Source organism: Thauera terpenica 58Eu (assembly GCF_000443165.1).
GTDB lineage: Bacteria > Pseudomonadota > Gammaproteobacteria > Burkholderiales > Rhodocyclaceae > Thauera > Thauera terpenica.
Map to the genome: position 1 here is coordinate 171,560 of NZ_ATJV01000059.1, position 50,201 is coordinate 221,760.

Sequence of the window (50,201 nt, forward strand, 5' to 3'; positions counted from 1 at the left end):
AATGGAGCGGGCCACTTTCACGCCGCCGCCCTTACCGCGGCCGCCGGCGTGAATCTGGGCCTTCACCACCCACACCTTGCCGCCAAGCTCTTCCGCTGCCTTGACCGCCTCATCAACGGAGAAGCAGGGAATACCGCGCGGTGTGACGACGCCGTACTTCCTCAGTAGTTCTTTTGCCTGATACTCATGAATCTTCATGGTTGCCCTTCGATCGAAGTCACGACGGCATGCCCGTCGCAAACAGGTTGATGGCATGCTTCGGGGCGTGCAGCCCCACGACAGGCGTCGTCTCCCTCGACCGCCACCCACCGCACCTGACCAGCGACGCTGGTCTGACTTTACGGCATGCACGCTGAAGTACGTGGTTACCGTAAGACCCCATAATTATAACCAGTTTTGCGCAGTGCACCGTACCTGCATCCCGCGCGCTTCAGCCCAGCCCGTCCACCTTGCGATACCACTTGGGGTAGTAGCGGCGCACCGCCTCCGCCGAGCTTTCGAGGGCATGACAACGATCGAGCTGAAAAGGCTTCTCGCGGGTGTCCTCATTGTCCCGACGCAATGAGGCCACGGTCTGGATGGCCGCCGTGGGAAGCGAGGCAAGCAACTCGGTCAGGTGTGTACATCCGCGTACATCAGCGAACATCTCCCCGACCGTACGCCGGAAGCCACGTACCAGATTGAGCCCGACCAGACGCGCATAGGCTGGGCCAATGGTGTCGCAATACCCGGGATAAGGCACGCCATCCGAGCACGCGAAAGCCTCAGTGATATTGAAGTCCCCATCGAAGGCGAGCCTGATGCGCATCAGGTGTACAGGGACGCCGGCGGGACGCAACCCGGACGCAATGGGATAGTCGATATCCTTGACGTCGGTCAGCGAGGCGTCGATCTCGTAGCGACCATCTTCGCGCAGGAAACCCTCAAGCTCGATGCGTCTGCCATGCAGGCGCCGGCGGGGCAAGGCAGGTTCTGGTAACGGCATCGTCTTTTGGCGTACGCAGGCGTATGGGGAAGCAGATCTTAACCGATCCTGATTGTGGCGGACATGGATGTCGCCGCACATCACAGCGCTCAGCTTCACACTTCGCGCCACTCACCCCGGCGGAGTGCTCAATACATCACGACAGCATGAAATCACCTCGCGGATGCTGTTACAGTCGCTGGAACCGTGCCAGAGAGTCTGTTAAAAGTGCTCCTTTCGACGAACCCACCGCCGGACGCGCGGAGAATGAGAAAAACTCGGATCCCCTTTGCAGCGGCGCTGGCTTTGGCTGCCCTCTCCGTCCCCTCTCCCGCGAGTGCCAACACACTCGGAGAGGTGCTGTCCGTGTCGGCGCTCGGCGCCCCCTTCCGTGCCGAAATCCGTTTGCTCGGGGACAGCAGCACAGCCTCGGCCGACTGTCTCCGCCTGGGCGCTGCCGGAGAACGCAGGGACGGTCCGCCCTGGCTGACGCAGGCCAGCGTGCGCGTGACGGACAAGCCATCGCCTCGCCTCATCGTCAGCGGCGCACAGGCTGTGCACGAGCCCACGCTGAAGCTCGCGATCGAAGACCTCTGCGCGAATCGACTGCGGCGCGAATACACCCTGCTGTTGTCTCATCCTGAAGCAGGCCTCGCTGCCCTGGCCTCTGCCCAGGACAATCAGCATCAAGGCCTGAGTGCACTCGAGGACGCCCCCGACAAGCGCCCCGCGTCGAAGTCAGACCGTTTGACTGCGGCCGATGATGGCGCCGCGAAAGCAGTCGCAGCGACCGCGGCAGGCAGCAGCACGACAGCAGATGCGGCCAGCTTGCGTAGACTCACGGTGGCGATCGATCGCAGCATCGCCGCGGAGATGGAGTTATTGGCACGAATCCGGGATCTTGAGGAAGCCCGCGTCCGTGTCGAGGCTCGCATCCAGGCGCTCGGCTCAGTGCTGGAAGCCGCTGCATCCAGCACGAACGACTCCGTCGTGCCGCCACCAGACGCTGCGTCGAGCACCCGCCCGCCTGCGCAGACCGGCACTACGCCCACTGCCACGGCCGATATCGACACCGACTCCGATACGACCGACTCCCATACGAATACCGAGTTCAACGATCGCTACCTGCTCATCGGCCTTGTCCTGGGCGTGCTGCTGCTGGCGCTCATGCTGCGCCGCCGCACGAAACAGAGCCCCTCTCCACGCTCAACCCGAGCGCCGGCGCCGACGACCCTGCACGCCCCTGCTGCTGCCAACAGCACCCCAGAGATTTCCAGCAAGGACAAGCTGAGCCAGCCTGCCGCGACGAGCCCCGCGGTGGTCGAGGGCACGGTGGACTGGAGTCTTCCCGACGTCCCGGCGAGCACACCAAAAGCCGATTACGGCTCCCCTGTCGAGCAGGCCGAGGAACATCAGTCTGCGGTCGAACTCGCAGACATCATGATGAGCTTCGGCCGACTGCATGGGGCCGCAGACACGCTTGCCGAATTCATCCAGAGCAATCCCAAACAGGCGGTGACGCCCTGGCTGAAGCTGCTTGAGGTCTATCGCGCTGCAGGACTGCGCGCGGAATTCGATGCCATGGCAAAGGAGTTCAACAAGACCTTCAACGTCATCACCGTCACTTGGGACAACTACGACGACCTGCGCATGAATGCAGTGTCGGTGGAGCACATGCCGCACATCATCGCGTATATCGAGCAGAACTGGCGCACGCGCGAATGCCAGGTCTATCTGCAGCGCCTGCTGCGTGATAATCGCGCTGGCACACGCATGGGCTTTCCCTTCAGCGTCATTGACGACATCCTGATGTTGTCTGCCGTACTGGAAGAAGAACTCGGCCCGGCCCTGCCGCCAGCGGGCACCGCCCGTGCCCGCACTGAATGACGACAGGCCTCAGACCGGATTGGGCAGATCGACGAAATCCGCTTTGAGGCCAAACTCGGTCTCGAGATAGGCGGCAATCGCGAGCGCGCCGTAGCGCTCGGTGGCGTGATGGCCAGCAGCGATATAGGGGATGCCGGTTTCGCGCGCAAGGTGCACCGTCGGCTCGGAAATCTCCCCCGACACGAACACGTCCGCCCCCGTGGCAATGGCCTGCTCGAAGTAAGCCTGCGCACCGCCGGTGCACCACGCGACCCGACGCACGACGCGCGCGCCATCGCCCACCAGCAAGGGCTCACGCCCCAGCCTCGCCGCCAGCGAGCGGGCGATCTGCGCCGCTGTCCCGTGCGCCTGTGCGGGGCGACCGAACCAGCCCAGCTCCTGCTCCGCGAACCGTCCTTCGGCGCACCAGCCCATCAGCTTGCCAAGCTGGGCGTTGTTGCCATGGTGCGCATGTGCGTCCAGCGGCAGGTGGTAGGCAAGCAGGCTGATGTCATTGGCCAGCAGGCTCTTCAGGCGCTGGCGGCGAATGCCATTGATGCGGCCATCCTCACCTTTCCAGAAGTATCCGTGATGAACGAACACGGCGTCATAGCCACCGCATACCGCCAGGTCGAGCAGCGCCTGGCTGGCCGTCACCCCGCATAGAACCCGTACGACTTCGGGCCGACCTTCCACTTGCAAACCGTTTGGGCAATAATCCTTGAAGCGCGAAGCCTCGAGCATTGCGTCCAGATGCGCGACAAGCTCGACAAGTTGCATGCGACCTCCCTTCCAGTCCCGGTCCGGCCGGCGACGCTGTTCACCAGGCTCAACCGCCTTTCGAGTCCACCATTATGCGCCGTCTGTGGCTCATCTTTGCCCAGGCTGTGACGATCAGCCTCGCTGCGCTGTTCGTGCTCAGCACCCTCAAGCCGGGTTGGCTGCGCGAATCTGCGCCCGCAGCCGTCGTGGCAATACTCGAAGCGCCGGCCGGCAATGGCAGCCCCGCGCCGGCGGCCGGCTCCTACTCGGCGGCTGCGCAGCGCTCCATGCCCGCGGTCGTTCATATCTTCACCAGCATGACCGGCGCCAGCCCGAATCATCCCCTGCAAGATGATCCGGTGTTTCGTCATTTCTTTGGAGAACGTCCTGACAACGGAGGCAGTCAGCGCCAGGCCGGGCTGGGCTCCGGGGTCATCGTCAGCCCGGATGGATACGTCGTCACCAACAACCATGTAATCGAGATCGCCGACCAGATCGAGATCGCGCTCAATGACGGGCGCAAACTCAGCGCGCACATGATAGGGCGCGATCCGGAAACGGATCTGGCCGTACTCAAGATCGACACCGACGCACAACTACCGGTGATCACCCTCGCCGGTGGCGACGCCCTGACCGTGGGTGACGTGGTGCTGGCGATAGGCAACCCTTTCGGGGTCGGGCAGACGGTGACCATGGGCATTGTATCGGCGCTCGGGCGCAGCCAGCTGGGCATCAACACATTCGAGAATTACATCCAGACCGACGCCGCAATCAACCCGGGGAACTCCGGCGGCGCGCTGGTGGACAGCGCGGGGACCCTGGTGGGCATCAACACCGCGATCTATTCGCGCTCAGGCGGCTCACTGGGCATCGGCTTCGCAATCCCGGTGTCGATCGTGCGCAATGTGCTCGAGCAGATCGTGAGCACCGGCGAGGTCACGCGCGGCTGGGTGGGCGTGGAAATCCAGGACATCACGCCGGAACTGGCGCAGTCCTTCGGCCTGCGCGACACCCGCGGCGCCTTGATTGCAGGCGTGCTGCGCGCGAGCCCTGCCGAGCGCGCAGGCATCCTGCCGGGAGACGTGCTGATCGCGGTGAAGGGTGAGCCTGTACGCGACCCGCGCGCGATGCTCGACATGGTCGCGGCCCTGCCACCTGGGCACAAGGCGGAGTTTCGCGTTGTACGCGGCGAGTCCGAGCTCGACTTGAATGTCGAGGTCGGACGCCGCCCGACTCCGGCCGCCAAGCGTTGAACCTGCCCTCGTCTGGCGCTCGTTGCTCCAGCGCGCAAGTCCTGAATGCTCAGCGCTTGTCGCCGCCTTCGCCGGCTTCGATGCGGTCAAGCTCGCTGTCCATGTCCTCGATCGAAGGTGCCGCATAGGCGGGCTCTGCCGCGCTCGGCGCGGTCTTCGTCATCCAGTTGGCAAGGACGATGCCGAGCTCGTACAGCAGGCACATGGGCACCGCCAGCATCAGCTGGGAGATGACGTCAGGCGGCGTCACGATCGCGGCAATGACAAAGGCGCCAACGATCACGTAGGGGCGCGCGGCGCGCAGCTTCGCCACGTCGACGATGCCCGCCTTGGTGAGCAGGATCACGGCCACCGGGACTTCGAAAGTGATGCCGAACGCGAGGAACATCGACATTACAAAGGACAGGTATTGCTCGATGTCTGGCGCGGGGGTGATGCTCTTCGGGGCGAATTCGGCAATGAACTTGAACACCATGCCGAACACGAAGAAATAGCAGAACGCCATGCCGATCATGAACAGCAGGGAACTGCCCGCGACCAAGGGCAGGGCGAGGCGCTTCTCGTGAGAGTAGAGCCCGGGTGCGATGAAGGCCCACACCTGGTAGAGCACCCAGGGCAAGGACAGCACGAAGGCGACCATCATGGTCACCTTGACCGGTACGAAGAAGGGCGTCACCACGCCGGTGGCAATCATCTGCGTGCCGGCCGGCAAGGTGTCCATCATCGGCTTGGCAAGGATGTCGTAAATATCGCCTGCCCACGGCATCAGGCAGACGAAAACAACCACCACCACGAGCAGCGCACGAATCAGACGGTCGCGCAGTTCGATGAGGTGGGAGATGAAGGTTTCCTGTTGAGTGCTCATGTTGCGCTCTTGTCGGCCACGTCGACGGCGCCGGGGAGCTGACGGCTGACGGCATCAAGCCCGGGTTTGACTTCGACTGCGGCAGCCTGCTCGGGAAGGGCTGAGCTCACCGCCGACCGAGCGAGAAGCTGCGAGGCTGGGACCGCGCTCACAGCCGGGGTGGGGGCCGGGGTGGGCGCTGCAGCATCGGGCGCAGCCACATCGGACGTAGTGGTGTCAGGGAGGGCAGAGCGCACTTCGTCCGCTGTGCGGTGCATCTCGCTCTCGAGGTTGGCCGCGTTCGACCGTACCGCGCTCTCGAGCTCCTGCGCCTGCTGCTTGACCTGCTGCTGCAGCGCCTTCAGCTCCTCGAGTTGCATCTCACGCTGAATGTCGGATTTCACATCCGACACATAACGCTGGACCCGCCCAAGCAGAAGACCCGCCGTGCGCGCGACCTTGGGCAAGCGCTCAGGGCCGACCACCACGAGCATCACCACACCAATCAAGATGAGTTCAGAAAAACCGAAGTCGAACATGTTTCGCCGCTAGATATGCCCGCACGCCATGCCCGCACGCTGCGAGCGTGCAGCATGAAAACGAAAGGGCGCTCCTTTCAGGGCGCCCCCTCTCCATCAAGAGGCAAGCTTCAGGAAACCGTCTTGTCGACTTTTTCCCGTGCCTCGCCGTCAATTGTCTGCCTGCCGGAGATCGTCTGCTGCGAAGCGTCAACAGAAGCGTCGCCCTCCTTCATGCCATCCTTGAAACCCTTCACTGCGCCACCCAGGTCCGAGCCCATGTTGCGCAGCTTCTTCGTGCCGAACACCAACAGGACAATGACCAGCACGATGAGCCAGTGCCAGATGCTGAATGAACCCATACCGCTCTCCTTAATGCTTCAACATGGGCGGCAGGGGATGCGGGCCGCCCACAACGTGAAGGTGCAGATGATACACCTCCTGCAAACCGACTCTTCCGGTGTTCACGATGGTGCGAAAACCGTCCGTACACCCTTGTTCGCGGGCGATGCGGGCCGCCGTCACCATCAGACGCCCCATCGCTGCCTCATGTTCCGCAGTCAGCTGTGCCATCGAGTCCACGTGCACCTTGGGAACGATCAGCACATGAACCGGTGCAACAGGGTTGATGTCATGAAAAGCGAAGACGTGCTCGTCTTCAAAGACCTTCTTCGACGGGATCTCGCCGCGAACGATACGACAGAAGATGCACTCGCTCATTGCGCCCCCTCAAGCCGTACGCGACTTTTTCTCGTCGATGCCCGAGACACCTTCGCGCCGACGAAACTCCGCCAGCACGTCTTCAACCGACAAGCCATGATGTGCGACCAGAATCAGCGAATGAAACCACAGATCGGTCACTTCCCGGACAATCTGCAAACGGTCATTGTCCTTCGACGCCATGATGGTTTCAGCCGCCTCCTCGGCAACTTTCTTGCAGATGGCGTCAGTACCCTTCGCATACAGACTGGAAACATAGGAAGAATCAGGGTCAGCCTGCTTGCGCGCGACCAGGGTATCGGACACGCGGCGCAACACTTCGATATCGATCACTTGTAGATCTCCTGCGGGTCTTTCAAAACGGGTTCGACGGCCTCCCAGCGGCCATCGGCGAAATACCTCTGGAAGAAGCAGCTGTGACGGCCAGTGTGGCAGGCGATGCCGCCCACCTGCTCGATCTTCAACAGCACCACGTCGTTGTCGCAGTCGATGCGCAGCTCAAGCACCTTCTGTACATGGCCGGACTCCTCGCCCTTGTGCCACAGCTTGCGCCGCGAACGTGACCAGTACACCGCTTCACCTGTCTCGGCCGTGCGCTGCAGGGCCTCACGATTCATCCACGCAAACATCAACACGTCACCAGTGCACGCTTCCTGCGCAATCACCGGCACCAGACCGTGCTCATCCCACTTGATCTCATTGAGCCAGTTCACACTCGCACTCACAGCCTCACCTCGATCCCACGTGCCCGCATCAACTCCTTGGCCTCGCGCACCGTATGCTGACCGAAATGGAAGATGCTCGCCGCCAGCACCGCATCGGCACGCCCCTCGGAGACGCCCTCGACGAGATGCTCCAGGCTCCCCACGCCACCACTGGCGATCACCGGGATACGCACCGCGTCCGACACCGCACGCGTGAGCGCCAGATCGAAACCACTTTTTGTTCCGTCCCTGTCCATGCTCGTGAGCAGGATCTCACCCGCTCCCAGCGCTTCGACCTTGATTGCCCACTCAATGGCGTCCAGTCCGGTGTTCTTGCGCCCGCCGTGGGTAAAGACTTCCCACTTCCCCGCGCCGGTCTGCTTCGCATCGATGGCCACCACAACGCACTGGTTACCGACCTTGCTCGAGACATCGTGCACCAGCTGTGGGTTGTTCACCGCTGCGGTATTCATGCTCACCTTGTCCGCGCCGGCGTTGAGCAGCCGACGCACGTCATCGACCACGCGCACGCCGCCGCCGACGGTGAGCGGGATGAACACCTGCTCGGCAACCTGCTCGACAATGTGCAGGATGATGTCGCGATCATCGGAGCTCGCCGTGATATCGAGAAAGGTAAGCTCGTCCGCGCCCTGTTCATCGTAGAGGCGGGCGATCGCGACCGGGTCACCCGCATCGCGCAGGTCAACGAAATTGACGCCCTTGACCACGCGCCCAGCGCTTACGTCCAGACAGGGAATGATGCGTTTGGCGAGCATCAGCGGGGTCCGGTAGAGAAGGTCATGCGGAGCGCTCCCCGAGCTCGTCCGCGCGCTTCTGCGCGGCGGCAAAGTCGAGCGTACCCTCGTAGATGGCGCGCCCGGTGATCGCCCCCATGATGCCTTCGTCCTCGACTGCGCACAGCGCGTCAATGTCGCGCAGGTCGGTGATGCCACCGCTGGCAATCACCGGGATGCGCAGCGCGCGCGCGAGGCGAACGGTGGCTTCGATGTTGACCCCCGACAGCATGCCGTCGCGGCCGATGTCGGTATAAATGACTGATTCGACGCCGTAATCCTCGAACTTCTTCGCCAGGTCGACAACATCATGGCCGGTGAGCTTGGACCAGCCGTCCACCGCCACCTTGCCATCCTTCGCGTCCAGACCGACGATGATGTGCCCGGGAAAGGCACTGCAGGCATCGTGCAGAAAGCCCGGATTCTTCACCGCCGCCGTGCCGATGATGACGAAACTGATGCCGTTGTCGAGGTACTTTTCGATGGTATCCAGGTCGCGGATTCCGCCTCCCAGTTGCACCGGAACATCGTCGCCGACTTCGTCGGTAATGGCGCGTATGGCAGCACCGTTCTTGGGCTTGCCCGCAAAGGCACCGTTGAGATCCACCAGGTGGAGGCGGCGGGCGCCGGCGTCGAGCCAGTGCCGTGCCATGGCACCGGGGTCTTCGGAAAACACCGTGGCGTCGTCCATTTCGCCTTGCTTCAGGCGAACACAGTGACCGTCCTTGAGGTCGATTGCAGGAATGAGCAGCATACCGGGATCTGAAATGGAGTGAGTCTGGAGGATGGGACCGGCGCTCAGGGCTGCCAGCGGATGAAGTTCGCCAGCAACCGAAGACCGGCTGCTGCGCTCTTTTCAGGGTGAAACTGGACTGCGAAGATGTTAGCCCGCGCTACCGCGCTGGTAAAGCGCACACCGTAATCGGTCTTGGCTGCACTCAAGCTGTCGTCGGCCGGCGCAACGAAGTAACTATGCACGAAGTAGAAGCGCTCGCCATCGGCGATGCCGTCCCACAGCGGGTGCGCTCCACCTTGCCAGACTTCATTCCAGCCCATGTGCGGCACCTTGAGATGACTGCCGTCAGCGGCGCGCATCTGCGCATCGGGAAAGCGCAGCACCTCACCTGCAAGGATGGCGAGGCAGGACACATCGCCTTCTGCGCTATGCTCGAACAGCATTTGCTGACCGATGCAGATCCCCAGGAAAGGCTTGCTCGCCGCCGCATCCAGCACCGCAGGACGCAGACCACGGGCGTCGAGCTCACGCATGCAATCGGGCATCGCGCCCTGGCCCGGAAAAACCACGCGCTCGGCCGCGGCAACACGCGCCGGATCCGAGGTAATGAAAACTTCGTGACCGGGCGCCACATGCTCGATCGCCTTCGCGACCGAGCGCAGGTTGCCCATGCCGTAATCGATGATGGCCACAGTGGTCATCGGCTTGACTCGCTCTTGAACATGACGGCGCCTGCTTCACACCGCAAAGCGCACTCGCTCAGAGTGCACCCTTGGTGGAAGGGATCGTGCCGGCAGCACGCTCATCAGGCTCGGCCGCCATGCGCACGGCACGGGCAAAGGCCTTGAACACGGACTCACACTGGTGATGGGCATTCTCGCCGCGCAGGTTGTCGATATGCACGGTGACACCGGCATGATTGACGAAGCCCTGGAAGAACTCACGCGCGAGGTCGACATCGAAATTGCCGATGCGCGCGCGGGTGTAATCGACGAAGTAGTGCAGACCCGGACGGCCGGAGAAGTCCACCACCACACGGGTCAGCGCTTCATCGAGCGGGACGTAGGCGTGACCGTAACGTCGCAGCCCCTTCTTGTCGCCAATGGCCTTGGCAAAGGCCTGTCCGAGCGTGATGCCGACATCTTCGACGGTATGATGATCGTCTATGTAGGTATCGCCTTCACAGCGGATATCGAGGTCAATCAGCCCATGGCGGACGATCTGGTCGAGCATATGGTCAAAAAAAGCAACGCCGGTGTCGAGCGTTCCCTTTCCCGTGCCATCGAGGTCGATGCGTACGGATATCTTGGTTTCAAGTGTGTTGCGAGTGACTTCGGCTTGCCGCATGGCTGGCTACTGGCTCAAGAGTTGCAGGACTTGAGCATGATAACATCGCCCGACAAAATGACTGCAGCGCGCGGCCTGCCGCGCAACACCTCCCGGCATCACACCGCCGCGCTGCACCGATTCGCCCCCGAAACCCCTACAGCAGACAGAACATGAGCCGCTACTGGAGCGCCGTCGTCCACGGCCTGACCCCTTACGTTCCCGGCGAACAGCCCAAACTCGACGACCTGGTCAAGCTCAACACCAACGAGCACCCCTACGGACCGTCGCCAAAGGCGCTGGAGGCGATCCGCGCCGCCACCAGCGACGCACTGCGCCTCTATCCCGACCCCAACGCCGATGCGCTGAAGGCAGCGCTCGCCAAACGCCACGGGCTGCAAACAAAGCAGATCTTCGTCGGCAACGGCTCGGACGAAGTGCTGGCTCACACCTTCATGGCCTTGCTGAAGCAGGACAGGCCGCTGTGGTTTCCCGACATCACTTACAGCTTTTACCCGGTGTATTGCGGGCTGTACGGCATCGAGCAGCGCACGATCCCGCTCGCGGACGACTTCTCCATCAAGGTCGAGGACTACCTGCCTCAAGGCAGCGAACGCCCGGGCGCGATCATCTTCGCCAACCCCAACGCCCCGACCGGCCGCCTGCTGCCGCTGCAAGCCGTTGAACGCATTGTCGCTGCCAACCAGGATGGGGTGGTGGTGGTCGATGAGGCCTATGTGGATTTTGGCGGCGAGAGCGCGATCAGCCTGATCGATCGCTATCCGAACCTGCTGGTGGTGCACACTTTCTCCAAGAGCCGCTCGCTCGCCGGCCTGCGCGTGGGGTTCGCCGCTGGCCATGCCGACCTCATCGACGCCCTGGAGCGGGTGAAGGACAGCTTCAATTCCTACCCGCTCGACCGCCTGGCGATCGCCGGCGCGGTGGCCTCGGTCGAGGACGAGGCCTTCTTCCAGGAGAGTTGCAACAAGGTGATCGCAACACGCGAGACCCTGGTCAAGGAGATGCAGGCGCTGGGTTTTGAGGTCCTGCCCTCGGCAGCGAATTTCATCTTCGCTCGCCACCCCGAGCGCGACGGCGCGGAATTGACCGCCGAACTGCGCAAGCGCGCGATCATCGTGCGCCACTTCAAGGCGCCGCGCATCGATCAGTTCATGCGCATCACGATAGGCACGGACGCGCAGTGCGCACTGCTTGTCGGTGCGCTGAAGGACATTCTCGGGCAGTGAAGGAGCGAGGATGGACAGGACCTTGCAGAAAGGCCTGCACCGTCCCCCAGAACTGGCTCCCAAGTCAGCCCGAGGCGGCCGTGGCATCCCTGGCGCAGACGAGGACTGTCTGAGCCCGCAGGGCGAGTTCCGCAGCCTGCAGAAGGGATGCCACGGCCGCCTCGGGCGGAGCGCAAGCCACCGCGCGGCGCCCTCTTGTCAAAGCCCCTGCCCAATACAACAAACAATACGCAGCCAAAAAGAAACAAAAGCCTTCGATTCGCCGGCGCTGCGCAGGGTATTCGTTGCAGGCTGCGGAACTCGCTCGCTTTGCTCGCTCAGACAGTCCTCGCCTGCGCCACGAACACCCTGCACATCACCGGCTTGGTCGGTGCAGGTGCGAACCGCATCACCGGCTTGGCCGGTGCAGGTGCGAACATCGGGGCGCGACTGCACGAGGTCAAAGCCAGGCCCGGACCCAGGCCCGCGCTCACCCATCCCGTCAGTCCTTGAGCCGCATCTCCGCGGAGCGCGCGTGGGCCTGCAAGCCCTCGCCGTGGGCGAGGATGGACGCCACCTTGCCCAGATGCTGGGCGCCGGCCTGCGAAATGTTGATGATGCTGGTGCGCTTCTGGAAGTCGTAGGTGCCCAGCGGCGACGAGAAGCGTGCGCTGCGCATCGTCGGCAGCACGTGGTTCGGCCCGGCGCAGTAATCGCCCAGCGCCTCCACCGCCCAATGACCCACAAAGATCGCACCGGCATGACGGATGTGATCAATCCAGGCCTCGGCATCCTCCAAAGCCAGCTCCAGATGCTCGGGCGCGATGCGGTTGGCGATGGTGCAGGCCTGCTCCAGACTATCGACGTGGATCAACGCCCCCCGGTTCGCCAGCGACTTCGCGATCGTCTCGCGGCGCGGCATGGTCGGCAGCAGGCGGTCGATTGCGGCGTGCACCGCATCAATGAAACCCGCGTCAGTGCACAGCAGGATGGACTGCGCCAGTTCGTCATGCTCGGCCTGAGCGAACATATCCATCGCCACCCACTCGGCGTGGCCGGAACCATCCGAGATGATCAGGACCTCGGACGGACCCGCCACCATGTCGATGCCGACCGTACCGAAGACGCGGCGTTTGGCCTCGGCCACGTAGGCATTGCCCGGGCCGACGATCTTGTCCACCTGAGGAATGGTCTGCGTGCCGTAAGCAAGCGCGCCCACCGCCTGTGCCCCACCGATGGTGAACACCCTATCCACACCGGTGATCGCCGCGGCGGCCAGCACCAGCGCATTTTTCTCCCCACCCGGCGTAGGCACCACCATGATCAGCTCGCCAACCCCTGCCACCTTGGCCGGGATCGCATTCATCAGCACCGAACTCGGATAGGATGCCCGCCCGCCCGGCACATACAGACCGACGCGATCGAGCGCCGTCACCTTCTGCCCCAACCGGGTGCCGTCGGCCTCGGCAAACTCCCAGGACTCCAGCTTCTGGCGCTCGTGATAGGCCCGCACCCGTTCGGCGGCGACCATCAGCGCCTCACGCTGCACCAATGGCAAGCTGTCCAGCGCAGAGTGCAGCTCCGCCTGCGGCAGTTCGAGCTGCGCCATCGATGCAACATCAAGCCCGTCGAAGCGCCGTGTGTACTCGACCACCGCAACATCACCCGTGGATCGCACCGCACGGAGGATTTCGCTGACCGCCGCGTCGATGCGCTCGTCGGCCTCGGAGGCGAAGGCCAACAGGGCGTCGAGCGTGCTCATGAATTCGGGCGCACGCGCATCAAGGCGGCGGATGGGCGTCTGGCTCATGGGCAGCTCCTCAGGGTTTGACCGCGCCGGCGAAAGCGTCGAGCACCGGCTGCAAGAGCTCGCGCTTGAGCTTGAGCGAGGCCTGGTTGACGATCAAGCGTGCGCTGATCGGCATGATGTCCTCAACCTCTTCCAGGTTGTTGGCACGCAAGGTGCCCCCGGTCGACACCAGATCGACGATCGCATCCGCCAGCCCGACCAGCGGCGCCAGCTCCATCGAGCCGTACAGCTTGATCAGATCGGCGTGCATGCCCTTGCCGGCAAAATGCGCCTTGGCAGCGTTGATGTATTTGGTGGCGATACGGATGCGCCCGCCCGGCCGCGTCGCCGCAGCGTAGTCGAAACCCTTTTGCACAGCCACGCACAGTCGACAGGCGGCAATGTTGAGATCGAGCGGCTGGTACAGACCTGCGCCGCCATGTTCGAGCAACACATCCTTGCCAGCGATGCCGATGTCGGCCGCGCCGTACTGCACGTAAGTGGGCGTGTCGGTGGCACGCACGATGACCAAGCGCACATCGGGCCGATTGGTGCCGATGATGAGCTTGCGCGATGATTCGGGGTTGTCGGTGGGGACGATGCCGGCCGCCGCCAGCAGCGGCAGCGTCTCTTCAAAGATGCGCCCCTTGGAGAGGGCAAGCGTGATGCTGGACACGGCGAAAAACCTTGTTCGTTCGGGATGACATTGTAACCCGGCGCCGCTTCTGTTAACCTTCAGAGGACGGGCTGAATCGCAGGTGGCGGTTCGGCCTTTTCTTTTGTCGTGGCGCTCCGCCGACACGCCTACTGCGCAGGAATTCGCAACATGAAACCGTCGATCATCGTCTCCAGCAACGACCTCGAGCGCCTCGAGGGCCTCCTCACCCTGCCCCCGTTCCGCAGCCGCAGCGATCTCGACGGACTGCGCGCAGAACTGGAGCGCGCCGATGTGCGCGAGCCGCAGGACATGCCCGCTGATGTCATCACCATGAACAGCCGCGCCCGCTTTCTCGAGGTCGGTACGGGACGCGAATACGAGCTCACCCTCGCCTATCCGAAGGACGCGAATGCCGAAGCTCAGCGCGTATCGATCTTCTCGCCGGCCGGCAGCGCCCTGCTCGGCTTGACGGCTGGCCAGTCCATCGACTGGAGCACGGGCGAAGGCAAGGCGCTGCACCTGAAGGTACTGGAAGTCACCTGGCAGCCTGAAGCGAACGATCAGTTCGACCTCTGAGCCCACCCCCGCACACGTGCGGGCGCACCCAGGTGATCACAGCAGGCAAGAACGCGCCCTCACGGGCGCGTCCGTCGTCTACTTCACGCGCCTGACGCGGGCGCCCAGCGCCGCGAGCTTGGACTCCAGCCCCTCGTAACCACGATCGAGGTGATAGATGCGCTCGATGAGGGTCTCACCTTCAGCCACCAGCCCCGCCACCACCAGGCTGGCCGAGGCGCGCAGGTCGGTCGCCATCACGGTGGCGCCCTGCAGACGATCCACACCCTGCACCAGCGCCGTATTGCCGTCGATGCGGATATCCGCACCCAGGCGCTGCAGTTCCACCGCGTGCATGAAGCGATTCTCGAAAATCGTCTCCCGGATCATCGCCACGCCCTTGGCGACGCAGTTGATGGCCATGAACTGCGCCTGCATGTCGGTCGGAAACGCGGGATAGGGTGCGGTGCGCAGACTCACCGCATTCAGTCGCGCCGGCGCGCGCAGGCGGATGGCATCGGGCTCGGAAACCACCTCGCAGCCGGCCTCCGTCAGCTTGTCGATGACGGCGTCGAGGTAGTCGGAGCGGGTACCGGTGAGGCGCACCGACCCACCACTGGCCGCCGCCGCACACAGATAGGTACCGGTTTCGATGCGGTCGGGCATGATGCGATGGGTCGCGCCATGCAAACGCGCAACGCCACGGATGCGGATCACATCCGAGCCCGCACCCGACACCTGCGCGCCCATTGCCACCAGACAGTTCGCCAGATCGACGATTTCAGGTTCGCGCGCGGCATTCTCGATGATGGTCTCGCCATCGGCGAGCGTGGCCGCCATCATCAGGTTCTCGGTCCCGGTCACGGTGACCATGTCGGTGAACAAGCGCGCGCCCTTCAGGCGCGAGACGGTGGCGTGCACATAACCATGCTCGACCCGCAGCTCGGCACCCATCGCCTGCAGGCCCTTGATGTGCTGATCCACCGGACGCGCGCCAATCGCACAGCCGCCGGGCAAGGACACTCGCGCCTCGCCACAGCGCGCCACCAGCGGCCCGAGCACGAGGATCGAGGCGCGCATGGTCTTCACCATCTCGTAGGGCGCGACCGGATTGTTCAACCCCGAGGCGTCGAGCGTGACCGTGTCTGCCTCACGCGCTACCTTCACCCCCATCTGCGCGAGCAGCTCAAGCAGCGTGCCGATGTCCTTCAACTGCGGCACGTTGGTAAAGGTGACCGGCTCGGCGGTCAGCAAGGCCGCGCACAGGATGGGCAAGGCCGCATTCTTGGCGCCCGAGATGGCGATCTCACCCGACAGGTGGGTACCGCCCTGGATCAACAGCTTGTCCATGTCGGCCTCACATGCCCAGCTCGCCGCGACCTTCTTCCCATTGCGCAGGCGTCAGGGTCTGCAGCTGCAGTGCATGGATCTCGTTACCCATCAACGCTCCCAGGGTGGCATAGACGGCCTGATGCTGGCGTACGCGCAGCTTGCCCTCGAATGCGGCGCTGACCACCACACCGGTGAAGTGCACACCATCATCGCCTTCGATGGCAACGAAGTCGCAGGGCAGGCCCTGCTCGATCAGACGCTTGATCTCGCTTGCTTCAAACATGATTCAATCCTTTACGACCGCAGCTTGTAGCCTCGCGCAAGCATGGCGAGGGTGAGCGCCGCGAGGCACACAAAACAGGCGGACACCACGCCCAGCGACAGCCAGGGAGAAGCGTCCGATTGACCAAAGAAACCATAACGAAACCCGTCAATCATGAAGAAGAACGGGTTGAAATACGACACGTCCTGCCACAGCTGCGGCAGCGAGCGAATCGAATAGAAAACGCCGGAGAGCATTGTCAGCGGCATGATGAGAAAGTTCTGGAACGCGGCGAGCTGATCGAACTTGTCGGCCCAGATGCCGGCAATGACGCCAAACGAACCCATGATCCCGCCGCCCATCAAGGCAAAGACCAGCACCCACAGCGGATTGGCGATGCTCTGCTCGACGAAGGGCATGGACACCAGGAGCACGCCCGTACCGACGAACAGGCCACGCAATGTAGCTGCGAGGACGTAGGCGGCATAAAACGCCCGGTAGGACAGCGGCGGCAGCAACACGAAGATGATGTTGCCGGTGATCTTGCTCTGGATCAGCGATGAAGAGCTGTTGGCAAAGGCATTCTGCAGCACCGCCATCATCACCAGCCCCGGCACCAGGAAACGGGTGTAAGCCACGTCACCATAGACGGTCACATGCCGGTCGAGCACATGCGAGAAGATGAGCAGGAACAGCAGCGCATTGAGCACCGGCGCACCAACGGTCTGAAAGCCGACCTTGAAAAAGCGCAGCACTTCCTTGTGCAACAAGGTGCGAAAACCGGTCAGGGGCGCATCGGCAGCCATGGGCTGGATGCGGCGCACCGCTGCTGTACTCGGCGGCCTGTGGACCTGCGTCTCAGACACGATGCATGAGCTCCACAAAAACGCGCTCGAGGTCAGGCTCGCCCAAGGCCATCTCGCGCAAGCCCGCGCCCGCTTCACGCAAGCGCGCCAGCACGGCTTCAACCTCGGTGTAGCTGTCGAAATCGAACTCCACCCAACCGTCATCATTGGCACGACCACCGAGCGCAAGCGCGACTTCGGTGTGCTCGACATTGACGCGCAGACTGTGGGTGGCAAAACGACGCAACAGATTATCCGTCGTATCCAGGGCCACCAGCTTGCCGGCCTTGAGCATGGCAATGCGCCCACACAAGGTCTCGGCTTCTTCGAGGTAGTGCGTGGTCAGCACGATGGTATGGCCGTCGCGATTGAGCTCACGCACGAATTGCCACAGCCCCTGGCGCAGTTCCACATCCACCCCCGCAGTGGGCTCGTCGAGCACGATCACCGGCGGCCGGTGCACCAGCGCCTGAGCGACCAGCACGCGCCGCTTCATGCCGCCCGACAAGGTACGCATGTTCGCGCCCGCCTTGTGGCTCAGGTCCAGGCGGGCAAGGACTTCATCGATCCAGTCGTCGTTGTTGCGGATGCCGAAATAACCTGACTGAATGCGCAGCAGCTCGCGCACCGAGAAGAAGGGATCGAACACCAGCTCCTGCGGCACGACGCCAAGATTTCGCCTGGCCTCGCGATAGTCACTGACGACGTCGTGACCCATGATCTCGAGCACACCACTGTCTGGCCGCACCAGGCCGGCGAGCGCTGAAATGAGCGTGGTCTTGCCGGCCCCATTGGGGCCGAGCAGGCCGAAAAACTCGCCCTGCTCGATCTCGAGATCGACCCCAGCGAGCGCCGTGAGCGCGCCATAGTTCTTGGTGACGGCCCGGACGCGGATTGCCGGCATGGTCATCCGGTCGGCTCCAGCGGCAACAGGCTGTCGACACCGTACAAGGCGGCCAGACTGACCAGCCCGGCTGGCAGATTACGCACCGTGATCGTCTGTCCCGCACCACGCGCAGCACGCACCCAGTCCAGAATCAGCGCCAGCGCCGCCGAATCAGCCTCTGTCACCGCCGCCAGATCGACAAGCAGCGGGCCCTTGAGCGCCATGCGCCGCCCCTCCGCGAGCGCCTCAGTGCACGTGAACATCGTCAGTGCACCCTGTGGTGCAAAACTCAGCGGCAAGACGGCAGCGCTCATGAATGCTGCTGCTCGGCCTCGAGCGAACGATTCTTCGCCTCGAGCGACTTGAGCAAGCCCTCCACGCCACCGCTGCGAACCTCATCTGCGAAGCTGCTGCGATAAGTGGTGACGAGACTGACGCCAGCGACGATCACATCGAACACCTTCCAGCCTGCTTCCGACTGCTCCAGCATGTAGTCAATGCCTATGGGCTGCGCACCGCTCTGATGCACTTCGGTCCGCACCTGCACACGCTTGTCGGTGGCGGCAAAACGGGCCGGCTTGAAGGCGACGGTCTGGTCACGATACTGCGTCAGCGCATTCGAGTAAGTGCGCACCAGCAAGGTGCGGAAAGCCTCGGTGAGGCGGACTTGCTGCTCGGCGGAGGCGTCGCGCCAGTCGCGGCCGACAGCCAGCATGGTCATGCGCCGAAAGTCGAAGTGCGGCAGCACCTTGGCATCAACCAACTCCATCACGCGATGCTTCTCACCAGCCCGTAGCGCCTCGTCTGCACGCACGATCTCGAGCACCTCGTTGGTGACCTCGCGCACCAGCACATCGGGCGCCTGCTGCGCCGAAGCCTGCGCCAGCGGCAGCAGCGCGGCGACGAGCACACAGCACAGGGTAATCAACTTCCTGAAACTCATTTCACTCTCCCGTTTGCATCACAAGGCTGGCGAGTCGCTCGCCGTTCACGTTGTCGCCGCCAATGTCATTGAACTCAAGGCGCTCGACCGCGGCCGTCGCGGCGGTATCGACCTCGTCTCCGAGTGCGGGTGCCCGACGCGCGTCAAAATCATCGTACTCACGCATCACGTTGCCATCTGAAATCTTGTATCGACGTTGCTGAAGATAGAAGTCTCGCGAGTAGGCGTATTTGTCTATCGTCGCCTCCTCCAGGGTTTTCCCGGCGCCAAGGAAGGTGGAGCGAACATGTGTGATACGCAGCGCGGTATAGCTGTTGCGCGTCGGCACATGATCAAGCTGCCAGGGGTTGCGCCCCACGTAATCGACCGGCAAGGCCGCCGCATCACGCACGGTCCGCGGCCCGAAGAAGGGCAGCACGATGTACGCGCCCTCACCGACCCCCCAGCGCCCCAGGGTCTGACCGAGATCCTCGTCATGCTTTGGCAGCCCCATCTCGGTGGCGATGTCGATCACACCCAGCAAGCCGAAAGTCGAATTGAAGGCGAAGCGCATCATGTCCGTCAGACCGTCAGCCACCTTGCCCTGCAACAGGTTATTGAGGCCGATCCACGGGTCTTCGAGGTTGCCGATGAAATTGCCCACTCCACTGCGCACGAAGCTGGGGAGCACAAATTCATAGGCCTGGGCGGCGGGCTTGACGACCACCTTGTCGAGCTGCTCATTGAAGCCGAACATGGCGCGGTTGTAGCCTTCGAGCGGGTCGCCGGGATTGCCCGTCGAGGCGCATCCGCTCAGCAAGACCACCGAAGCCGCGAGGGCAAGCGCAGGCTTGCGCGCTGCGCCTGAAGCGGAAATCAGAGCATTCATTGTTGTTATTCTCCAGCAGTGTGCGGTAACAATTTACTGGGCCGCAGGCGCAGCCGCCTTGTCGAACAGGAACTGACCGATGAGCTTCTCGAGCACCACCGCGGACTGGGTCAGGAGCACACGGTCGCCGTCTTTCAGGGGTTCGACGTCGGCACCCGCATCCAGACCGATGTACTGCTCTCCGAGCAGACCGGAGGTCAGGATGGACGCCGAGCTGTCCGCCGGAAACTCGAAACGCTTGTCGATTTCCATCTGCACCAGCGCACGGTAGCTGTCGCTGTCGAAACGGATCGCCTGCACGCGCCCGATGAGCACTCCCGCACTCTTGACCGGGGCGCGCACCTTGAGCCCGCCGATGTTGTCGAAGGGCGCCTCGATACGATAGGTCTCGCTCGCGTTGAGCGCAGAGAAGTTGGCGACCTTGAAGGCCAGAAAAGCCAGTGCAGCGAAGCCGATGGCCACGAAAATGCCGACCCACAGGTCGAGTGCGGTACGACTCATCATTAACCCCGGAACATGAAAGAGGTGAGTACAAAATCGAGGGCCAGAATGACCAGGGCCGAAGTCACAACAGTGCGGGTGATGGCACGCGACACACCTTCGGCCGTGGGCTTGCAATCGTAGCCTTCAAACACCGCAATCAGCGACACCACCACACCGAACACGAAGGACTTGATCACGCCATTGAGCACGTCGTACTCGAACTCGACCGTGGCCTGCATCTGTGACCAGAAGGCGCCATCATCGACGCCGATGACCACGACCGTGATCAGCCAGCCGCCAAAGATGCCCATCGCCGAAAACAGCGCAGCGAGCAAGGGCATGGCCAGCACGCCGGCCCAGAAGCGCGGCGCAACCACACGCGCCAGCGGGTCGACCGCCATCATGTCCATCGCCTTGAGCTGCTCGGTGGTCTTCATCAGCCCGATCTCGGCAGTAATTGCCGAACCCGCACGACTGGCGAACAGCAAGCCCGCAATCACCGGCCCGAGTTCGCGCAACAATGACAGGGCCACCATCACCCCCACCGCATCGGCCGAACCGTAGCGCTGCAAGATGTCGTAGCCCTGCAAGCCAAGCACCAGCCCGACAAACAGTCCGGACACGGTGATGATCAGCAATGAGAGTACACCGCTGAAAAACAGTTCGCGAATGGTCAGATGGATGCGGCGCAGCGACTGACCGGAGGCCAGCAACACGGCAAACAGGAAGCGGGTGATGAAACCGAGCCGCCAGATACCATTGATGGTGAGCTCGCCGATGTGGCGCAGGCCACCGACGATGCCGGCAATCAGTCCGTTCATGGGAGCCTCACGTCGAGCAGGCTGTCGATCGGCGGTGCAGGGTAATGGAAGGGCACAGGGCCATCAGCCTCGGCGTTGACGAACTGATGAACAAAGGGATCGCTCGAGGCGCGGATCTCGTCGGGCGTGCCGCGCGCCACGATGCGCCCGTCCGCAACGAAGTACAGGTAGTCGACAATCTCGAGCGACTCATGCACATCGTGCGTGACCATGATCGAACTGGCGCCGAGCGCATCATTGAGCCGTCGAATGAGCTGCCCGACGATGGCCAGCGAAATCGGGTCCAGCCCGGCGAAAGGCTCGTCGTACAGTACCAGCATCGGATCGAGCGCCACCGCACGCGCCAGAGCCACCCGCCGCGCCATGCCGCCGGACAGCTCACCCGGGCGCAGACCGGCCGCACCGCGCAGACCCACCGCCTGCAACTTCATCAACACCAGATCACTGATCACCGCAGGCGACAGGTCGGTGTGCTCGCGCAAGGGAAAGGCGACATTGTCGAATACGCTCATGTCGGTAAACAGCGCACCGAACTGAAACAGCATCCCCATGCGCCGGCGCAGCGCATACAGCGCGCTGCCGCCCAGCTTGCCGACATCCTGACCATCGACTTCGACCACACCCGCACTTGCCTTCAACTGACCGCCGATCAGACGCAGCAGCGTGGTCTTGCCGCAGCCGCTGCCGCCCATGATCGCCACCACCTGGCCGCGATGCACATTCAGGTCGATGCCGCTGAGCACCGAACGCTCGCCATAGGCGAAGTGGACATCGCGCAAGGAAACGAGAGGGGGGGCACGATCGTCTGTGTTGGCCACGGCTTACGTCTTTGATTGAGAACCGCTCATTCTAGCAGAGGCAGACACACCAGCTCAGCATGGTGCTGCATTGCAACAGCACAACTACCGCACAGCGGGCGAAAAAACCACTGGGGTCCCGCCCCTGCGATCAGCTCAAATTATGGCATAAGGATATTTTCTTTTATCATAAATGCGTTTAGCATTCCCGCATGAGCTTACGTATCGCCTGCCGCACCGCGCTGACGGCCCTTCTGTGCACACTGATGCTGGAAGGCTGCACGGGGCTCGGCAGCCATCAGGCACCCACCGGTCATCTTGACACGACAGCGCACGCAGGCACTTCCGTGGCAGCAGTTCCGACTCCCCACAGCGCCCCCCCGCACGACACCGCCGCTACCCCAGCCGCCGCTGTCACCCCGGCCCCGCCAGCGGCCAGGCTCGAGGCTCCGGAAAAAACCTATTCAGTCGCGGTACACAACATCCCGGTAGCGCAACTCCTGCTTGCCATAGGCCGTGACGCCGAGCTCAACCTCGACCTGCACGAAGGCATCGAAGGTCGCGTCACGCTCAATGCCATCGACCAGACGCTGGCTCAGCTGCTTGCCCGCGTTGCGCGCCAGGCGCCGATCCGCTACGAGATCGTCGCCAATCTCCTCAGCGTTCGTCCGGACTCACCCTTCGTACGCAGCTACGCCCTCGACTACGTCAACCTGAGTCGCACGATGCGCGGCACGGTCGCCACCAGCACCCAGATAGCGACCAGCGGCAGCGGTGCCGACGGTCGCAGCAACGCCGCCGGCAACACCTCGGTCACCCAGATCGAAACCCGCTCGAACAACGACTTCTGGCAATCCGTGTTGAGCAACATCCGCGCCGTGCTCGCCGACAGCAGCAAGGCCGGGCCGCGCTGCGGCACTGAAGATGGCACGGACTGCCACGACAGCGACATCATGATCAACCGCGAGAGCGGACTGGTGATGGTGCGCGCCACTGCCCGCCAGCACGAACAGCTCGCGGCCTTCATCGACGCCGTGCAGCGCGCCTCGCGCCGCCAGGTCATGATCGAGGCCACCATCGTCGAAGTGACGCTGGCCGACGGCTACAAGCAAGGTGTCGACTGGACCCGCCTCGGTCTGCCGGGATGGAACATCCGCCCGCGCGGCAGCGCAGGAGCAGGCACCCCCGCGCCGACGCTGAGTTATGCCTCGGGCAGCACCGAGCTCAAGCTCGAACTACTCGAGACCTTTGGCACCGTGAAGGTGTTGTCGAGCCCACGCCTGTCGGTGCTGAACAACCAGACCGCGATGCTCAAGGTGGTGGAGGAATACGTGTATTTCCTCGTCGATGCCTCCACCACCCAATACGGCGACAGCGAGCGCGAAAAGATCACCGCCACCACCACGCCACAGTCCGTGTCCGTGGGCATGGTCATGTCGGTGACGCCACAGATCAGCGCCACTGGCGACATCACCCTCAATGTGCGCCCGACCATCTCCGGCATCTCCGGTTTCAAGGATGACCCCAACCCCTCGCTACGCAACATCCCCAACCGTGTTCCGCAGATTCGCACGCGTGAAATCGAATCAATGCTGCGCCTGCGCAGCGGCGAGATCGCCGTCCTCGGCGGCCTCATGGAGGACCGCATCGATCACGACACCGGCCGCATCCCGCTGCTGGGCGACGTGCCCGTGCTGGGCGAGCTGTTCACCCGCCGGGACAACGCCGTTCGCCGCACCGAGCTGCTGATTTTCCTGCGTCCCTTGCTGATCGAAGATCCGGGCATCGACGGTGACTACGCGAGCTACGCCGCACACCTGCCAGGTCCTGAGTTTCTCGTCTCCGCGCCCTCGCCCGGCCAACGCAATCTGCCCTCCGTGCCCCTGCGTCCGCTGCTTCTGCCTGCACAACCCGGAGCCGGCCAATGAATGCGCCCTTGAACGCCCCGTTGAACGCTGCCCTGCCCATCGGCCAGCTGCTGCTCGAGGCCCGCCTCATCGGCGCCGACCAATTGCGTGTCGCCCTGCACGAACAGCAACGGCGCAAGCGCCCGCTTGGCCAGGTGCTGGTCGAGCTCGGCTTTCTCAGCGACACCGCCCTGCGTGACGCACTTGCCAGCCATTGCGGCCACGTCAGCGTAGACCTCAGCGACACGCTCGCCGATCCCGCCGCGGTGGCACTCATACCGCAAGCCCTGGCCACCCGGCATCAACTACTGGCGCTGCAATACCGTGCGGCCGAGCGCCACCTCATCGTCGCCACGGCCAGGATCAATGACCTGATCGCGCTTGACCGCCTGCAGGCCGAGCTCGGCCCCGACATCCAGGTCGAGCTGCGCCTTGCCGCCGACGCCGAGCTCAAGCGCGCCATCGAGCGCCACTATGGTCAGGCGGTGGCGATCGACGACATCGTGCGCGAGATCGAGCAGCGCGACAGTCGCGGCGAGGCCCGCATCGGCGCTGGCGCGCGCGATGGCCAGGCGGTGATACGACTGGTCGATGCCATGCTGGCAGAAGCCGTTGCACGCGGCGCCTCCGACCTCCACTTCGAACCCGAAGCCGGTTTTCTGCGCCTTCGCCTGCGCATCGACGGCACCCTGCGTCAGGTGCGCGCCCTGCACAAGTCCTTCTGGCCCGAGCTCGCAGTCCGTCTCAAGGTCATGGCCGGGCTCGACATTGCCGAATCACGCTGCCCGCAGGACGGTCGCATCTCACTGGCGATCGCCGGCCGGCCGATCGATTTCCGCGTCGCCACCCAGCCCACGCTGCACGGCGAGAACATCGTGCTGCGCATCCTCGACCGCGAGAAAGGCATCGTGCCGCTGGCCGCGCTCGGTCTGAGCCCTGCGCAGCGCAGCACGCTCGAGCACATGCTGTCACGCCCGGAAGGCCTGATCCTGGTAACCGGCCCCACGGGCAGCGGCAAGACCACCACGCTGTATTCCATGCTCAACCACCTCAACACCGAGGCGGTCAACATCATGACCCTGGAAGACCCGGTCGAGTATCCGATGGCGCAGATTCGCCAGACTGCGATCGGAGAGGGCACGCGCCTGGGCTTTGCCGACGGCGTGCGCGCCCTGCTGCGACAGGATCCGGACATCCTGCTCGTGGGCGAGATCCGCGACGCCGACACCGCGCAGATGGCCTTGCGTGCGGCCCTGACCGGGCACCAGGTGTTCGCCACCCTGCACGCCAACTCCGCGCTGGGCGCGATCCCGCGCCTGCTTGACATCGGCCTGCGCGCCGACCTGCTCGCCGGCAACCTGTCCGGCATCATCGCCCAGCGCCTGGTGCGCTGCCTGTGTCCGGCCTGTCGCAAGGAAGCCAGCGCGACGGCGGACGAAGCCCACCTGCTCGGTCTGCCTGCCGACGCGCCGCCGCTGTTCGTGCCAGTCGGTTGCGCGGCGTGCGACTTCAGCGGCTACCGTGGTCGCCGCGCGATCATGGAGTTGCTGCACATCGACGCCGCGCTCGACGAACACATCGGCAGCGGCCTGGGCAGCTTGCGCGCGCTGTTACGCACGCGCCATCACCTCAGCCTCGCCGACGACGGCGTACGCCGTGTGCTCGACGGCACCACCTCGGTGGCCGAACTCGCACGCGTCGTGGACCTCGTCGCGCACGCCACCGAAAGGGAACGGAATACATGACCACCTTCCGTTACCGCGCAATGACCAGCGACGGCCGCCACATCCGCGCCGAAATGGACGCGACCGATCTGAGCGAGCTCGAAGCACGGCTCCACAACCAGGGGCTGGTCTTCATCAACGGCGAAGCGCTGCGTACGGCCTCCTGGCTGCGCCCACGCCTGCCGCGCAGCGAACTGATCCACTTCTGCTTTCACCTCGAGCAACTGCTCGAGGCCGGCGTGCCGCCCTTCGACAGCTTGAGCGCGCTGCGCGACGCAACCTCCCATCCACGCATGCGGGCCGTGGTCTCTGCCCTGCTCGCCGACATCGAGCGCGGTCAGCCGCTGTCTGAGGCTGCAGCACGGCAGCCTGCGGTGTTCACGCCGGTCATCACCGCCTTGCTGCGCGCAGGCGAAGAGGCCGGTCGTCTCCCCGAGGCTGTGCGCGACATCGGCAAGGCGCTGGAACACGAAGACGAACTCATCGCCTACGCCCGTCGCATTGCGATCTATCCCGCGATCGTGGCCAGCCTGATGCTCCTCGCCCTTGTGGTCGCGCTCGTCCACGTCGTCCCCGAACTCGAAAAGCTGTTTCGCAGCAGCGGACAGGCGCTACCGCTGGCCACGCGTGTGCTCATCGGACTGTCGCACGCAGTCACACAAGGCTGGTGGGCGATGCTGGGCACGGCAATGCTCGCCATCGGCGCCGCACAGTGGACACTGGCGCACTCCGAAGCTGCCCGCGTCCGCCTCCATCACCTGCTACTGCGACTGCCTGTCGTCGGCGAACTCCAGATCAAGCTTGCCCTTGCGCGCTTCGCCGCAGTCCTCGCGCGCCTTTACGCCTCGGGCATCACCGTCATCGACGCCTTGCACATCACCCAGGACGCCGCCGGCAACCTCGCGGTGCGCGAAGCACTGCGCCGCGCCACTCGCCAGATCGAGCAGGGCCACAGTCTGGCCGCGGCGTTCGAGGCCACCGGCCTGTTCCCGCCCTTGGTAAGCCGCATGCTCAGGGTGGGCGAACATACGGGTGGTCTTGACCGTGCCCTGGGCAATGTCGCCTTGATCTATCAGCGTGAGGTCGCGAACTCGGTCGGCCGCCTGCAGGCGGCGATCGAGCCGGCGCTGACCCTGTTGATGGGCGGCCTGCTGCTGTGGATCGCAAGCGCCGTGCTCGGCCCCATCTACGACATCATCACCCGCCTGCCGATCTGAGCCCGGAGCAAGCATGGCGAGCCCGCTTTTCCTGCTTCGTATCGACAACCTCGGCCTGGAGATATTCCTCAAGCATAAGCGCGAGTTCACCCGGGTCGCCGTCTTCAGCAACGGTGAGTACGGCGCATTCGCCGACTGGGTGCATGGCCAGCCACGCAGGACGCGGTTTCGTGTCCTGGTGGACCTGGCTGACGAGAGCTTCGAAGCCGAAGAGCTGCCGCGCACACGCGGCGCCGACCGCCGCGCCCTGATCAGCCGCCGCCTCAGCAGCTACTACCCTCAGCCCACCTACGCGAGCGCGGAATCACTCGGCTGCGATCGCAACGCCAACACCGAGCTGCTGCTGTTCAGCGGTCTCGGCCGGCCGGCAAGACTTGATGCCTGGATGGCCGCAGTATCCGATGGCAAGCTCGAGACCGAGTTGCTCATCTCGCCCGCGCGACTGATCGCCCATTTCGTCCCGGGCCTGAATTCGACCATCTCGCCTCCCACCGCAGCAGGTGCTCCCTTGCTGGTCGCCAATTTCACCCGTGCCGGGATGCGCGTCAGTCTGATTGAAGCGCGCAGCGCCCGCCTGTCTCGACTGGTGGAGGGCTTTGACGCTCACGCCGTGCTTGACGACGACAGATGGCGCACCGAACTCGAGCGTACCCTGCACTACGCAAGCTCACGCCAAACATCTTCGACCGCTGCCGCGCCCAACCTGGTCGTGATTGCCGCTGCAAGCCTGCTCCCGGTACCGCCTGTTGCCTCCGACTCCGGGTGTGCGCGCACGCACCACCTGGACCCGGTCGCCCTCGGCGGACACCAGGCTGGAACCCCGCCGAGCGACAGCACGGCGCTGCTCCTGCACTGGCTCGCGCGCGCGCCACGCCGGATCGGCTGGCCAGGTCCCAGCCCCAGCGCCTCTGCAGCTGCGCGCCACCTGCATGCGCTGGCCCTCGGCGCGGGCGCGATCGTGCTCGTGGGCGGCATCGCCATCGCCAGTCATCAATGGCAGGCGGCAGCTGCGGCGCGCGCAACGAGCAGCACGCTGCACAAGGAGATCCTCGGGCTGCAGCGCGAACGCGCCGAGTTCGAGGCCAGCCATGCCCAACTGGACGCGCCGCCGGCGCAGATCATCGATATGAGCAAGCAGATGGAAAGACAACTCGCAGCAGTGATCTCGCCGCTCGCCATCCTGCGCCCGCTGGCCGATGCGCTCGATCGCACACCTGAGTTTTCCTTGCGCACCCTGAGCTGGTCAGCCTCAACGCCCGTGACAACAGCCGAGGACGAGCCTCAGCTGCTCGCCCGCATCGAGCTCACACTCAGGCCGAAGAAGCCCCATCAGGCCGACGGACACGCTGCAATCGACGCGCTGGTCAGCCAACTCCAGGCTGGTGGCGCACGCGACATCGAGTTCAGTGCCGACCGCGACGGCCACACCCGGCTCGCCCTGCGCTTGCCCCTGATCCGCCTGGAGGAGCCCCTGCAGTGATCAGGGCCGGACTGCTCCCCGCGCGCCTACCCACTGCGCGCACAGCCCTGGCCTTGCTGCTGGGCGGCACACTCGCCGCCAGCGGGATCGGCCTCAGCCATTGGTCAGGAAGCGAAAAGGACGAAGCCGAATCCGCATTGGCCAGGATGCAGCGCCAGCACGCCCAACTCGCCACTGAAACCGCGCAGCTCAGGCAGCAGCAGCCAGCGCTGCAGGCAGCCCTCGTGCACTGGAAAACGCTTGCAGCGCGCGGCGCACTCCTGCCGCCTGCACCCGCGATGTGGTCATCCGAGGCGGCGCGCATCTTCGCACGCCACGACATCGAGGCGGAGACACTGCGCTTCACGTCTACGCCTGCGCTCGAACGCAGCGTCGAAACCTCCTCTGCCCGCATCCTCACCCACGCCGCCGACATCGATGTCGGGCTCCGACATGAAGGTCGGCTGATACCACTACTCACGGCATTGATGGCCGCGCACGGCGCGGTGGTTTTACCTCGAGCCTGCACCCTGGCCCGCAACGACGACGATGCCGTCAAGCACATCCAGGCCCGCTGCCGACTCGACTGGTTGACGATTGCAACGCCGCCACAGGACCTGGCGCGATGAACACACCCAGCCCACGTACAACAAGGCAAGCCGCCAGCGCTCGTCAAGTCACGGGCGCTCCAGCGCTGCGTCTGGCGCTCGCATGCAGCCTGGCTGCGGCTTTTCCCATCCCCGCACAGGCCGATTTCGGCCGCCTGTTCTTCACCGCCGAGCAGCGTCACGCCCTCGACCAGCCTGAACCCCCCGCTCCACCACCCCCTCCACCCACCGCCGTCGAGCGCGCACCCGCCCTCGCCCCCACACAGCGCATCGACGGCTTCGTGCGTCATTCGAGCGGCGAGATCACGGTGTGGCTGGACGGCACGCCCGGCCCTCTCCCACCCGGCTTGAGCGCCCCGCCGTTTCCTGCCCTCGAACTGATCCAGACGCATCGCCCGCAGCAGCGGCTACGCGCGGGCGATGTCTGGCAAGCCCCCGCCAGCACGACCCCCGCCACCGCCCCCGAGGCACAGCACTCCGCGCTTGCCGAGGCCAGCACCGAGGCCGCCAGATGAGACCTCGGCACGGTCTCGCAGCCGCGCGCGACAAGGTAGGCGGCCAGGGCCTGATTGCCGCGCTCGCGCTCGCGCTGCTCCTTGGCGCGACCGGAATGCTCGCGCAGGGCGAACTCAACGCCCGTTTCCGCGCCCAGGCCCAGGCCCACAGCCTCAGCGCACTGGCGCAAGCACGCGAGGCCTTGCTCGGTTACGCGATCAGCTACGACGAACGCCATCCCGACATGGGCTATGGCTATCTGCCTTGTCCTGACGCGGGCAACACCGGCTCGACGCCGGCAGGCGCCTGCGGTGCACGCAGCCTTGCCGCCATCGGGCGCCTGCCCTGGCGTACGCTGGCACTGCCTGAGCTGCTCGATGGCTGGGGCGAGTGCCTGTGGTACGCGCTCTCCGCCAGCGTCAAGAACAATCCCAAAGCCCTCACCCTCAACTGGGACAGCCCCGGACAGTTCGCGATACGGGGCGACAACGGCAGCCCGCTGCCGGTGGCCAGCGCGGACGGGCGCGCGGTGGCGGTGATCTTCGCGCCTGGACCTGCGCTCGAAACCCAGCACCGCGGCAACCGCGGGAGCGGCCCCTGCAGCGGGGGCGACTCCGCGCTGAGCAGCCTGGACGCCTTCATCGATCAGGGCACGGAGATTTCGCTTGCTGGCCCGTCGGACATCCACCAAGGCCGGGTTGGCGGTGTCACGCGCAACGATCTCATCGCCTGGCTCGGCATCGACGACATCTACGACGCCCTGCGCCGACGCAGTGATTTCGCCCTCTACATCGACCGCATCGGTGAGCGCGCCAGCACCCATCTCGCACCACGCCTGGCTGATGCGCACTTCATCGAAGCGCACACCCGGGCCACCGCCGGCGCGCTCGTCATTGGCGAGTTGCCCGCCGCAGCCGCATTGATGATCACCGAACCCGCCGCAGCCGCGGCCCACGACAACTGGCGCGACCAGTTCCGCTTCGCGGCGTGCGAAGACGCCAGCGCCTGCATCCGCCTCATCGACCCGAACACCTCCCAGACCCGGCATTGCCACGCCGTACTGCTGTTCGGAGGTGAACGCATTCGCCACGGCGCCCAGCGCCAGCACCGCAACACCGCCGCGCAACGTGCGGACATCACGCAATACCTCGAAGACGACAACCCGCGCCACTACCTGCTTGGCGTCCCCGAGTTCCACGGCATTCCAGCATTCCAGATCAGCGACGCAAGTCGCCCCGCCACCGAGGATGTGGTCCGATGCCTGAATTGAGTCTCCCCGCGCTGAGTTCGCCCCCCACCACGCCGGCGCAGGCGCCCGCCAGTAGACCCCGGCGTCAGCATGGCTTCACCCTGGCTGAACTTGCCGTCGTACTGGTCATCCTCGCCTTGCTCTCAGGCAGCTTGCTGGTGCCGCTGGGCAGTCGTATGGAAGCACGCGACCGCCAGCTCACGCTCGAGCGCTTGCGCGACATCCAGCAGGCCCTGACCGGCTTCGCCATCATCCACGGCCGCCTGCCCTGCCCCAGCACCGAAGCCGACCCCAGCCATCCCAACTATGGCGTGGAGGACGCGCTGCCCTGCAATCACAGCGTGGAAGGTCGCCTGCCATGGCGCACGCTGGCGATGTCAGCCACTGACGCCTGGGGCCGTGAGCGCGTGCACGCGGACGAGCCCTGGAGCGGCCACTGGCACTACCGTGTCGATCGCGCGTTTACGCAAGCGCCCATCACGCCCGCCGTTGCGCCGGCGGACAACCTGCAGATCCGCAGCCACGATGACTTCCACGTCACGGTGAGCGATTCGCAGGCGGTGGCACTGGTGTTTTCGACCGGCGCCAATCGCAGCGCCGACGGCCTCAATGCCCATTACTCCGCCGTTCAACCCAAATACCAGTCCGGTGAAGTCAGCGCCAGCTTTGACGACCTCCTGATATGGATAGGCCGGCCCTTGCTGATCGCGCGCCTGGCCCAGGCCGGGCGACTGTGAACACCTCGTTCCCCCCACCCAAGGAGACTCGCCCATGAAACCCCGTCAACAAGGCTTCACCCTGGTCGAAATCGCTGTTGTGCTGCTCATCGTCGGCCTGCTGCTGGGCGGTGTGCTGAAGGGACAGGCGCTCATCGACAGCGCCAAGGTCAAGAACCTGGCGCAAGACTTCAGAGCCCTGCCAGCGATGATTCATGCCTACCAGGACCGCTTTCGTGCGCTGCCCGGAGATGACAGGCGCGCGCGCCTGCACCTGTGCTCGAGCGGCAGTGAATGCACTGCCCAGGGCAATGGCAACGGCGTGATCGACGGCAACTGGGACGACGCGACAGACAGCGACGCATTCCGCTTGTGGCAGCACCTGCGGCTCGCCGATCTGGCCAGCGGCAACAGCGACACGGGCGACGCCGGCTATCTCCCCCAGAACGCCGTCGGCGGCCGTCTTGGCGTGCAACGCGGCGGCTCCCTGCTCGGCATCCGCGGCAGCGTCCTGACCTGCTCGGGAAGCATCCCTGGAAAGCTGGTGCGCCAGCTCGACCTCGCGCTGGACGATGGCGACCCTGGCACGGGCTCAATGCGTGCAGGCAGCGACAGCGATGGCACGCTCAGCGTCGTTTCGGCCGAGAATCCGCTGCTCGATGCCAGCAGCTACACCGTATGCGCCAGCCTGTAGGATCGTGACAAGCGCTTGTTGCCCCCGGCGACACCACTCTCACCCCGTTCGCAGCGGCTGCACATCACCCACCTGCACATCACCCACCGCCAAGCAGGTGCTGCTCGGCCGCCTCCAGCCCGGAGGGCAGGCCGAGCAGCACCACCACATCGCCTTCCTCGATACGGGTCTCGTTGCCGGGTGACAGGCCTCGAATCCCGCGCCGACGCACCGCCGAGACGCCGACACCGAAGCGGTCGAGGGCAAATTCGCCCAGAGTGCGCCCGACCACGGCAGCGCCGGACGGAATCGACAGCGAGTGCAGGCGCTGCTGAGCAGACTCCGGGCCATCGCCCATATCACCCGCGCCATGAAAGAAGCCCCGCATCAAGGCGTAGCGCTGGTTGCGGATCTCCCGAATACGCCGCACCACCCGCGTCAGCGGCACGCCGACCAGGGCGAGCGCATGCGAGGCCAGCATGATGCTGCCCTCGAGAGCCTCAGGCACCACCTCGGCCACCCCGGCATCGGAGAGCTTCTCCATGTCGCTCTCGTCACTGGCACGCGCCACTACCGGCAGATCGGGGCGCAAGGCGTGGGCGTGGTGAATGACCCGCAAGGCCGCGTTCACGTCGGAGAAGGACACCACCAGCGCACTCGCGCGCATGATTCCCGCCGCCAGCAAGGTTTCGCGCCGCGCGGCGTCGCCATAAACCACGGTGTCACCTGCCGCGCCCGCCTCACGCACGCGCTCGGGGTCGAGATCGAGCGCCATGTAGGCGACATTCTCCTGTTCGAGAAAACGCGCCATGTATTGCCCACAACGCCCATAGCCACAGATGATGATGTGGTGCTCGGTGGTGAAGGACTGGGCGGCGACCTTGGTCAGCTCCATCGACCGCAACAGCCACTCGGAGGCGACAAAACGCATCACCAGCTTGTCGCTCGCCTGCACGATCAGTGGCGCAAGCAGCATCGACAACACCAGCGCGGCAACGGTGATCTGCGCCAGCCCATCCGGCATCAGACCCAAGCCCATCACTTGCGACAGCAGCACGAAGCCAAACTCCCCGCCTGCACACAGCCATAAACTCGAGCGCATGGCCGTGCCCGCCGTCGACCCGAACACGCGCGAGGCGATAAACACGATGCCGAACTTGAGCACCAGCAGGCCCAGCAACAGGCCGATCACCGCCGGCAGGTTGTACAAGACCTCCATCACGTCGAGCAACATGCCGACGGTGACGAAGAACAGTCCGAGCAGCACGTCGCGAAAGGGTTTGATGTCCTCCTCGACCTGGTAGCGGTACTCGGTTTCGGAAATCAGCATGCCGGCCAGAAATGCGCCGAGCGCGAGCGAGAGCCCGACCAGTTCGGACAACCAGGCCAGGCCCAGGGTGATCAGCAACACGTTGAGCATGAACAGCTCGCCCGAGCGGCGTTGCGCCACCACGGTGAACCACCAGCGCATCAAGCGCTGACCGAACACCAGCACCAGCAGCAGCAGGGCCACCGCCTTCAGCGCTGCAATCCCGAGCGTAAACAGCAACTCCTCCGCAGGCCGTGACAGGGCAGGGAGCAGTATCAGCAGCGGCACGACCGCAATGTCCTGGAAGAGCAGCACGCCTATCGTCTCGCGACCGTGGCGTTTGTCGAGCTCCATGCGATCGGTCAGCAACTTCGACAGGATGGCGGTGGACGACATGGCGAGGATGCCGCCGAGCGCAAAGCTCGCGGTCCACGACAAGCCATTGAGCCCGCCGATCATGGTCACGACCGCCACGCTGCCAATCACCTGCACCATGCCCAGCCCGAAGACGATGCGCTTCATCGCCATCAAGCGCCCAAGGGAGAATTCCAGCCCGATCGAAAACATCAGGAACACAACACCAAATTCGGCGAGATGGCTTGCATCTTCCGAACTCTGCATCAGGTTCAGCGCATGCGGGCCGCCCAGGGCCCCGACCAGCAGATAGCCCAGCACCGGCGGCAGGTTCATGCTGCGGAACATGCCTACCAGCACCACGGCGGCGGCCAGCAGTAGCAAGACGAATTCGAGGGTATTGAGCATCAACGAGGGTCGTTTGGAGTTCCCGGGCGCACCGGGGGGTGTGCCGACTGTTATACAATTGCGCGTCTTCGCCGGCGCAACGCAAGGGCATACCCCTAGCTGCATTCACCGTCTTCACGACCGGTTTTCCCCAGTTTAAAGCATCGAGTCGTCCGCCCCAATGACCCAGCCTGTAGACAGTCCCAGCCTTGCCCTTGCACGTCGTGTGCTGCACATCGAAGCCGCCGCCATTTCTGCGCTTGCCGAGCGCCTGGGGGCGGAATTCGAGCGCGCGCTCGATCTCATCCTTCAGCGCCGTGGACGCGTGATCGTCACCGGCATCGGCAAGTCGGGCCACATCGCACGCAAACTGGCTGCGACCCTGGCCAGCACCGGCACGCCGGCCTATTTCGTGCATGCAGCCGAGGCCGCCCATGGCGACATGGGCATGATCACGCCCGAAGACGTCGTCATCGCGCTGTCGAATTCTGGCACCAGCGAAGAAGTGCTCACCATCGTGCCGCTGGTCAAGCGCCAGGGCGCAAAGCTGATCGCCATCACCGGACGGCCCGAGTCAGCGCTGGCGCTGCAGGCCGACGTGCACCTGGAAGCCGCGGTCGCAGAAGAAGCCTGCCCGCTCAATCTCGCGCCCACCGCCAGCACCACCGCCGCGCTCGCGCTCGGCGACGCGCTCGCGGTGGCGCTGCTCAACGCGCGCGGCTTTGCCGCCGACGACTTTGCGCGCTCGCATCCAGGTGGAGCGCTCGGACGCCGCCTTCTCACCCGCGTCGGCGACGTCATGCGCCGTGCCGACGCGGTGCCCACCGTCAGCGCCGACGCCCCCGTAACCCAGGCCCTGCTGGCAATGACCGCCGGGGGCATGGGCATGACCGCCATCGTCGGGCCCGATGGCGAGCCCATCGGCATCTTCACCGACGGCGACCTGCGCCGCGCGCTCGAAAGAGGCTGCGATGTGCGCAGCCTGCTCCTCGCCGAGGTGATGACACGCAGCCCGCGCTCCATCCACCCCGAGGCACTTGCAGCCGAGGCGGCCGCACTGATGGAACAGATGCGCATCAGTCAGCTGCTGGTTCTCGATACGAACGGCCGCCTGGTCGGCGCGCTCACCACTCATGACCTGATGCTCGCCAAGGTGATCTGATTGATCAACAGCTACCGCCTCTACCCCATCGTCGTGCTCGCCGTGCTGGCCGGCGCTTCAGTGTGGCTGGAGCGCGTGACGCGCAGCGACGAAGCGGGCACTGCGCCCGCAACACAAAGCGGCCCGGACTTCATCGCCGAAGGTACGCGCGTGGTCAGTTTCGGTGTCGATGGCGCACAGCGCTACGAGCTGTTCGCCGATCGCCTCAGTCACTTCCCGCTGGGCGACATCACCCGCCTCGAACAGCCCCGTCTGCGCATGAACAATGAGGGCCGCGAGACACGCATCAGCGCCGAACATGCCGAAGTCTCACCGGGTGGAGAGCAGGTCGAGTTGCGCGGCACGGTGCGCGTGCATCGTCCGGGCGCAGCAAACGACCCTGCCCTCTCCCTCGACTCCGAAACACTCACCGTGTGGCCCGACTCCTACCGCGCGCACACTGACACACCCGTGCAACTGCGGCGAGGCACAACGCGTGCCGACGCGCTTGGCATGCAAGCCGACAATCTTTTCGGCACGCTCGAGCTCATCGGCAAAGTCCGCGTCAACATGCCCGGCCGCCAAGGACCCGCTTCATGAAAGCCCTGCTCGCCCCCCTTGCTCTTGCCCTGAGCCTCATCACCCAGCCCGCCTTCGCCGAGCGCACTGACCGTCAGCAGCCCGTCAATATCGAAGCGGACCACATGACGGTCGACGACCGCAACAAGGTGCACGTGTTCGAAGGCAACGTGATCCTCACCCAGGGCAGCCTGCTCATCAAGGGCGACAAGCTCGTCGTCACCCAGGACGCGGCTGGCTTCCAGAATGGCGTGGCCACCGCCAGCGGCAACAAGCTCGCCACCTTCCGCCAGAAGCGTCAAGCCACCGGCGAATACGTCGATGGTGAAGCCGAGCGCATCGAATACGACAGTCGCAACGAGAAGGCGCGCCTGTTCAACCGCGCCCGCGTCACCAGCGGCGGCGACGAAGTGCGTGGCGCCTATATTGAATACGACGCGATCAGCGAAAACTACCTCGCCACCAACGCTCCCGGCAGCAAGCCGGCGGTGGGTTCGGACACGCGCGTACGCGCAGTGATCCAGCCCAAGAGCGAGGGCAAGGCCGCCTCTCAGCAATAACAAGCTTCCATTGCAACCCGTCAGGAGTAAGCATGTCCTTCGAACTCATCATCGCCGAAACCCGTGGCCGAGTCGGCCTCATCACCCTCAATCGTCCCAAGGCGATGAATGCCCTCAATGATCAGGTGATGGACGAAATCGGCCAGGCCCTGGACGGCTTCGAGGCCGATGACAACATTGGCGCGATCGTGATCACCGGCTCCGAGAAAGCCTTCGCCGCCGGCGCCGATATCGGCGCAATGGCGAGCTTCTCGTACATGGACGCTTACAAGGGCGACTACATCACGCGCAACTGGGAACGCGTGAAGAGCTGCCGCAAACCCATCATCGCCGCGGTCGCTGGCTTTGCGCTTGGCGGCGGATGCGAGCTGGCGATGATGTGCGACATCATCATCGCAGCCGACAGCGCCAAGTTCGGCCAACCCGAAGTCAAGCTCGGCATCCTGCCCGGAGCCGGCGGCACGCAGCGCCTGCCGCGCGCGGTCGGCAAGGCGAAAGCGATGGACCTGTGCCTGACCTCGCGCTTCATGGACGCGGCGGAAGCCGAGCGTGCCGGCCTGGTGTCGCGCGTGGTGGCAGCAGACAAGCTCATCGAAGAAGCCTTGAGTGCGGCCGAAACCATCGCCAGCTTCTCGCTGCCGGTGGTGATGATGATCAAGGAGTCGGTCAATCGCGCCTTCGAAAGCAGCCTCAGCGAAGGCCTGCTGTTTGAACGCCGCGTATTTCACTCTGCGTTTGCCCTCAACGACCAGAAGGAAGGCATGGCGGCCTTTGTCGAAAAGCGCAAGGCCAAGTTCAGCCACGACTGAGTCCGCCCTTGCTGCAGCGCACGAAACGACCGCCTGAGGGCGGTCGTTTCACATTCCGGCTGGCAATCGCTAGGTGGGCGAAGGCCCGCTCACCCTCGCGCCCGCTGCAAGCCAATAGCCCACATCAGCCCGCTGCCAGCACCCAGTGCCCTATCAACAACCCCAACTTGCCCTCATGGGCCGAACGCCAGCACCCTGAGTCTCACCCAGGCATCAATAGCAACGAATAATCGCAGCGACATTGTGCAATGCACAAAAAATACTTGACGGATATTTCCTCGTCCTTATAATACGCACCATGCTGCAACGCAACATCGCGGCACAGCCGAAATCTGATGTTCCTGCACCCACCCTATTCAACGAGGAAATACTCATGTCAAACTTCATCGCCCCCGAGCAGTTCGCCGCCTCCAACAAGGCCAACGTCGAGACCATGCTGACCCTGGCCAACGCTGCTTTCGCCAGCGCCGAGCGCCTGACCGCACTGAACCTGAACACTGCCCGTTCGATCATGGAAGACGGCGTCGCCAACACCAAGGCCATGCTGGCCGTCAAGGACGTGCAGGAACTGATGAACCTGCAAACCTCGCTGGCCCAGCCGATCGTCGAGAAGGCTGTCGCCTACGCTCGCAGCGTCTACGAGATCACCTCGCAGAGCCAGGAAGAAGTGACCAAGGTCATGGAAAGCCAGGTTGCTGAAATCAACAAGGGTGTGGCTTCCGCACTCGACAAGGCTGCCAAGTCGGCTCCCGCTGGTTCGGACGTTGCCGTCGCCGCCGTCAAGTCGGCCATCGCCGCCGCCAACAGCGCCTACGACAGCATGAACAAGGCTGCCAAGCAGGTTGCCGAAATGACCGAAGCCAACGTGGCCGCTGCCACCAACGCCACCGTCAAGGCTGTGAATACCACCGCCAAGACCGCCGGCAAGAAGGCTGCCTAAGTCTCAAGGCTACAGCTTCACGAAACGGCCCCGCACTGCGGGGCCGTTTTACGTTTACGGCTGCGCAGCGTAATGATGCGGGAACAGGCGGCGCATTTCAGCTTCCACCCAGGCCTCGGCGCGCGTATTGATCTCATCGGCCTTGACGCCCTTGACCTCGATCACCGGGCCGATGCTGACGATGATCTCCCCCGGATGTTTTATGAAGGCGTTGCGGCGCCAGAATTCGCCCGCGTTGTGCGCCACCGGTACCACCGGCACGCCCGCACGCTTGGCCAGGATGGCACCGCCCGGCTTGTAGCGCCGGACCGCTCCGGGCGCAGTGCGCGTGCCCTCGGGGAACACCACCACCCACAAGCCCTCCTTGAGTCGCGCCCGGCCTTGCTCAACCACCTGCGCAAGCGCGTCCTTGCCGGCCTTGCGGTCGATCGCGATGCCAGGAATGCTGGCCAGACCCCAACCAAAAAATGGCACGCGCAAGAGCTCACGCTTGAGCACGTAACACAGCGGCGGAAAGATCTGCTGCAGCGCAATCGTCTCCCACGCCGACTGATGCTTGGCCACCACCACCGCCGGCCCCGCAGGCATGTTCTCGGCGCCGATGACGCGATAGCGGATCCCCAGCACATGCTTGATCACCCACATCATGATCGGCACCCAGGAGGTGATCAGCCGATGGCGGGTCATCGGCGGCAACCAGAAGATCAAGGTGGCAAAGATCGCGTAGGGCACCGTGATCAGAGTCAGCACGATGGCGAAGACAAAAGAGCGGATCAGGTGCACGGTCAGACTCGAAAGGTGAAGTCACACCGGCCACGGCCGGCGGAGCGGTCAGGCGGTGAGCGCAGTGGCAAGCGCATCGAGGTCGGGGAAGATCTGGGTAGCAGGCGGCAGCTCGGGGTTCTCACGCGTCAGCATGCCCTTTCCGGTCAGCACCAGATAGGGCGCACAGCCCAGGCGCACGCCGGCCTGCAGGTCGCGCAGGCTGTCGCCCACGCAGGGCACGCCGTTCAGATCGACATTGAAACGATCGGCGATCTGCTGGAACAGTCCGGACTTGGGCTTGCGGCATTCACAGGTCGAATCCGCGGCATGGGTGCAGAAAAAGATCGCATCCAGGCGGCCACCGACCTGCGCCAGGCTGCGCACCATCTTGTCGTTGATGGCATTGAGCGTGTCCATGCCGAACAGACCACGACCGACGCCGGACTGGTTGGAGGCCACGACAACCCGCCAGCCCCACTGATTGAGGCGGGCGATGGCCTCGAGCGAGCCCGGAATCGGTTTCCACTCTTCGGGCGACTTGATGAACTGCTCCGAATCGACGTTGATCACGCCGTCGCGGTCGAGAATGATGAGTTTCATCGGCATGCTCGTTGCTCCCCGCAGGTAGGACGCGCGTCCCATCGTGTGACGGGGCGCGGGAAACTCAGGCCGACAGGCGCGAAATGTCCGCGACCTGATTCATCAGGCCCGACAACTGGGCGAGCAACGCGAGGCGGTTGTGCCGCGTCAGCGTGTCGTCCACCATCACCATGACGTCCTCGAAGAACTGGTCCACCGCCGCGCGCAGACCCGCCAGCGCGAGCAGGGCCGCAGTGTAATCCTCGTTGGCGACATGCGAGCGCACCCGCGGCGTCACCTCGACCACCGCGCGGAACAAGACCTTCTCGGCCTCCTCCTGGAGCAAGGCAAAGTCAGGCTCGCCCGGGCTGCTTTCTGCCTTCCTGAGGATGTTGACGATGCGCTTGTTCGCCGCCGCCAGGGCCTCGGCCTCGGGCAGCGCGCGGAAGGCCTCCACCGCGACAAGCCTGGCCGGCACCTGATCGATGCGCGCGGGCTTGAGCGCCAGCACGGCATCGACCACCGCGCCATCGCGGCCGGTCTCGCGCAACATGTTCTTCAGGCGCTCGTACATGAAGTCCTGCAGTTGCGCGGCGAAACCCTCGGCCGTCAGCACCCCGGGCTTGAAGCCGGCGCTGGCGGCCTCGATCAGCTTCGGCAGCTCGAGCGGCAGCGGCGTCTCCATCAGGATGCGCAGCACGCCGAGTGCGGCACGGCGCAGCGCAAACGGGTCCTTGTCGCCGGTCGGCAACTGTCCAATACCAAAGAAGCCGACCAGCGCCTCGAGCTTGTCGGCGAGCGCAAGCGCGGCGGCGACATTGCCCGCGGGCAGCGCATCGCCAGCAAAGCGCGGCTGGTAGTGGGCCTGGATGGCGTTGGCAACGACCTCGCCCTCACCGTCGGCGAGCGCATAGTAGCGCCCCATGATGCCCTGCAGCTCGGGGAACTCACCGACCATGTCGGTGACGAGATCGACCTTGGCCAGACGCGCCGCGCGCTTTGCCGCCGCGACGTCGCCCTGCAGCTGCGCTGCAATCACGCCCGCCAGCACCTCCAGACGCTCGACGCGCTCGAGCTGGCTACCGAGCTTGTTGTGGTAGACCACGGCGGCGAGACGGCCAAGGCGGGCTTCGAGCGTCTGCTTCTTGTCCTGCTCGAAAAAGAAGCGCGCGTCCGACAGGCGCGGGCGCACCACGCGCGCGTTGCCGGTGATGATGTTGGACGGGTCCGCGAGACGCATGTTGGAGACGATGAGAAAGCGATTGAGCAGCTTGCCGGCACCGTCGAAGAGGGGAAAATACTTCTGGTTGGCGCGCATGGTCAGGATCAGGCATTCCTGCGGCACGGCGAGAAACTCCGCCTCGAACTCGCCCACATACACGGTCGGATGCTCGACCAGCGCCGCGACTTCGTCGAGAAGATCGGCGTAGACACCCAGCAGTGCGTCCTGCTTGGCCGCCTCGGCAAGCAACTGGCGCTCGATGTCGGCGCGGCGCTCGGCGAAGTTGGGGATGAGCTTGCCTTCGGCGAGCAGGGTCGGTTCGTAGGCATCGGCGGTGGCGATGTCGATATCGCCGCGGCTCATGAAGCGGTGGCCGCGCGTGGTGCGCCCAGCCTCCAGATCCAGCACCCGCCCCGGCACCACCTCGGCACCATGGAGCATGGTCAGCTTGTGCACCGGACGCACGAAAGTGGCGTCACCATCGCCCCAGCGCATCACCTTGGGGATGGGCAAGGCCTTGATCGCATCCTGCACGACGGCCGCGAGCACGTCAGCGAGCCGAGCACCCGCCACGGTGTCGGTGTGGAACAGCGCCTCGGCCTTGCCGTCCACGCGGCGCTCAAAGCTGGCGACGGCATCGACGGAGATGCCCTTGGCTTCCATCTTCTTGAGCAGAGCGGGCGTGGGCTTGCCCTCGGCGTCGAGCGCGACCGACACCGGCATGAGCTTTTCGGTGACTTCCCTGGCGGCGCCCTCGGCCGCGACATGGGCCACTGTCACCGCCAGGCGGCGCGGGCTGGCGTAGCTGCGCAAAGCCGCATCGAGCGGGGCGAGCCCCCTGGCCTTCAGGCCTTCGGCAATGCGCGTGGCGAAGGTTTCGCCCAGACGCGGCAAGGCCTTGGGCGGCAGCTCTTCGGTGAGCAGTTCAACAAGCAGGGTTGCGGTCGCAGTCGTCATCACGCGGCCTCCTTGCCGGCATTGAGCATCGGGAAGCCAAGCGCTTCACGGGATTCGAAATAGGCTTGCGCGACCGCGCGCGACAAGTTGCGAATGCGCCCGATGTAGGCCGCACGCTCGGTCACCGAGATGGCGCCGCGGGCGTCGAGCATGTTGAAGGTGTGGGCCGCCTTGAGCACCATCTCGTAGGCCGGCAAGGGCAGACCGAGCTCCACCACGCGTCGGGCTTCGGATTCGTAGTTGGTAAACAGCGAGAACAGGAAATCGATGTTGCTGTGCTCGAAGTTGAAGGTCGATTGCTCGACTTCGTTCTGATGGTAAACATCACCGTAGCTGACCGGGCGCCCATCGGGCGCGATCGACCACACCAGGTCATAGACGTTTTCCACCCCCTGCAGGTACATCGCCAGGCGCTCGATGCCGTAGGTGATCTCGCCCAGCACCGGCCTGCAATCCAGACCACCGACCTGCTGGAAGTAGGTGAACTGGGTGACTTCCATGCCATTGAGCCACACCTCCCAGCCCAGGCCCCAGGCGCCAAGGGTGGGATTCTCCCAGTCGTCCTCGACGAAACGGATGTCGTGTGCACCCGGATCCACGCCCAGCGCACGCAGCGAATCCAGATACAGCTCCTGGATGTTCAGCGGCGAGGGCTTCAACACTACCTGGAACTGATAGTAGTGCTGCAGGCGGTTGGGGTTTTCACCATAGCGGCCGTCCTTGGGACGACGCGAGGGCTGCACGTAGGCGGCGTTCCAGGGCTCGGGGCCGATGGCGCGCAGGAAGGTGGCGGTATGGCTGGTGCCTGCACCGACTTCGAGGTCATAGGGCTGCATCAGCACACAGCCGCGCTCACCCCAGAAGTGCTGCAGGGTGAGGATGATTTGCTGGAAAGTCGGTTTCACGAGTCGGGGTTCGATAGTCATGGTCTCGGAGGCGGAGGAGGCTTCAGGGGCACCGGGGCCGCGCAATATTCGTAAAAGGGTCGATTTTACTGGGATTCGGGGCGGCGCGCGCGCCGCACACCGATCAGCGCCAGTGCGCACAGCGCCGCGCCCAGTGCGAGGCGGTCGCCCCAGCGCGCATAAGGCGTGAGCCCGACGTAGCCCTGCACGGTTGCGCGCAGGACGCCGCGCTCGAACGCAGGCAGCACCGCACTGACGCGGCCGTCGGGCTGGACGATCGCGGTCATGCCGGTGTTGGTCGAGCGCAGCATCGGCCGCCCGCTCTCAAGCGCACGCACACGAGCGATCTGCAGGTGCTGGGGCTGGGCGAAGGAGTCGCCATACCAGGCCAGGTTGGAGATGTTCAGCAGCATGGTCGCCTGCGGCAGCGCGCGAATCAGCTCGGCACCGAACAGGTCTTCGTAGCAGATATTGAGCGCCACGCGCTGTCCGGCCAGGGCCATCGGCGGCTGATCGGGGCCGCCGCCGGTCTGGTCCGACATGGGGATGCTGGCCAGGCGATAGAACCAGCCAAACAGCGGCGGCGAATACTCGCCGAAGGGCACGAGATGGTGTTTGGCGTAATGCTGCTGCGGCGCACGCCCCAGGCTGATGGCCGAGTTGTAGATGTTGTCGTGCTCATCGCGTCGAAACACGCCCAGCACCAGGTCACCGCCGGCCTCACGCGCAAAGCCGGCCAGGGCCTCGACGTAAGCCTCGGGCAGGCGGTCGAACAAGGTCGGCAGCGTGGTCTCGGGCAGCACCACAATGGCCGGCGGATCGGCGCGCAGGAATTCGTCTCGCACCAGATCGAGATTGATCTGCAGCACTTCGGCAAAGTGTTGCGGGTCCCACTTCAGGCTCTGCGCGAAATCAGTCTGCACCAGCGCCACCTTGATCGGCTCGCCGCTGGGGACGGTCCACGCCCGCTCCAGCAAGCCAGAACCGACGCCCAGCACGGCCAGGGCCAGCAGCGCAGGCCGCCACCCTGTGGCGCGGCGCCTGCCATCAACAAAAGCGATCAGGCCGGCCAGAAAGGCCAGCACGCCGCCGACCCCGTACACGCCCAGCAGCGGCAGGTAGCCGGCCAGCGGACTGGGAGGCGTCTGCGAATAACCCATGGCGAGCCAGGGAAACCCGGTGAACACCACCCCCCGCAGCCACTCGCCGCACAACCACAGGGCGCCGAACAAGAGCGCGCCGGCGAGCGGCGCCCGACCCCAGCCCGCGCACCGCAGGCGCACAAAGGCCGCCCCGACCAGGGCCGGATAAAGTGCCAGATAGGCACAGAACAGCGCAATCGCCAGCCCCGCCAGCGGCGCAGGCATGCCGCCATAGCGATTGAGCGCGACATAAAGCCAGGACACGCCCGCAATGAACGCCCCCCAGCCCCAGGCAAAACCGAGCCAGAAGCCATCCCGCGTGCGCTCGACCGCGCGCAGCAGCCAAGCCAGGGCCGCCAGGCTGAGCAACGCAAGCGGAAACAGTGCAAACGGCTCGAACGCCAGCACACTCGCGCCGCCCGCGAGCAAGGCCAACAACACGCGACGGCGCATCAGCCGCTCGCGTAGGGCAATGAGGTGGAAGGTGAATCAGCGCCAGCGTGCTGCGAGGCCGGCTCGACCAACAGTGAATACAGGCGTCGGCTGTCGGCGCGCAGGACCTGAAACCTGAGCCCTTCGAGTTCGACTATTTCGCCACGCTGCGGCAGGCGTCCGAACTGACGCATCAACAGGCCACCCACGGTGTCGTACTCATCATCAGAAAAATGGGTGGCGAAAGCCGTATTGAAATCCTCGATCGCCGTGGTTGCCGTGACCCGATAACGGCCATTGGAGGCGAGACGGATATTGTCTCCGATCTCATCGAGATCGAATTCGTCCTCGATATCACCGACGATCTGCTCCAGCACATCCTCGATCGTCACCAGGCCCGCCACGCCGCCGTATTCATCGACGACGATCGCCATGTGGTTATGACTGACGCGAAACTCGCGCAGCAGCACGTTCAGGCGCTTGGTTTCCGGGATGAAGACTGCGGGCCGCAACATGCTGCGCAGATCCAGCTCACGTCCGGCGAAATAGCGCAACAGATCCTTGGCGAGCAAGATGCCAAGCACATCATCCTTGTCTTCGCCGATCACCGGAAAGCGCGAATGCCCCTGATCGACGGCCATGCCGGCAATCTCCTCGACCGAGCGCTCGAGACTGACGCAATCCATCTGCGCGCGCGGCACCATGACGTCACGCACCTGCATGTCCGACATCTGCAAAGCCCCCTTGATCACGGACAGCGCGTCGGCGTCCAGCAGATCGCGGTCGAGGGCCGCATGCAGCAAGGCAAGAAGGTCTTCGCGATCTTCGGGCTCGCGTAACAGCAGCGCTGCAATGCGGTCGATCAGGGACGGTTTTGAGGGGCTTTCCATGACGGGGGAATGATCTCTCCATGGGCGACGCGCCGCAAACGGCCGCCGTCCGGCAAGGGCTCAGGCGTACGGATCAGCATAACCGAGAGTGCGCAGGATATCCGTCTCGGCTTTTTCCATTACCTGCGCATCACCCTCCTCGTCATGCTCGTAGCCCTGCAGGTGCAGCATGCCATGCACCACCAGGTGGGCGAAATGCGCATCCAGCGTCTTGCCCTGCTCGGCTGCCTCGCGCACCAGCACAGGCACGCACAGCACCAGATCGCCAGTCAAGGGCATGCCTTCCTCATTGGCGCCGGGCATGGCCTCGCCTTCGCCATAGACGAAGGTAAGCACGTTGGTGGCGTAGTCCTTGCCGCGGTATTCGCGATTGAGCGCCTGCCCTTCGGCTTCGCCCACCAGGCGCACCACCACCTTCACGTCCTGCTGCAGCGCGGCCTGGGCCCAGCGCCGAATGCTGTGCTTCTTGGGTGAGTTGGTCTTGTCTGCGCCCTCGACCGCCTTTTGCACCTTCAGCGTCAGCATCGGCGGGCTGTCATGCTGCGGCAGATCCATCGCCTCGACCGGCCGCAGGTCGTGATCCAGATCGACGCGCAGCGTCAGCAGGTTGCAGGCGCCGGGCTGCAAGGACAGCAAGGGCACGACCTCGTCGCTATCGGTCTCGGCCTCCACTTCGAGGTCTCCCCATGCAGAGCCGGGGAAGCTGAGCAGCAGCTTGCGGCCCTTGCCAAGGTGGATCTCGAGGCGCTCGGCCTTGATCCGCGTCGCCTTGTCCTTGGCATCAAAGGCAAAGACCTTGGGCTTACTTGTCCGTTTTGACATCTTCATTTTCCTCGCTTGCTTGCACCTGGGCGCGCGCTGCGCTCTTGCTGCGCTCCACCCGCGCCGCTTCCTTGTCGTAGGCTTCCACAATGCGCGCGACCAGCGGATGACGAACCACGTCGTCCTTGGTGAATTCAGTGAATGCGATCCCGCGCACCCCCTGCAGCACCGCGCGCGCCTCTTTCAGGCCGCTGCGCTGGCCGCGCGTCAGGTCAACCTGGGTCTGGTCACCGGTGACCACGGCCTTGGCGCCGAAACCGATGCGGGTGAGGAACATCTTCATCTGCTCGGGGGTGGTGTTCTGCGCCTCGTCGAGAATGATGAAGGCATTGCTGAGGGTGCGTCCGCGCATGAAGGCCAGGGGCGCGATCTCGATCAGGCTGCGCTCGAACAACTTGCCAACGCGGTCAAAACCCATCAGATCGTAGAGCGCGTCATACAAGGGGCGCAGATAAGGGTCGACCTTCTGCGACAGGTCGCCGGGCAGAAAGCCCAGGCGCTCGCCTGCCTCGACCGCGGGTCGGGTGAGGATGATGCGCTCGACCAGGTCACGCTCGAAGGCATCCACCGCGCTCGCCACCGCCAGGTAGGTCTTGCCTGTTCCTGCCGGGCCGATGCCGAAGGTGATGTCGAATTCCTGGATATTGCTCAGGTATTCGGCCTGCCGCGGCGTACGCCCACGCAGATCGGTGCGGCGCGTCATCAGGGCCGGTGCGGGTAGCGTGAGCTCTCCGCGGTTGGCGATTTCGACCAGGCCGAGCTGGACGTCATCGAGCGAGAGGTCGCTGTCCGCGCGTGCATAGAAGTGTTTCAGCGCCATCTCACCGCGCAGCACCTGGGCGGGATGACCGGTCAGGCTGAAGTGTTCGCCACGACGCATCACGCTGATATCAAAAGCATTCTCGATCTGGCGCAAGTTCTCGTCCAGGACCCCGCACAATCTCGCGAGCCGGGCGTTGTCGACCGGTTCGAAAAAAACTTCCAGCGTTTTCGCCATTCAGGATTCCCGGGTGAGGATTTCGCCGCGCAGGCTGTGCGGCAGCGCGGCGGTGATGCGCACATCAATGAACTGGTTGATCAGGCGCTCGCGATTGCGCGTGGGCGCAGCGAAGTTGACCACACGATTGTTGTCACTGCGACCCATCAACTCATGATCGGCGTTCTTCTTGGCCGCACCTTCCACCAGGATGCGCTGCACGCTGCCGACCATGGCTGCGCTATTGAGCTGATACTGCTCGTCGATGCGCTTTTGCAGGCGCGCCAGCCAGCGCAGCTTGGTCTCCTGCGGCACCGGATCGGCCAGATCGGATGCCGGAGTGCCGGGGCGGGCGCTGTATACAAAGCTGAAGGAACCATCGAAGCCGACCTCGTCGATCAGCTTCATGGTCTTCTCGAAATCCTCTTCGGTCTCGCCCGGAAAGCCCAGGATGAAGTCCGAGGTCAGCGCCAGATCGGGGCGCGCCGCACGCAGCTTGCGCACCACCGACTTGAATTCGAGCACCGAGTAGCCGCGTTTCATCGCCGCCAGCACACGATCCGAACCCGACTGCACCGGCAGATGCAGTTGCGAAACCAGCTTGGGGATGGTCGCGTAACAGTCGATCAGGCGCTGCGTCATCTCGCGCGGATGCGAGGTCGTGAAGCGCAGGCGCTCAATGCCGGGGATCTCGGCCACACATTCGAGCAGGAAGGCAAAGTCACCCTCTTCACCGCCTGCGCGCACCAGCTCGCCCCGCCAGGCGTTCACGTTCTGGCCCAGCAAGGTCACTTCCTTCACGCCCTGCGCGGCCAGCCCGGCGATCTCGGTGAGGATGTCGTCGAGCGGGCGCGAAACCTCTTCACCCCGGGTGTAAGGCACGACGCAGAAGCTACAGTACTTGGAACAGCCTTCCATGATCGACACAAAGGCGCTGCCACCCTCGACTCGCGCCGGGGGGATGGCATCGAACTTCTCGATCTCGGGAAAGGAGATGTCCACCTGCGAGCGCCCGCTGCGCTTGCGCGCCTCGATCAGCGCCGGCAGGCGATGGAGCGTCTGCGGCCCGAACACCACGTCCACATAGGGCGCGCGCTTGACGATCGCCTCGCCCTCCTGGCTGGCGACGCAGCCTCCCACGCCAATGATCAGATCCGGCTTCGCCTGCTTGAGCAGCCGCACCCGGCCAAGATCATGAAACACCCGCTCCTGCGCTTTCTCGCGCACAGAGCAGGTGTTGAACAAAATCACATCCGCCTCTTCGGGGTTGTCGGTCTTGACCAGTTCTTCGTTGGCACCGAGCACGTCCGCCATCTTGTCGGAGTCGTACTCATTCATCTGGCACCCGAAGGTGCGGATGTAGAGTTTCTTCATTGGGGGAATCGATTCACCGCGTGTTTAGCGCTTCGGATCTGGAGTGGCGGCCTCTTCGGGGGTGAGGATCCACACCCGGTGTATCTGACCATGCTTGTCGAACTTGACTCGCACCTTGTATTCGCCACGGATGTGGGAAGGCTGCACGATACGGTTGTAGGTGTTGCGGATCTGCGCGCCCGGGCTCAGGCTCACGGGCTGATCTTCCACCAGCACCGTGCCTGCCGGTGCGAAGGTGATCGTGGTCTTGCGCGCATCTTCCGGAAACGCGCGCGACGGCGCCGCATTGGCAGCGGACCCGGGCGCACCGGCCAGCGACAGCAACAGAAGTGAGAAAGGAATCTTGCGCAAGACATCGACCGGCAATGACCGGCATTTACGTTAACAGGCCGAAGATGATCCCCGAACATCGCCTCGATGTCAATGCAAAAGCCTTATAAATCAAACGCTACCCGCCCTGAAGGCGCCTCTGACAACACCCGCCGGCGCGCGTTCAACAGCGCCGACATCTCCCCGCACCCGCTTCGCGCCTATTGACGGGCCACCGTGAAGGCCGCTATATTGGCGCGCTCGGTTGGTGATGTAGCTCAGATGGTTAGAGCGATGGATTCATAACCCATAGGTCGGCGGTTCGATCCCGCCCATCACCACCAACAAATTCAAGGGCTTGCAGCGATGCAGGCCCTTTTCTATTTGGGCTGGGCTTACGTCGGGATTCCGTCTCAGCCGAAACGGCTTGTCCAGCGCTGCCAGCGGCCACGCCTGAATCCGCGACCGGCACGGGCTACACTCTTGCGTCTTTCCCTGCTGCAGAGGAAACCCGTGCCCATGCTGCCCATCCGCTACGTCGACCCCGTATACCGCCCACCGAGCGAGGCCGAATCGCTGATCCTGCCGGTCACCGACGGCTGCTCATGGAACCAATGCACCTTTTGCGAGATGTACACCTCGCCGCAGAAGACCTTTCGCGCGCGCAGCGAGGCCGAGGTCGTCGACAGCATCCGGCGCACCGGCGAACTTCATGGCGCGCAGGTGCGGCGCGTCTTCCTCGCTGACGGCGACGCCCTGGTGCTGCCGACGCGACGCCTGCTCGTCTACCTCGAAGCCATCCGCACCCACCTGCCCGCCGTCCACCGGGTGTCGAGCTACAGCCTCGCGCGCAACCTGACGAAGAAATCCGTCATCGAACTGAAGACGCTCGCCGACGCCGGCCTCGCACTCGCCTACCTGGGCGCCGAATCCGGCGACGACGAAGTGCTCGCCCGGGTGCACAAGGGCGAAACCTTTGACTCCACCCGCGCCGCGCTCGACAAGTTGGGCGAGGCCGGCATCAGGCGCTCGGTAATGATCCTCAACGGCCTGGGCGGCACGGCGCTGAGCGCACAGCACGCGGATAATTCCGCGCGCCTGATCAACGCCACCCAGCCGGAGTATCTGTCCACCCTGGTGCTGACGCTGCACGACAGCGGGCGCCGCTTCCTGCAGTCCTGGCCGGACTGGCAGGCCTTGTCGCAACAGGGCCTGTTCCACGAGATGGAGCGTTTCCTCTCGGCGCTGACGCTGAAACGCACAGTGTTCCGCTCTGACCACGTCTCCAACCGGCTCGTGCTCAAGGGCACGCTGGGTGCGGACAAGGACAGCTTGCTTGCACAGGTGAGAGCCACGCTCGAACACCCGGAGGCTGCACCTCTCCGCCCCGCGTGGACGCGCGGGCTGTAAGCCCTGGCAGGACCACGCGAGGCGGCAACGGAGGTCGATCATCGCTTTCCCTTGCGTCCATTGGATGCTCGCGGCAGGGATGCGGGGCATGAACGCGCCTTCCTCGTGAGCGCTTTCATCGCGCTCATTTAGCGCGTCAAACAAGCCAGGAGACGTTGTAGCTGAGGGCCTCCAGGCCCAGCGAATACGCTCTTTATCCAGCACGCCCTGCCGCCCATAAGAGCTTTATATAATCAACAAAGCTTGTCTCGATACCTGAATCCGTGTTCTCTTCAGCGCGCACCCGTTCCGCGAGCCCCCGCGCATGATTTTTCCGCTGCCTGACCCACAATCTCAGTT

57 protein-coding genes and 1 tRNA gene (1 of these 58 cut by a window edge) are annotated in these 50,201 nt (G+C 64.4%); 21 read left to right on the plus strand and 37 right to left on the minus strand.

Annotated elements, in window-relative coordinates:
- Nucleotides 1–198 carry the 5' end (the start) of an ADP-forming succinate--CoA ligase subunit beta gene (gene sucC / locus M622_RS31830; RefSeq protein WP_021249718.1) on the minus strand. The gene continues 963 nt to the left of window position 1, outside the view, so the window shows 198 of its 1,161 coding nt (coding positions 1–198); the start codon lies at nucleotides 196–198; its stop codon lies off the left edge, out of view.
- Between the two features lie 232 nt (nucleotides 199–430).
- A complete protein-coding gene (locus tag M622_RS31835) occupies nucleotides 431–985 on the minus strand; it encodes a DUF2889 domain-containing protein (RefSeq protein WP_031346994.1) in 555 nt (184 codons plus the stop codon).
- 246 nt (nucleotides 986–1,231) lie between these two features.
- Here M622_RS31835 and M622_RS31840 point away from each other — a divergent pair, with 246 nt between their 5' ends.
- Nucleotides 1,232–2,851 (plus strand): type IV pilus assembly protein FimV, encoded by a 1,620-nt coding sequence (locus M622_RS31840; RefSeq protein WP_157282025.1) that lies wholly within the window; start codon nucleotides 1,232–1,234, stop codon nucleotides 2,849–2,851.
- Nucleotides 2,852–2,860: 9 nt separating this feature from the next.
- Here the strand turns inward: M622_RS31840 and M622_RS31845 are convergent, their stop codons facing one another.
- Nucleotides 2,861–3,610: a Nif3-like dinuclear metal center hexameric protein gene (locus M622_RS31845; RefSeq protein WP_021249721.1), complete on the minus strand. Its 750-nt coding sequence runs from the start codon at nucleotides 3,608–3,610 to the stop codon at nucleotides 2,861–2,863.
- Nucleotides 3,611–3,684: 74 nt separating this feature from the next.
- On the opposite strand from M622_RS31845, the gene M622_RS31850 reads away from it, so the two are divergent.
- Nucleotides 3,685–4,845: a Do family serine endopeptidase gene (locus M622_RS31850; RefSeq protein ID WP_021249722.1), complete on the plus strand. Its 1,161-nt coding sequence runs from the start codon at nucleotides 3,685–3,687 to the stop codon at nucleotides 4,843–4,845.
- A 49-nt stretch (nucleotides 4,846–4,894) separates the two neighbouring features.
- Here the strand turns inward: M622_RS31850 and tatC are convergent, their stop codons facing one another.
- The 10 genes from tatC to hisB form a co-directional block, all read right to left on the minus strand.
- Nucleotides 4,895–5,710 carry a twin-arginine translocase subunit TatC gene (tatC, locus tag M622_RS31855; RefSeq protein WP_021249723.1) on the minus strand — a complete coding sequence of 272 codons (816 nt, stop codon included), beginning with the start codon at nucleotides 5,708–5,710 and terminating at the stop codon, nucleotides 4,895–4,897.
- A complete protein-coding gene (gene tatB / locus M622_RS31860; protein ID WP_021249724.1) occupies nucleotides 5,707–6,228 on the minus strand; it encodes a Sec-independent protein translocase protein TatB in 522 nt (173 codons plus the stop codon). Before tatB ends, tatC begins: the two co-directional genes overlap by 4 nt.
- A gap of 110 nt (nucleotides 6,229–6,338) precedes the next feature.
- Nucleotides 6,339–6,569, minus strand: a complete 231-nt coding sequence (tatA, locus tag M622_RS31865) for a Sec-independent protein translocase subunit TatA (protein WP_021249725.1) — start codon at nucleotides 6,567–6,569, stop codon at nucleotides 6,339–6,341.
- Between the two features lie 10 nt (nucleotides 6,570–6,579).
- Nucleotides 6,580–6,927: a histidine triad nucleotide-binding protein gene (locus tag M622_RS31870; RefSeq protein WP_021249726.1), complete on the minus strand. Its 348-nt coding sequence runs from the start codon at nucleotides 6,925–6,927 to the stop codon at nucleotides 6,580–6,582.
- A 9-nt stretch (nucleotides 6,928–6,936) separates the two neighbouring features.
- Complete coding sequence (locus M622_RS31875; protein ID WP_021249727.1) at nucleotides 6,937–7,260, minus strand: phosphoribosyl-ATP diphosphatase; 324 nt, start codon at nucleotides 7,258–7,260, stop codon at nucleotides 6,937–6,939.
- A complete protein-coding gene (gene hisI / locus M622_RS31880; protein ID WP_021249728.1) occupies nucleotides 7,257–7,652 on the minus strand; it encodes a phosphoribosyl-AMP cyclohydrolase in 396 nt (131 codons plus the stop codon). Before hisI ends, M622_RS31875 begins: the two co-directional genes overlap by 4 nt.
- Nucleotides 7,649–8,407, minus strand: coding sequence for an imidazole glycerol phosphate synthase subunit HisF (gene hisF, locus M622_RS31885; RefSeq protein WP_021249729.1), 759 nt, complete (start codon nucleotides 8,405–8,407; stop codon nucleotides 7,649–7,651). The genes hisI and hisF overlap by 4 nt, the downstream gene beginning before the upstream one ends.
- A gap of 22 nt (nucleotides 8,408–8,429) precedes the next feature.
- The gene (gene hisA, locus M622_RS31890; protein WP_021249730.1) at nucleotides 8,430–9,179 is read right to left on the minus strand and encodes a 1-(5-phosphoribosyl)-5-[(5-phosphoribosylamino)methylideneamino]imidazole-4-carboxamide isomerase; all 750 of its coding nucleotides are present in this window, start codon (nucleotides 9,177–9,179) and stop codon (nucleotides 8,430–8,432) included.
- Between the two features lie 44 nt (nucleotides 9,180–9,223).
- On the minus strand, nucleotides 9,224–9,862 hold the full coding sequence (gene hisH / locus M622_RS31895) for an imidazole glycerol phosphate synthase subunit HisH (protein WP_021249731.1): 639 nt from the start codon (nucleotides 9,860–9,862) through the stop codon (nucleotides 9,224–9,226).
- A 58-nt stretch (nucleotides 9,863–9,920) separates the two neighbouring features.
- Nucleotides 9,921–10,466, minus strand: a complete 546-nt coding sequence (gene hisB, locus M622_RS31900; RefSeq protein ID WP_245543072.1) for an imidazoleglycerol-phosphate dehydratase HisB — start codon at nucleotides 10,464–10,466, stop codon at nucleotides 9,921–9,923.
- On the opposite strand from hisB, the gene M622_RS40580 reads away from it, so the two are divergent.
- Both M622_RS40580 and hisC read left to right on the plus strand, forming a co-directional pair.
- Nucleotides 10,371–10,664, plus strand: a complete 294-nt coding sequence (locus M622_RS40580; protein ID WP_245543073.1) for a hypothetical protein — start codon at nucleotides 10,371–10,373, stop codon at nucleotides 10,662–10,664. The genes hisB and M622_RS40580 overlap by 96 nt on opposite strands.
- Nucleotides 10,661–11,734: a histidinol-phosphate transaminase gene (gene hisC, locus M622_RS31905; RefSeq protein ID WP_021249733.1), complete on the plus strand. Its 1,074-nt coding sequence runs from the start codon at nucleotides 10,661–10,663 to the stop codon at nucleotides 11,732–11,734. Before M622_RS40580 ends, hisC begins: the two co-directional genes overlap by 4 nt.
- 198 nt (nucleotides 11,735–11,932) lie before the next feature.
- Here the strand turns inward: hisC and M622_RS40160 are convergent, their stop codons facing one another.
- Genes M622_RS40160 through hisG form a run of 3 tightly spaced genes read right to left on the minus strand, consistent with a single transcriptional unit; the run spans nucleotide 11,933 to nucleotide 14,178 of the window.
- On the minus strand, nucleotides 11,933–12,211 hold the full coding sequence (locus tag M622_RS40160) for a hypothetical protein (protein WP_157282027.1): 279 nt from the start codon (nucleotides 12,209–12,211) through the stop codon (nucleotides 11,933–11,935).
- Between the two features lie 4 nt (nucleotides 12,212–12,215).
- On the minus strand, nucleotides 12,216–13,523 hold the full coding sequence (gene hisD / locus M622_RS31910) for a histidinol dehydrogenase (protein ID WP_021249734.1): 1,308 nt from the start codon (nucleotides 13,521–13,523) through the stop codon (nucleotides 12,216–12,218).
- A 10-nt stretch (nucleotides 13,524–13,533) separates the two neighbouring features.
- On the minus strand, nucleotides 13,534–14,178 hold the full coding sequence (gene hisG / locus M622_RS31915; protein WP_021249735.1) for an ATP phosphoribosyltransferase: 645 nt from the start codon (nucleotides 14,176–14,178) through the stop codon (nucleotides 13,534–13,536).
- A 150-nt stretch (nucleotides 14,179–14,328) separates the two neighbouring features.
- On the opposite strand from hisG, the gene rnk reads away from it, so the two are divergent.
- Entirely contained in the window at nucleotides 14,329–14,736 is a 408-nt protein-coding gene (gene rnk, locus M622_RS31920) for a nucleoside diphosphate kinase regulator (protein ID WP_021249736.1), read from the plus strand.
- A 78-nt stretch (nucleotides 14,737–14,814) separates the two neighbouring features.
- Here rnk and murA read toward each other — a convergent pair whose 3' ends face one another.
- The 10 genes from murA to M622_RS31970 are packed head-to-tail and all read right to left on the minus strand — an operon-like array spanning nucleotide 14,815 to nucleotide 21,973.
- Nucleotides 14,815–16,065: a UDP-N-acetylglucosamine 1-carboxyvinyltransferase gene (murA, locus tag M622_RS31925; RefSeq protein WP_021249737.1), complete on the minus strand. Its 1,251-nt coding sequence runs from the start codon at nucleotides 16,063–16,065 to the stop codon at nucleotides 14,815–14,817.
- 7 nt (nucleotides 16,066–16,072) lie between these two features.
- Complete coding sequence (locus M622_RS31930) at nucleotides 16,073–16,330, minus strand: BolA family protein (protein WP_021249738.1); 258 nt, start codon at nucleotides 16,328–16,330, stop codon at nucleotides 16,073–16,075.
- 11 nt (nucleotides 16,331–16,341) lie between these two features.
- On the minus strand, nucleotides 16,342–17,115 hold the full coding sequence (locus tag M622_RS31935; protein ID WP_021249739.1) for an ABC transporter permease: 774 nt from the start codon (nucleotides 17,113–17,115) through the stop codon (nucleotides 16,342–16,344).
- 52 nt (nucleotides 17,116–17,167) lie between these two features.
- Nucleotides 17,168–18,064: an ABC transporter ATP-binding protein gene (locus tag M622_RS31940; protein WP_021249740.1), complete on the minus strand. Its 897-nt coding sequence runs from the start codon at nucleotides 18,062–18,064 to the stop codon at nucleotides 17,168–17,170.
- Nucleotides 18,061–18,354 carry an STAS domain-containing protein gene (locus M622_RS31945; protein ID WP_021249741.1) on the minus strand — a complete coding sequence of 98 codons (294 nt, stop codon included), beginning with the start codon at nucleotides 18,352–18,354 and terminating at the stop codon, nucleotides 18,061–18,063. Before M622_RS31945 ends, M622_RS31940 begins: the two co-directional genes overlap by 4 nt.
- Nucleotides 18,351–18,983 (minus strand): MlaC/ttg2D family ABC transporter substrate-binding protein, encoded by a 633-nt coding sequence (locus tag M622_RS31950; RefSeq protein ID WP_031346996.1) that lies wholly within the window; start codon nucleotides 18,981–18,983, stop codon nucleotides 18,351–18,353. The genes M622_RS31945 and M622_RS31950 overlap by 4 nt, the downstream gene beginning before the upstream one ends.
- 1 nt (nucleotide 18,984) lies before the next feature.
- Nucleotides 18,985–19,851: an MlaA family lipoprotein gene (locus M622_RS31955; RefSeq protein WP_021249743.1), complete on the minus strand. Its 867-nt coding sequence runs from the start codon at nucleotides 19,849–19,851 to the stop codon at nucleotides 18,985–18,987.
- A 33-nt stretch (nucleotides 19,852–19,884) separates the two neighbouring features.
- Nucleotides 19,885–20,352, minus strand: coding sequence for an outer membrane lipid asymmetry maintenance protein MlaD (mlaD, locus tag M622_RS31960; RefSeq protein ID WP_031346998.1), 468 nt, complete (start codon nucleotides 20,350–20,352; stop codon nucleotides 19,885–19,887).
- A 2-nt stretch (nucleotides 20,353–20,354) separates the two neighbouring features.
- The gene (gene mlaE / locus M622_RS31965; RefSeq protein ID WP_021249745.1) at nucleotides 20,355–21,155 is read right to left on the minus strand and encodes a lipid asymmetry maintenance ABC transporter permease subunit MlaE; all 801 of its coding nucleotides are present in this window, start codon (nucleotides 21,153–21,155) and stop codon (nucleotides 20,355–20,357) included.
- Nucleotides 21,152–21,973, minus strand: a complete 822-nt coding sequence (locus M622_RS31970; RefSeq protein ID WP_021249746.1) for an ABC transporter ATP-binding protein — start codon at nucleotides 21,971–21,973, stop codon at nucleotides 21,152–21,154. The genes mlaE and M622_RS31970 overlap by 4 nt, the downstream gene beginning before the upstream one ends.
- Nucleotides 21,974–22,164: 191 nt before the next feature.
- On the opposite strand from M622_RS31970, the gene M622_RS31975 reads away from it, so the two are divergent.
- The 9 genes from M622_RS31975 to M622_RS32015 are packed head-to-tail and all read left to right on the plus strand — an operon-like array spanning nucleotide 22,165 to nucleotide 32,021.
- Nucleotides 22,165–23,880: a pilus (MSHA type) biogenesis protein MshL gene (locus tag M622_RS31975; protein ID WP_021249747.1), complete on the plus strand. Its 1,716-nt coding sequence runs from the start codon at nucleotides 22,165–22,167 to the stop codon at nucleotides 23,878–23,880.
- A gap of 20 nt (nucleotides 23,881–23,900) precedes the next feature.
- Nucleotides 23,901–25,604 (plus strand): GspE/PulE family protein, encoded by a 1,704-nt coding sequence (locus tag M622_RS31980; RefSeq protein ID WP_031346999.1) that lies wholly within the window; start codon nucleotides 23,901–23,903, stop codon nucleotides 25,602–25,604.
- Complete coding sequence (locus tag M622_RS31985) at nucleotides 25,601–26,800, plus strand: type II secretion system F family protein (protein ID WP_021249749.1); 1,200 nt, start codon at nucleotides 25,601–25,603, stop codon at nucleotides 26,798–26,800. The genes M622_RS31980 and M622_RS31985 overlap by 4 nt, the downstream gene beginning before the upstream one ends.
- A gap of 13 nt (nucleotides 26,801–26,813) precedes the next feature.
- Nucleotides 26,814–28,280 carry a hypothetical protein gene (locus M622_RS31990; RefSeq protein ID WP_021249750.1) on the plus strand — a complete coding sequence of 489 codons (1,467 nt, stop codon included), beginning with the start codon at nucleotides 26,814–26,816 and terminating at the stop codon, nucleotides 28,278–28,280.
- Complete coding sequence (locus M622_RS31995) at nucleotides 28,277–28,888, plus strand: hypothetical protein (protein WP_021249751.1); 612 nt, start codon at nucleotides 28,277–28,279, stop codon at nucleotides 28,886–28,888. The genes M622_RS31990 and M622_RS31995 overlap by 4 nt, the downstream gene beginning before the upstream one ends.
- On the plus strand, nucleotides 28,885–29,382 hold the full coding sequence (locus M622_RS32000) for a hypothetical protein (protein ID WP_021249752.1): 498 nt from the start codon (nucleotides 28,885–28,887) through the stop codon (nucleotides 29,380–29,382). Before M622_RS31995 ends, M622_RS32000 begins: the two co-directional genes overlap by 4 nt.
- Nucleotides 29,379–30,632, plus strand: coding sequence for a hypothetical protein (locus M622_RS39370; RefSeq protein ID WP_021249753.1), 1,254 nt, complete (start codon nucleotides 29,379–29,381; stop codon nucleotides 30,630–30,632). The genes M622_RS32000 and M622_RS39370 overlap by 4 nt, the downstream gene beginning before the upstream one ends.
- On the plus strand, nucleotides 30,620–31,348 hold the full coding sequence (locus tag M622_RS32010; protein WP_031347001.1) for a type II secretion system protein: 729 nt from the start codon (nucleotides 30,620–30,622) through the stop codon (nucleotides 31,346–31,348). The genes M622_RS39370 and M622_RS32010 overlap by 13 nt, the downstream gene beginning before the upstream one ends.
- A gap of 34 nt (nucleotides 31,349–31,382) precedes the next feature.
- Nucleotides 31,383–32,021 carry a prepilin-type N-terminal cleavage/methylation domain-containing protein gene (locus tag M622_RS32015; protein WP_021249755.1) on the plus strand — a complete coding sequence of 213 codons (639 nt, stop codon included), beginning with the start codon at nucleotides 31,383–31,385 and terminating at the stop codon, nucleotides 32,019–32,021.
- 79 nt (nucleotides 32,022–32,100) lie between these two features.
- Here the strand turns inward: M622_RS32015 and M622_RS32020 are convergent, their stop codons facing one another.
- Complete coding sequence (locus M622_RS32020; RefSeq protein ID WP_021249756.1) at nucleotides 32,101–34,071, minus strand: monovalent cation:proton antiporter family protein; 1,971 nt, start codon at nucleotides 34,069–34,071, stop codon at nucleotides 32,101–32,103.
- Nucleotides 34,072–34,231: 160 nt separating this feature from the next.
- On the opposite strand from M622_RS32020, the gene M622_RS32025 reads away from it, so the two are divergent.
- From M622_RS32025 to M622_RS32045, 5 genes are all read left to right on the plus strand, one after another.
- The gene (locus M622_RS32025) at nucleotides 34,232–35,212 is read left to right on the plus strand and encodes a KpsF/GutQ family sugar-phosphate isomerase (RefSeq protein WP_031347003.1); all 981 of its coding nucleotides are present in this window, start codon (nucleotides 34,232–34,234) and stop codon (nucleotides 35,210–35,212) included.
- Entirely contained in the window at nucleotides 35,213–35,791 is a 579-nt protein-coding gene (gene lptC / locus M622_RS32030; protein ID WP_021249758.1) for an LPS export ABC transporter periplasmic protein LptC, read from the plus strand. It abuts the gene before it with no gap.
- Nucleotides 35,788–36,330 (plus strand): lipopolysaccharide transport periplasmic protein LptA, encoded by a 543-nt coding sequence (lptA, locus tag M622_RS32035; protein WP_021249759.1) that lies wholly within the window; start codon nucleotides 35,788–35,790, stop codon nucleotides 36,328–36,330. The genes lptC and lptA overlap by 4 nt, the downstream gene beginning before the upstream one ends.
- A 32-nt stretch (nucleotides 36,331–36,362) precedes the next feature.
- On the plus strand, nucleotides 36,363–37,139 hold the full coding sequence (locus M622_RS32040) for an enoyl-CoA hydratase (RefSeq protein ID WP_021249760.1): 777 nt from the start codon (nucleotides 36,363–36,365) through the stop codon (nucleotides 37,137–37,139).
- Between the two features lie 373 nt (nucleotides 37,140–37,512).
- On the plus strand, nucleotides 37,513–38,079 hold the full coding sequence (locus M622_RS32045; RefSeq protein ID WP_031347005.1) for a phasin family protein: 567 nt from the start codon (nucleotides 37,513–37,515) through the stop codon (nucleotides 38,077–38,079).
- 54 nt (nucleotides 38,080–38,133) lie between these two features.
- On the opposite strand, the gene M622_RS32050 is transcribed toward M622_RS32045, so the two are convergent.
- From M622_RS32050 to M622_RS32095, 10 genes are all read right to left on the minus strand, one after another.
- Nucleotides 38,134–38,862 (minus strand): lysophospholipid acyltransferase family protein, encoded by a 729-nt coding sequence (locus M622_RS32050; RefSeq protein WP_021249762.1) that lies wholly within the window; start codon nucleotides 38,860–38,862, stop codon nucleotides 38,134–38,136.
- Nucleotides 38,863–38,910: 48 nt separating this feature from the next.
- Nucleotides 38,911–39,444 carry a D-glycero-beta-D-manno-heptose 1,7-bisphosphate 7-phosphatase gene (gene gmhB, locus M622_RS32055; protein WP_021249763.1) on the minus strand — a complete coding sequence of 178 codons (534 nt, stop codon included), beginning with the start codon at nucleotides 39,442–39,444 and terminating at the stop codon, nucleotides 38,911–38,913.
- Between the two features lie 64 nt (nucleotides 39,445–39,508).
- Nucleotides 39,509–41,602, minus strand: coding sequence for a glycine--tRNA ligase subunit beta (glyS, locus tag M622_RS32060; RefSeq protein WP_021249764.1), 2,094 nt, complete (start codon nucleotides 41,600–41,602; stop codon nucleotides 39,509–39,511).
- Nucleotides 41,602–42,528 (minus strand): glycine--tRNA ligase subunit alpha, encoded by a 927-nt coding sequence (gene glyQ / locus M622_RS32065; protein WP_021249765.1) that lies wholly within the window; start codon nucleotides 42,526–42,528, stop codon nucleotides 41,602–41,604. The genes glyS and glyQ overlap by 1 nt, the downstream gene beginning before the upstream one ends.
- Before the next feature lie 65 nt (nucleotides 42,529–42,593).
- Entirely contained in the window at nucleotides 42,594–44,102 is a 1,509-nt protein-coding gene (lnt, locus tag M622_RS32070) for an apolipoprotein N-acyltransferase (protein ID WP_021249766.1), read from the minus strand.
- Nucleotides 44,102–44,971, minus strand: coding sequence for a CorC family transporter (locus M622_RS32075; protein WP_021249767.1), 870 nt, complete (start codon nucleotides 44,969–44,971; stop codon nucleotides 44,102–44,104). The genes lnt and M622_RS32075 overlap by 1 nt, the downstream gene beginning before the upstream one ends.
- Nucleotides 44,972–45,031: 60 nt before the next feature.
- Nucleotides 45,032–45,793, minus strand: coding sequence for an rRNA maturation RNase YbeY (ybeY, locus tag M622_RS32080; protein ID WP_040830912.1), 762 nt, complete (start codon nucleotides 45,791–45,793; stop codon nucleotides 45,032–45,034).
- A complete protein-coding gene (locus M622_RS32085; RefSeq protein WP_021249769.1) occupies nucleotides 45,774–46,790 on the minus strand; it encodes a PhoH family protein in 1,017 nt (338 codons plus the stop codon). The genes ybeY and M622_RS32085 overlap by 20 nt, the downstream gene beginning before the upstream one ends.
- Nucleotides 46,791–48,143, minus strand: a complete 1,353-nt coding sequence (gene miaB / locus M622_RS32090) for a tRNA (N6-isopentenyl adenosine(37)-C2)-methylthiotransferase MiaB (RefSeq protein WP_021249770.1) — start codon at nucleotides 48,141–48,143, stop codon at nucleotides 46,791–46,793.
- Between the two features lie 24 nt (nucleotides 48,144–48,167).
- The gene (locus M622_RS32095; RefSeq protein ID WP_040830914.1) at nucleotides 48,168–48,494 is read right to left on the minus strand and encodes a hypothetical protein; all 327 of its coding nucleotides are present in this window, start codon (nucleotides 48,492–48,494) and stop codon (nucleotides 48,168–48,170) included.
- A gap of 225 nt (nucleotides 48,495–48,719) precedes the next feature.
- On the opposite strand from M622_RS32095, the gene M622_RS32100 reads away from it, so the two are divergent.
- Nucleotides 48,720–48,796, plus strand: a tRNA-Met gene (locus M622_RS32100).
- 175 nt (nucleotides 48,797–48,971) lie between these two features.
- Entirely contained in the window at nucleotides 48,972–49,862 is an 891-nt protein-coding gene (locus M622_RS32105; protein ID WP_021249772.1) for a radical SAM protein, read from the plus strand.
- Nucleotides 49,863–50,201: the final 339 nt, after the last annotated feature.

What these genes read in the sequence shown, in the direction of transcription:
- M622_RS31835 (WP_031346994.1), bottom strand. Translation starts at nt 985, where the DNA reads ATGCCGTTACCAGAACCTGCCTTGCCCCGCCGGCGCCTGCATGGCAGA.
- M622_RS31840 (WP_157282025.1), top strand. Translation starts at nt 1,232, where the DNA reads ATGAGAAAAACTCGGATCCCCTTTGCAGCGGCGCTGGCTTTGGCTGCC.
- M622_RS31845 (WP_021249721.1), bottom strand. Translation starts at nt 3,610, where the DNA reads ATGCAACTTGTCGAGCTTGTCGCGCATCTGGACGCAATGCTCGAGGCT.
- M622_RS31850 (WP_021249722.1), top strand. Translation starts at nt 3,685, where the DNA reads ATGCGCCGTCTGTGGCTCATCTTTGCCCAGGCTGTGACGATCAGCCTC.
- tatC (WP_021249723.1), bottom strand. Translation starts at nt 5,710, where the DNA reads ATGAGCACTCAACAGGAAACCTTCATCTCCCACCTCATCGAACTGCGC.
- tatB (WP_021249724.1), bottom strand. Translation starts at nt 6,228, where the DNA reads ATGTTCGACTTCGGTTTTTCTGAACTCATCTTGATTGGTGTGGTGATG.
- tatA (WP_021249725.1), bottom strand. Translation starts at nt 6,569, where the DNA reads ATGGGTTCATTCAGCATCTGGCACTGGCTCATCGTGCTGGTCATTGTC.
- M622_RS31870 (WP_021249726.1), bottom strand. Translation starts at nt 6,927, where the DNA reads ATGAGCGAGTGCATCTTCTGTCGTATCGTTCGCGGCGAGATCCCGTCG.
- hisF (WP_021249729.1), bottom strand. Translation starts at nt 8,407, where the DNA reads ATGCTCGCCAAACGCATCATTCCCTGTCTGGACGTAAGCGCTGGGCGC.
- hisA (WP_021249730.1), bottom strand. Translation starts at nt 9,179, where the DNA reads ATGCTGCTCATTCCTGCAATCGACCTCAAGGACGGTCACTGTGTTCGC.
- hisH (WP_021249731.1), bottom strand. Translation starts at nt 9,862, where the DNA reads ATGACCACTGTGGCCATCATCGATTACGGCATGGGCAACCTGCGCTCG.
- M622_RS40580 (WP_245543073.1), top strand. Translation starts at nt 10,371, where the DNA reads ATGGCGGACGATCTGGTCGAGCATATGGTCAAAAAAAGCAACGCCGGT.
- hisC (WP_021249733.1), top strand. Translation starts at nt 10,661, where the DNA reads ATGAGCCGCTACTGGAGCGCCGTCGTCCACGGCCTGACCCCTTACGTT.
- M622_RS40160 (WP_157282027.1), bottom strand. Translation starts at nt 12,211, where the DNA reads ATGGGTGAGCGCGGGCCTGGGTCCGGGCCTGGCTTTGACCTCGTGCAG.
- hisD (WP_021249734.1), bottom strand. Translation starts at nt 13,523, where the DNA reads ATGAGCCAGACGCCCATCCGCCGCCTTGATGCGCGTGCGCCCGAATTC.
- rnk (WP_021249736.1), top strand. Translation starts at nt 14,329, where the DNA reads ATGAAACCGTCGATCATCGTCTCCAGCAACGACCTCGAGCGCCTCGAG.
- murA (WP_021249737.1), bottom strand. Translation starts at nt 16,065, where the DNA reads ATGGACAAGCTGTTGATCCAGGGCGGTACCCACCTGTCGGGTGAGATC.
- M622_RS31930 (WP_021249738.1), bottom strand. Translation starts at nt 16,330, where the DNA reads ATGTTTGAAGCAAGCGAGATCAAGCGTCTGATCGAGCAGGGCCTGCCC.
- M622_RS31935 (WP_021249739.1), bottom strand. Translation starts at nt 17,115, where the DNA reads ATGGCTGCCGATGCGCCCCTGACCGGTTTTCGCACCTTGTTGCACAAG.
- M622_RS31940 (WP_021249740.1), bottom strand. Translation starts at nt 18,064, where the DNA reads ATGACCATGCCGGCAATCCGCGTCCGGGCCGTCACCAAGAACTATGGC.
- M622_RS31945 (WP_021249741.1), bottom strand. Translation starts at nt 18,354, where the DNA reads ATGAGCGCTGCCGTCTTGCCGCTGAGTTTTGCACCACAGGGTGCACTG.
- M622_RS31950 (WP_031346996.1), bottom strand. Translation starts at nt 18,983, where the DNA reads ATGAGTTTCAGGAAGTTGATTACCCTGTGCTGTGTGCTCGTCGCCGCG.
- M622_RS31955 (WP_021249743.1), bottom strand. Translation starts at nt 19,851, where the DNA reads ATGAATGCTCTGATTTCCGCTTCAGGCGCAGCGCGCAAGCCTGCGCTT.
- mlaD (WP_031346998.1), bottom strand. Translation starts at nt 20,352, where the DNA reads ATGAGTCGTACCGCACTCGACCTGTGGGTCGGCATTTTCGTGGCCATC.
- mlaE (WP_021249745.1), bottom strand. Translation starts at nt 21,155, where the DNA reads ATGAACGGACTGATTGCCGGCATCGTCGGTGGCCTGCGCCACATCGGC.
- M622_RS31975 (WP_021249747.1), top strand. Translation starts at nt 22,165, where the DNA reads ATGAGCTTACGTATCGCCTGCCGCACCGCGCTGACGGCCCTTCTGTGC.
- M622_RS31985 (WP_021249749.1), top strand. Translation starts at nt 25,601, where the DNA reads ATGACCACCTTCCGTTACCGCGCAATGACCAGCGACGGCCGCCACATC.
- M622_RS31990 (WP_021249750.1), top strand. Translation starts at nt 26,814, where the DNA reads ATGGCGAGCCCGCTTTTCCTGCTTCGTATCGACAACCTCGGCCTGGAG.
- M622_RS32000 (WP_021249752.1), top strand. Translation starts at nt 28,885, where the DNA reads ATGAACACACCCAGCCCACGTACAACAAGGCAAGCCGCCAGCGCTCGT.
- M622_RS39370 (WP_021249753.1), top strand. Translation starts at nt 29,379, where the DNA reads ATGAGACCTCGGCACGGTCTCGCAGCCGCGCGCGACAAGGTAGGCGGC.
- M622_RS32010 (WP_031347001.1), top strand. Translation starts at nt 30,620, where the DNA reads ATGCCTGAATTGAGTCTCCCCGCGCTGAGTTCGCCCCCCACCACGCCG.
- M622_RS32015 (WP_021249755.1), top strand. Translation starts at nt 31,383, where the DNA reads ATGAAACCCCGTCAACAAGGCTTCACCCTGGTCGAAATCGCTGTTGTG.
- M622_RS32020 (WP_021249756.1), bottom strand. Translation starts at nt 34,071, where the DNA reads ATGCTCAATACCCTCGAATTCGTCTTGCTACTGCTGGCCGCCGCCGTG.
- M622_RS32025 (WP_031347003.1), top strand. Translation starts at nt 34,232, where the DNA reads ATGACCCAGCCTGTAGACAGTCCCAGCCTTGCCCTTGCACGTCGTGTG.
- lptA (WP_021249759.1), top strand. Translation starts at nt 35,788, where the DNA reads ATGAAAGCCCTGCTCGCCCCCCTTGCTCTTGCCCTGAGCCTCATCACC.
- M622_RS32040 (WP_021249760.1), top strand. Translation starts at nt 36,363, where the DNA reads ATGTCCTTCGAACTCATCATCGCCGAAACCCGTGGCCGAGTCGGCCTC.
- M622_RS32045 (WP_031347005.1), top strand. Translation starts at nt 37,513, where the DNA reads ATGTCAAACTTCATCGCCCCCGAGCAGTTCGCCGCCTCCAACAAGGCC.
- gmhB (WP_021249763.1), bottom strand. Translation starts at nt 39,444, where the DNA reads ATGAAACTCATCATTCTCGACCGCGACGGCGTGATCAACGTCGATTCG.
- glyS (WP_021249764.1), bottom strand. Translation starts at nt 41,602, where the DNA reads ATGACGACTGCGACCGCAACCCTGCTTGTTGAACTGCTCACCGAAGAG.
- glyQ (WP_021249765.1), bottom strand. Translation starts at nt 42,528, where the DNA reads ATGACTATCGAACCCCGACTCGTGAAACCGACTTTCCAGCAAATCATC.
- lnt (WP_021249766.1), bottom strand. Translation starts at nt 44,102, where the DNA reads ATGCGCCGTCGCGTGTTGTTGGCCTTGCTCGCGGGCGGCGCGAGTGTG.
- M622_RS32075 (WP_021249767.1), bottom strand. Translation starts at nt 44,971, where the DNA reads ATGGAAAGCCCCTCAAAACCGTCCCTGATCGACCGCATTGCAGCGCTG.
- ybeY (WP_040830912.1), bottom strand. Translation starts at nt 45,793, where the DNA reads ATGTCAAAACGGACAAGTAAGCCCAAGGTCTTTGCCTTTGATGCCAAG.
- M622_RS32085 (WP_021249769.1), bottom strand. Translation starts at nt 46,790, where the DNA reads ATGGCGAAAACGCTGGAAGTTTTTTTCGAACCGGTCGACAACGCCCGG.
- miaB (WP_021249770.1), bottom strand. Translation starts at nt 48,143, where the DNA reads ATGAAGAAACTCTACATCCGCACCTTCGGGTGCCAGATGAATGAGTAC.
- M622_RS32105 (WP_021249772.1), top strand. Translation starts at nt 48,972, where the DNA reads ATGCTGCCCATCCGCTACGTCGACCCCGTATACCGCCCACCGAGCGAG.